Below are 47,196 nucleotides of genomic sequence, written 5' to 3' on the forward strand. Positions count from 1 at the left end.
GGGTCGCGAACGCCGCCTCGTACAACCCCAGCGCCATGCCGATGCCGATCACCAGCCAGCCGAGCCAGAGCATCGACGGGCCGCTCGCCAGGCCCAGCGTGGCCAAACCGACCGCGAAGACGATACTGGAAAGCGCCAGCACATCGCGGCCGCCGTGGTGGTCGATGCGCTTTCCGCAGAGCGGCCCGAGCATGGCGGTGACGATCAATGCCAGGGAGAACGCGGCGAAGACATTGCCACTGCTGATGCCGAGGTCGCGTGCCATCGGCTCGGCAAGAATCGCCGGCAGGTAATAGGTCGAACCCCAGGCCAGGGTCTGGGCGGTACCGAGCGCAAGGATGATACGCAAGCGTGGCGCCATGCTCTCAGCCTCTCTGGTCGGCTGCTGGCGCCATGCGGGCGCGAGGGGCTGCATGGATGCGGATCATTCGGACTCCTGTCGCTGCCGCCGGGGACGGCGGCCAAGCTCGCCAGCATACGCCATCCGTCGCGACGATCCTGCATCCAGCAGTCCATGCGCGGCGTGGTGCCGGGCATGGGCGTTTCCGCCGGCTTACAGCGCCCCCCAGCGATAGCGCACACCGACCCAGGCGGCACGCGGTGCGCCTGGGGCGATGAACTGTTCGTGGCGCCATTCGTCCGGGTCCGCCTCGAAGGCATGGCCAGCCCCCACGAAAGGGTTCTCGGCCAGGGCGCCACCGGTGGCGTAGCGCTTGTCGAACAGGTTGTCGACGCGACCGAACAGCGTCCAGTCGCGGGTGAAGCGGTAATCGGCCGTCAGGTTGACCACGGCGTACCCCGGCAGCTTGCCGCGGCCTTCGAACTCGTCGTTGGCCTGGTGACGGTTGTTCTCGTTGCCACGCACGTATTGCGCACAATAGGCCAGTACGCTGGTGCCGATGCGCAGCCGGTCGTTGGGATTCCAGTCCAGGCCGAGCTTGAGGTTGTGTTTCGACAGCCCCGGCAGATAGTCGCCGCTGGAAATGCGGATCTCGTCCTCCTGGCAACCGCCCTCGCCTTCGGTGCTGTTGTTCTCGGCGAGGATGCATGCCGAAGAACGGAAGGTCGCATGCAGATAGGTGTAGCTCACCTGCCAGTCGAACGGCCCCTGCTCGCCCGCCAGGCCCAGTTCGATGCCCTGGCTCCGGGTGCGGCCGAAGTTGCTGAAGTAGCCCTTGCTGCCGCCCGTACCGACGAACAGCAGGTCGTCATGGTTGATGCTGCGAAAAGCCGTGGCGTTCCAGCGCGTGCCGCCGGCCAGTTCGCCGCGCAGGCCGAATTCCAGCGTGCGGGTCACCACCTGTTCGAGAAAGGGATCGGCGGCCATGGCGTTGGTCAGGCTACAGGGGTTCGCCGGGTCGGCACAGCCCAGCTCGATCGGCGTCGGCGCCCGGTTGCCCTGGGAGAAGCCGCCGTGATACCGGGCAGCGGTGTCGTGGCGACCACCTCGGCGCTGCCGAGCTCGAGCGGCCCGGCGGCGTGAACGAAGCCAGGCAGGAGACTGGCGATGGCTAGGGAAAACAGCGTGCGCGGGGGCATTCCGCTGCGACGGAGCTGATACGGCATGGGCGTTCCTTGTTCTTGTTGGCGAGTCGGGCCGGGCGATCCGCCAACAATCTGCGCGGGCCTCCGGCTCTGCGGCAGGATGCCTACTGGCAACCTGCCAGGAACGATTATCGGAAGCCGCCGCAGGGCATCGACAGGGAAAATCTCCCGGCTCTGGCGGGAAAAATTCCCGATCGCGCGGCGATTGGTCTTACTACCGGCGAGCCAGGACGGAGTAAGGCTTCGGGACGAAGGCAGCCAGTCGCTGCCCGCAGCCGCGCGCAGCAACCGCGGGCCGAACGGGGCCGTTGAACAAGGAAGGGGCCAGAACAGAACCGATCGGGGGCTCAGGCCAGCAGGCGTTCACCGACGCGCAGCAAGCCCTGGTCGATGGCCAGATGCACCAGCTCCGCCTGGGAACTGACCTCCAGCTTGCTTTTCAGCAGCGCCATATGGTTGGAGACGGTCTTGCTGCTGATGCACAAGCGCTCGGCGATCTCGCGGTTACCGATGCCGCGGGCGAGCATGATGAAGATCTCCATCTCGCGCGGGGTCATCTCGGCCAGCCGCCCCTTGATCGGCGACTGCGAAGGCCGTTGGCAGGCCAGTTCGGTCGCCAGCGGCTGTTCGATGAAGGTCTGTCCGGCCAGCACCTTGCGCACCGCCTCGACCAGGACGTCCGGTGTGCAACGCTTGGTCAGGTAGCCGGATGCACCGGCATCCAGTGCCTGGCGGACCAGCGCCAGTTCGTCGTGCATGCTGAAGACCAGCACCGGCAGCAACGGCAACCGCTGGCGCAGGCGCCGGCAGGTTTCCAGCCCGCTGATGCCGGGCAGGCCCAGGTCGAGCACGACGAGGCTGGGAATCGTCTCCTGCACCTGCTGCAGCGCCAGCTCGCCGCTCGCCGCTTCGCTGACCACAACCTCGGGGAGCAATGCCCTGAGCAGGCTGGCATAGCCCTGACGCACCACCGCATGGTCGTCCACCAGCAGGATCTTCATGATGTCGCTCCTTCCACAGGCAGCTTGAGATAAAGCGCCCAGCCTGCGCCCGGGCGATGCCGCAGGCGCAACCGGGCACCGAGACAGCGCGCATGCTCGCCCATCGAGCGCAGGCCGACGCCCGCCCGCTCGGGAGGCTGGCCATGGCCGTCGTCGCGAAGCAGCAGGCGCAGCCCGTTGCGGCCGCCACGCAGGTGCAGCTTCACGCGGCTGGCCCGCGCATGCCGCGCCACGTTGGTCAGCGCCTCCTGCACCATGCGGTACAGATGCAGCTTGGCCTCCATCGGCAGCGCGGGGATCGGCCCCTGCAGCTGGAGCTGGCATTCGATGCCCTGTGCGCTCTGCCATTGCTCGGCGAGCTGGCCGAGCGCTTCCTCCAGCCGCAGGTGATCGAGCATCACCGGATAGAGATCGCGCACCAGGGTGCGAAAGCCGTTCTGCAGGTCGAGGCTGTGCTGCTCGAGATACGCAGCGGTTTCACGCACGGCGTCCGGCTTGTCGGCCTGGACCCGCAGAAGGCAGGCCCGCGCGCGAATGCCGGCAAGGTACTGGCCGAGATCGTCATGCAGCGCCTGCGCCAGCCGGGTGCGCTCGCGCTCCTGCAGGGCGAGCAGCGCCTGGGTCAGGCGGTCGTTGTCTGCCCGTGCATCCTCGAGCGCCGCGGCCATGAGGTTGAAGCGCTCGGCCAGCTGGCGGGCTTCCGCGAAGCGGTGAGGCGGCAGCCGGGTGTCGAGCCGGCCGGCGGCGATGCGCACCAGCGCGGCGAGCAGTTCGCGCAGTACGCGCATGCCCGGGCGCACCGCCCAGCGGATCGCCAACAGGCTGAGCAGTAGCGCCAGCGCGAACAGCGCCAGCAGTTGCAACAGCGAATCCCTCACCTCGTCGACTTCGTCGACCGGATCGACGCTGATATGCAGGCGCTGGCCGTCCGCCAGCTGCAGCACCCTGGGCGCGGCCTGCTCCATCGGATACAGCCAGGCGGCGAGCCAGTCGCCGGAGGCCGTCGCGGTGCCGGCCGTTGCTGGCTCCCCGGCCTTCGACCAGCGCACGCGCACGTGCCTCAGGCTATCGGTGAGCTCAGGCCGCAGCGAGCCGGGGGCGCGCTCGGCCATTTCACCCAGGTATTCGGCGACGGTGGCCGCCGCGCTCAGCTCACGCCGCACGTCGTGGCTGGCCTGGCGCAACAACACCGCCAGGCAGACTGCCGCCACCAGGACGAAGAACAGCGTGACCAGCAGATTGATGCGCCAGAGTGCGGACATGCCGGAACCTCGGAAGCGGGATTCAGTTCACCACGAAGCGGCCTTCCATGCCCTTGTTCTGCAGCCCCTTGCAGTAGAACGGGTAGCTGCCCGGCTTGATCGGCAGGAAGAAGATCTCCGCCTCGCCGGCCTCCTCGAACTCCAGCTCGACCAGGGTGATGGCCTTGATCTCCACGCCGCCAGCCTCGACCTTGCGCAGGAAGATCGCCTGGGCGAACTCGGGCGCCTGGAAAGCACACTCCTTTTGCCCATCGGAACTGATCTTGAGCTGGTAGGCGACGCCGGTTTCCAGCGGGTACTCCTTCTGCGAGACCGCGTAGTCGCTCTCCTCGGAGCCGAACGCGAGGTCCGGCAGCGCCTGGGTGCGACGCGTCAGGTCGCCGGCGGCATGGCCCTGATCGAAACCGACCAGGCTGACGATGAACAGCAGGTTGAGCAGCAGGACTTTGCAGGTGGGCATGGGACGGCCTCGTTATTGTTATCGGACGGCTACATGCTAGGGGCAGGCGCCGGCTGCGGGCCTACTACCTTGGTACCGTCGGAGCGGTACTTTCTGCATATTCCCCCACCTCCTGGCGATTCCTATGCTGGGGCCACCCTCATATGGAGTTGCCCATGCGCCTGCTCACGATCCACGCCGCCGTCTGCCTGGCCGCCCTGGTCTGCCCCGTCACGTTCGCCGAGGCGGCCAGCCAGCCATTGACGGTCCGCATCGGCTACCTCGGCTACCGTCCCGACCCCGGGCCGCTGCTATCCAATGTCATTCCCGAACCGGAGGATGCCGGCCTGCGCGGCGCCGAACTGGCCGTGGTCGACAGCAACAGCACGGGACGCTTCCTCAAGCACCGCTACGAACTCGAGGCCGCCACCGGCGAAACGCCGGAAGACCTGCTGGTACAAGCCGCACAACTGCATGCCGACGGCCTGCGCCTGTTCGTGGTGAATGCACCCGCCAACACCCTGCGCCAGCTCGCCGAGGCCCTGCCGGACAGCCTGCTGCTCAACTCCGGCAGTGCCGACGATGCGTTGCGCAGCCAGAACTGCCTGGCCAACGTGCTACACACCCTGCCCAGCCGCAGCATGCTCGCCGATGCGCTCGGCCAGTTCCTCGCCGTACGTCGCTGGAACCGCTGGCTGCTGATCGTCGGCCCGACCGCCGAGGACCAGGCCTACGCCGACGCACTGCGCCGCGCGGCCAAGCGTTTCGGCCACCGGATCGTCACGGAAAAGCCTTGGAGCTTCGATAACGACCAGCGCCGCAGCGCCCAGGCCGAGATGCCGCTGTTCACCCAGGCGGACGAGTACGACGTGGTACTGGTGGCCGACGAACGTGGCGACTTCGGCGAGTACGTCCCCTATCACACCTGGCTGCCACGCCCCGTCGCCGGCACCCAGGGGCTGACCCCGACCGGTTGGCACAAGACGGTGGAGACCTACGGCGCCGCGCAGCTGCAAAAGCGCTTCGAAGCCCATGCCGGGCGCTGGATGAACGATCGCGACTTCGCCGCCTGGCTGGCCGTACGCAGCCTCGCCGCCGCCGTCACCAAACTGCGCGCCGACGATGCCACGGCGATTCGCGCGCTGTCGTTGAGCGACGCGCTGCCGCTGGACGGCTTCAAGGGGCGCAAGCTGAGCTTTCGCCAATGGAACGGCCAACTGCGCCAGCCGATCCCGCTGGTCCATCCGCGGGCACTGGTTTCCAACTCGCCCCAGGAAGGTTTCCTGCACCCCACCAGCGAACTGGACACCCTGGGCTTCGATGCAGCGGAAAGCCGCTGCCGCCTTGACCAGAAGGAGTTTTGAGCATGCGATGCGCACTGCTTGTGTTGGCCTTGGGTGCCCGCTTGGCATCTGCCGAAACCAGCGATTTGAGTTACGAGACCTACGTCGACAGCGATAAGCGCATCAAGTGCCTCTACGGCTACGCGGCCGAAAAGACAGGGGACCACGCATCCGCCAGGAGGATCTTTGAAGACTGCATCGAGCGCTGGAACGATGTGTACTCGATGATCTGGCTTGCTCAGATGTACGAATCGGGCGCCGGCGTGGCCGTCGACCAGGCGAAAGCTGCGGCCCTCATGAAACGAGGTGCGGAGCAGCCGGACGATGCCAGCTACGTCGACCTTGCACGTTATCACTGGGGCGTGGCGCTGGCCGAAGGCCGCGGTGTCGAAACCGATCGCGCGGCCGCGCGCAGTTGGTTGCAGCGCGCGGCCGCCGGAGGCCAGCAGGACGCCGATGAATACTTGCAGCAGCTGGATGACAGCCGCGCCACACAATAACGACAAGAGAGCCCGACCATGCCCCGAACCCTGCTAGCCACCGCCATTGCCTGCGCCCTGACCTGTTCCGCCGGCGCCGCCACGGCCGCTACCGCCTATGTCTCCAACGAAAAGGACGACAGCATCAGCGTGATCGACCTGGAGCGCATGGAAACGGTCGAGACGCTGGAAGTCGGCATGCGCCCGCGTGGCCTGACGCTGTCCCGTGACCACAAGCTGCTCTATATCTGCGCCAGCGATTCGGACACCGTGCAGGTCATGGACCTGGCGACCCGGCAGATCATCAAGCAGCTGCCCTCCGGGGCCGATCCCGAGCAATTCGCGCTGCACCCGAACAACAAGTGGCTGTACATCTCCAACGAGGACGATGCGCTGGTCACCGTGGTCGATGTCGACCAGGAGGAGGTGCTGGCGCAGATCGACGTCGGCGTCGAGCCCGAAGGCATGGCCGTCAGCCCCGACGGCAAGTGGGCGGTGAACACCAGCGAAACCACCAACATGCTGCACTGGATCGACACCGGTACCCATGAACTGGTGGACAACACCCTGGTCGACCAGCGCCCGCGCCATGTGGAGTTCTCCAAGGACAGCAAGCTGCTCTGGGCCTCGGCCGAGATCGGCGGCACGGTCAGCGTGGTGGATGTGGCCAAACGTGAGGTGCTGAAAACCCTGACCTTCAAGATCAAGGGCATCCACCCGGACAAGGTGCAGCCGGTGGGCATCAGGCTCACGTCCGACGGCAAGTATGCCTTCGTCGCCCTCGGCCCGGCCAACCACATCGCGGTCGTCGATGCTAGGACCTACGAGGTGCTGGATTACTTGCTGGTCGGCCGGCGTGTCTGGCACATGGCGTTCACCCCGGACGAGCGCCTGCTGCTGACCACCAATGGCGTCAGCGGCGATGTATCGGTGTTGGATGTGGCCAGCCTCAAGGTAACCAAGTCGATCAAGGTCGGCCGTTATCCATGGGGTGTGGTGGTCGCGCCATGAATGCCCTGGACGTCGAAGAGCTCGGCTTCGCCTACGGCGCGCGGCGCGCACTCGACGGCGTCACGTTCGGCGTCGCCGCCGGGCATTTCACCGCCCTGCTCGGCCCGAACGGCGCGGGCAAATCGACCCTGATCGCCCTGCTCACCCGCCTGTACGACCTGCAGCGCGGTAGCATTCGTGTCGCCGGCTTCAGCCTGAGCGAACGACCGCGCGAAGCGCTGCGCCGGCTTGGCGTGGTGTTCCAGCAGAGCACGCTGGATCTCGATCTGACGGTGGAGCAGAACCTGCGCTACCACGCCGCGCTGCATGGCATGCCGCGGGCGGTGGCCAGCGACCGCATCGAACTGGAGCTGCAGCGCCAGCAGCTCGGCGAGCGGCGGCGGAGCAAGGTGCGCGAGCTCAATGGCGGCCATCGGCGCCGCGTCGAGATCGCCCGCGCGCTGCTGCACAAACCAAGCCTGCTGCTGCTCGACGAAGCCAGTGCCGGGCTCGACCCGGCCAGCCGCCAGGCGCTCAACCAGCACGTGCGCGAATTGTGTCGCGAGGAAGGCATGAGCGTGCTGTGGACCACCCACCTGCTCGACGAGGTACGCGCCGAAGACGATCTGCTGATCCTCAACCGCGGCCGGTTGGTCGCCCAGGGCCGAGCCCAGGAACTCGCGCAGGGCGACGATACGCTGGAGCAGACCTTCAGCCGCCTCACCCATGCCGCCGAGGCGATCGGATGACGCCTGTCGCCACCTTCTCCCGCCGCCATCCGGAGTACCGCCGATGAGCCTTTACTGGGAATGCCTGCGCGGGATCGTGCTGCGCGAATGGCTACGTTTCGTGCAACAGCGCTCGCGCTTCTTCAGCGCCCTGGTGCGCCCGCTGCTGTGGCTGGTGGTGTTCGCCGCCGGCTTCCGCGCCGCGCTGGGTATCGCGATCATCGAGCCGTACGACACCTACATCACCTACGAGACCTACATCGTGCCGGGCCTGGCCTGCATGATCCTGCTGTTCAACGGCATGCAGAGCTCGCTGTCGATGGTCTACGACCGCGAGATGGGCAGCATGCGCGTGTTGCTGACCAGCCCGCTGCCGCGCAGTTTCCTGCTGGCGGGCAAGCTGCTGGCCACGGCGCTGATCTCGCTGCTGCAGGTCTATGCCTTCCTCGCCATCGCCTGGGCCTATGGCGTGCAACCGCCTCCGCTCGGCCTGCTGGCCGCCCTGCCCGCCCTGCTGCTGGTGGCGCTGCTGCTCAGTGCGCTGGGGCTGCTGCTGTCCAATGGCATTCGCCAGTTGGAGAACTTCGCCGGGGTGATGAATTTCGTCATCTTCCCGATGTTCTTCCTGTCTTCGGCGCTGTATCCGCTGTGGAAGATGCGTGAGGCCAGCGACTGGCTGTACTGGATCTGCGCCTTCAATCCCTTCACCCACGCGGTGGAGCTGGTGCGCAACGCGCTTTACTTGCGTCTGGCACCGACCGCGCTGATGGTGTGCCTCGGCTTGACCCTCGCCTTCAGTCTGCTCGCGGTGCTCAGCTTCAATCCGCAGCACGCGGCGTTGCGTCGCTCGGCATGAGCCACTTACTACTTTGGTGCCGGTTTTCCCCTCCATCGTAGGATTTAAAAGACGTGCCCATTGTTCTGTAATCGACCCAACGAAACGCTAAGGGATACGGACCATGTTCAGGTCGCTGCTGCCATTGTTGATCGCCGCGCTGCCTGGGTTCGGCATGTCCCTGAGCGCCTCGGCCGAGGAGCAGCTCGCCCTGTTCTCTGCCGACGGCTACCGCCAGACGCAATACCGCAGCCCCACACCGGCCACGGCCGAGGGCGCCAGAACGCTGGATACAGCGGCGTTGCAGGCACTGCTGGCGGAAAACCCCGATGTGGTCCTGGTGGACGTCTACCGCAGCCAATGGCTGGCGGGGCGCTTCATCGAAAGCGAGCCCCATGCCAACCTGCCCGGCAGCGTGTGGCTCGCCAATACCGGCGATGGCACACTGCAACCCGAATGGGCGAACCATTTCAGCGAAAGCCTGGCCCGTATCACCCAGGGCAATAGCGACCGGCCGCTGGTGTTCTATTGCCGCTCCGACTGCTGGCTGGGCTGGAATGCCACCAGGCGCGCTCACGCGCTGGGCTATACGAAGCTGTACTGGTACCGTGACGGCGTGGACGGCTGGGAGCAGGCCGGTCTGCCGCTACACCCCGCGACCCCGGAGCCCTTGCGTAGCACCGAATGAACATGCCCCACCATAATCACAACAAAGAGGTGACCGGCCTTGTACAAGATTCTCATTGCCGACGACCATCCGCTGTTTCGCGAAGCCATCCATAACGTCATCCGCGACGGCTTCCCCGACAGCGAAATCCTGGAAACCGCCGACCTCGAAAGCGCGCTGGCACTGACGCTCGAGCACGACGACCTCGATCTGGTCCTGCTCGACCTCAACATGCCCGGCATGCACGGGCTGAACGGGTTGATCAACCTGCGCAACGAGGCCCCGACGATTCCCGTGGTGATCGTCTCGGCCGAGCAGGACAAGCAGATCGTGCTGCAGGCGATCACCTACGGCGCGGTCGGTTTCATCACCAAATCCTCGCCGCGGGCGCAGATGACCGAGGCCATCGAGCAGATTCTCAACGGCAACGTCTACCTGCCCTCGGACATTATCCGCAGCCAGAAGAGCGCCAGCCGCCATGCGCATCACAACGAGCCGTCGATCCCGCCGGAACTGTTGCAGGCGCTGACCCGCAAGCAGCTGCTGGTGCTCGAACGCATGACCAAGGGCGAATCCAACAAGCAGATCGCCTACAACCTCGACATCGCCGAGACCACGGTCAAGGCCCATGTCTCGGCGATCCTGCGCAAGCTCAACGTGCACAACCGGGTACAGGCGATTCTCTCGGCCGGCGACATCGACTTCACCGCCTATCTGCGTCGCTGAAACACCCCTGAAGTGCGGCTGCGGAGCCGGGCTAGTCGCTCGTCCGGCTCCCCTCGAACCAGGCCAGCTTCTCGCGCAGCTGTACCACCTCGCCGACGATCAGCAACGTCGGCGCCTGCACGTTTTCCCGCGTAACGAGTTCAGCAAGTGTGTCCAGGGTGCCGGTGAAGACCCGCTGGCTGCTGGTGGTGCCCTGCTGCACCAGCGCAGCGGGCGTTTCCGCCGCTCGGCCATGGGCGATCAGCTGCCGGCAGATCACCGGCAGCCCCACCAGGCCCATGTAGAACACCAGCGTCTGCCCCGGCGCCGCCAGTTCCGCCCATGGCAGGTCGCAACTGCCGTCCTTGAGATGGCCGGTAACGAAGCGCACCGACTGGGCGTGGTCGCGATGGGTCAGCGGGATGCCGGCATAGGCCGCGCAACCGCTGGCGGCGGTGATGCCGGGCACCACCTGGAACGGCACGCCATGGGCGGCCAGTTCCTCGATCTCCTCGCCGCCACGGCCGAAGATGAACGGGTCGCCGCCCTTCAGGCGCAGCACGCGCTTGCCCTGCCGGGCCAGCGCGACCAGCTTCTGGTTGATCTGCTCCTGCGGCACGGCATGCGCCGAGCGCTGCTTGCCGACATAGATGCGATCCGCATCGCGCCGGCAGAGGTCGATGATCGCCGGGGCGACCAGCCGGTCGTAGAGCACCACGTCGGCCTGCTGCATCAGCCGCAAGGCGCGGAACGTCAGCAGGTCCGGGTCGCCCGGGCCGGCGCCCACCAGATAGACCTCGCCCAGCGCCCTCGGCGCGGCACCGGCCAGCTTCGCCGTCAGCAGGCGTTCGGCCTCGGCCACGCGCCCGGCCAGCGCCTGTTCGGCGATGGGGCCCTGGAAGGTTTCCTCCCAGAACACCCGGCGCTGCTGGACGTTGGAAAACGCCGCCTTGACCTGCGCCCGAAACTGCTTCGCCAGCCCGGCCAGCTGCCCATAGGCCGCGGGAATCCAGGTTTCGATGCGCGCCCGGATCAACCGCGCCAGCACCGGCGCATCGCCGCCGCTGGAGACGGCGATCACCAGCGGCGAACGATCGACGATGGCCGGGAAGATCACGCTGCACAGCTGCGGCGAGTCGACCACGTTCACCGGTATGCCGAGTGCGTGGGCATCTTGCGACACCGAGGCGTTCAGCGGCTCGTCGTCGGTGGCGGCGATGGCCAGCACGCAGCCTGGCAGGTCCCGCTGGTCATAACCGCGATCGAGACACTCCCCGCCGCCCTGCGCCACCAGTTCGGCCAGCTGGGCCTCGATGCTCGGCGCCACCACCCGTAGCCGGGCGCCGGCCTCGTTCAGCAGGCGGGCCTTGCGCAGGGCGACCTCGCCGCCCCCGACGATCAGCACCGTGCGGCCCTTGAGGTTGTGGAACAGCGGGAGGTATTCCATGGGCGAATCCTGGAAGTCGTTGAAGATACGGGCATCACAGCCGTTACGGCGGTGATGCCCCTTGTCGAAGATCAAGGATCCCTGATCGACCGTCAGCCCCGCGCCGCGGACCTAGCCGATGATTTCGATGCCGCCCATATAGGGCTTGAGCACGTTCGGTACGAGGATGCGGCCGTCGGCCTGCTGGTAGTTCTCCAGTACCGCGACCAGCGTACGGCCGACCGCCAGGCCCGAGCCGTTGAGGGTGTGCACCAGCTCCGGCTTGCCGGTTTCCGGGTTGCGATAACGCGCTTGCATGCGGCGTGCCTGGAAGTCGCCGCAGTTGGAGCAGGAGGAAATCTCGCGGTACTTGTCCTGGCTCGGCACCCAGACTTCCAGGTCGTAGGTCTTGGTCGCGCCGAAGCCCATGTCGCCGGTGCACAGTGCCAGCACGCGGTACGGCAGCTCGAGCAGCTGCAGGACCTTCTCGGCATTGGCGGTCAGTTCCTCCAGCGCCTCGAACGACTTCGACGGTTCGACGATCTGCACCATCTCGACCTTGTCGAACTGGTGCTGGCGGATCATGCCGCGGGTGTCGCGGCCGGAAGCACCGGCCTCGCTGCGAAAGCACGGGGTATGCGCGACGAACTTCAGCGGCAGTTGCCTGGCATCGAGGATCTCGCCGGCAACGATGTTGGTCAGCGAGACTTCGGCGGTGGGAATCAGGTAGAAGTCCGCCTCGCCTTCACGGGCGATCTTGAACAGGTCTTCCTCGAACTTCGGCAGCTGGCCGGTGCCCTGCAGCGCCGGCGCTTGCACCAGGTACGGGGTGTAGGCCTCCTCGTAGCCGTGCTCGCGGGTATGCAGGTCGATCATGAACTGCGCCAGCGCCCGGTGCAGACGTGCGATCGGTCCGCGCATCAGGGCGAAACGCGCGCCCGAGAGTTTCGCCGCGGTCTCGAAGTCGAGCCAACCGTGCTGCTCGCCGAGGGCGACGTGGTCCTGCACGGTGAAGTCGAAGCGCTTCGGCGTGCCCCAGCGGCGCACCTCGACGTTCTCGTCCTCATCCGATCCGACCGGCACCGATTCGTGCGGCAGGTTGGGAATGCTCAGCATCAGTTGGTCCAGCTCGCCCTGGATACGCTCCAGTTCCTGCTTGCCGGATTCGAGTTCCGAGCCCATGCGATCCACGTCGGCGAGCAGCGGCGCGATGTCTTCGCCGCGCTGCTTGGCCTGGCCGATGGACTTGGAGCGGGCGTTGCGCTCGGCCTGGAGTTGTTCGGTGCGGGTCTGCACGGTCTTGCGCTGGGCTTCCAGCGCCTCGATGCGCGCCACGTCCAGCTGGTAGCCACGGGTCGCCAGGCGGGCTGCCACGTCCTGTAGCTGGGTGCGTACCAGTTTCGAATCAAGCATGGTCGGTCTCGTCTATGAAAGCTTGGATGATGAGCGAAGAGGGAGCAAAGTTTACTGTGAACCGGCGAGCGTTCATAACCTGGCGAGCGCCAGCCCGGCCCAGGCCGCCAGCAGGCCGCCGAACACACTGATGCCGACGTAGGCGAAGGCGATCGCCAGTTGGCCGCTTTCCAGCAGCCGGAGCGCATCCAGCGAGAAACTGGAGAAGGTCGTCAGTGCCCCGAGAAAGCCGATGATCAGTGCACCGCGCAGCTCCGGGGAAACATCCGGCCGAGTGAGAAACGTCGCGTAGAGATAGCCGATCAGCAGGCAGCCGAGCAGGTTCACCGCCAGCGTGGCCAGGTAGAAATGGCGTGGCCACTGCGTGCCGACCCAGTTGGCGGCGGCGAAGCGCAGCAGCGTACCGATCACGCCGCCACAGGCGACGGCAAAGGCCATGCGGATCATCCCTTTCTCCGTTGTATCGGGCTTTCGCGGTCGAGCCGCGCCAGGTGTTCGAGTTTGTCGCGAATCTTGCTTTCCAGCCCACGTGGCACCGGCTGGTAATACCGCCGTGGCGTCATGGCTTCGGGGAAATAGTCCTCGCCGGCCGCATAGGCATCCGGCTCGTCATGGGCATAGCGGTATTCGTTGCCATAACCGAGTTCCTTCATCAGCTTGGTCGGCGCATTGCGCAGATGCAGCGGCACCTCCTGCGAACCGTTCTCGGCGGCATCGCGCATGGCTGCCTTGAAGGCGGTGTAGACCGCGTTGCTCTTCGGCGCGCAGGCCAGGTAGACGATGGCCTGCGCCACCGCCAACTCCCCTTCCGGGCTGCCCAGGCGTTCCTGCACGTCCCAGGCATTCAGGCACAGTGGCAAGGCGCGCGGATCGGCATTGCCGATATCCTCGCTAGCCATGCGCACCACGCGGCGGGCGATGTACAGCGGGTCGCAGCCGCCATCGAGCATGCGTGCGTACCAGTACAGCGCCGCATCGGGATTGGAGCCGCGCACCGACTTGTGCAACGCGGAGATCTGGTCGTAGAACGCCTCGCCGCCCTTGTCGAAGCGCCGGCGGCTGTCGCCGAGCAGGTCCTGCAGCAACTCGGTGCTGATGGTGCCGCCCTCCTCGGCCAGGTCGGAGGCGTTCTCCAGCAGGTTGAGCAGCCGCCGGCCATCACCGTCGGCCGCCGCCAGCAGCATCTGGAAGCTCTCCTCCGGCAGTTCGAGGTGCAGATCGCCAAGACCCTTCGGTTCGTTCAGCGCCCGCCCGACCAGCTTGCGCAGCGCCGCCTCGTCCAGGCTTTTCAGCACATAGACGCGCGCCCGCGAGAGCAGTGCGTTGTTCAGCTCGAACGAGGGATTCTCGGTGGTGGCGCCGATGAAGATCAGCGTGCCGTCTTCCACATACGGCAGGAAGGCATCCTGCTGAGACTTGTTGAAGCGATGCACCTCGTCGACGAACAGAATGGTGCGGCGCCCGTACTGGGCCGCCTGCTGCTTGGCGATCTCCACCGCCTGGCGGATCTCCTTGACCCCGGCGAGCACCGCAGAAACCGTCTCGAAGTGCGCGTCGGAGACCTTGGCCAGCAGCCGCGCCAGGGTGGTCTTGCCGACCCCGGGCGGGCCCCAGAACACCATCGAATGCAGCGCGCCCTGTTCCAGCGCCTCGCGCAGCGGTTTGCCACGGGCAAGCAGGTGCTCCTGCCCGACGTACTCGTCGAGGCTGGCGGGGCGCAGCCGCGCGGCGAGCGGCTGGGCGACAGGTTCGCGGCTGAACAGGTCCATCGCGGACGATTACCTCTGCTGCCGAGGCCCGTGCGTGCGGGCCTCTCGGAACGGATGCCGGGTCATTCGGCGATGACGTCGGCGCCCTCGGGGATCTTGAAGGTGAACAGGTCGGCCTTCAGCGGCTGGTTCATCTTCACGCCCATGAACAGGATGTTGGTGCGCTGGCCGACACTGTCGATCAGTTGCATGTCGTTGATCACCCCGCCCCGGAAGGACAGCCGCAGGTTGTCGAACAGCGTGTCCTTGGCCTTGGGTTTCAGGGTGAAATCGACGACGTCGCCGGCTTCCTTGTGCGACACCTCGAAGTTCTCGCTGATGCTGGAGACATCGCCGGAGAGCAGCAGCGCCGGTGTATGGGTCAGGCGCTGGTCGAGCTGCTGGATGGTGACCTGCTCCAGGTCCGGGTCGTACAGCCAGACCTGCTTGCCATCGGACACCAGCAGCTGCTCCATCGGCGCATCGGTGTGCCAGCGGAACTGGCCGGGGCGCTTGAGCGCCAGCTCGCCGGAGGTTTCCTGCAGCTGGGTACCGCTGCCATCGAGCGAAAGCTGGGAAAAGCGCCCGGTCAGGGTTTCGGCCTGGTTGAGCAGGCCGGTCAGGCGTTGGGTGGACGCGGCCTGATCGGCCTGGGCCGGGACCAGGGCGAACATCAGGACAGATGCACACAGCAGGCGGATCAATTGCATGAAGCCCTCGAAGCGATTCAATCGCGGATAGGTGGCGGCGCGATGACCTCGCGCGAGCCATTGGTGTTCATGGATGTGACCACGCCGGCCATTTCCATGGCCTCGATCATCCGTGCGGCGCGGTTGTAGCCGATCTTCAGCTTGCGCTGCACGGCGGAGATCGATGCGCGGCGGCTCTCGGTGACGAAGCGCACGGCCTCGTCGTACAGCGGGTCCTCCTCGCTGCCTTCGCCACCGCCCTCGCCACCGCCGCCATCGAAGCCGCTGCCGGACTCTTCCACGCCGGCGAGGATGTCTTCGATATAGTCGGGCGCGCCACGCGCCTTCCAGGCCTCGACCACGCGGTGCACCTCGTCATCGGAAACGAAGGCGCCATGCACGCGGATCGGCAGGCCGGTGCCCGGCGGCAGGTAGAGCATGTCGCCATGGCCGAGCAACTGTTCGGCGCCACCCTGGTCGAGGATGGTGCGCGAGTCGATCTTGCTCGATACCTGGAAGGCCATGCGGGTCGGGATGTTGGCCTTGATCAGGCCGGTGATCACGTCCACCGAGGGCCGCTGGGTAGCGAGGATCAGGTGGATGCCGGCCGCCCGCGCCTTCTGCGCGATACGCGCGATCAGCTCTTCGACCTTCTTGCCGACGATCATCATCATGTCGGCGAATTCGTCCACCACCACGACGATGGTCGGCAGGGGCTTCAGTGGCGGCGGCTGGTCATCCATGTTCTCGCGGCGGAACAACGGGTCGCTGAGCGGCGTACCCGCCTCCTCGGCTTCCTTGACCTTGCGGTTGAAGCCGGCCAGGTTGCGCACGCCCATGGCCGCCATCAGCTTGTAGCGTCGTTCCATCTCGGCGACGCTCCAGCGCAGCGCGTTGGCTGCCTCCTTCATGTCGGTGACCACCGGGCAGAGCAGGTGCGGGATACCCTCGTAGATCGACAGCTCGAGCATCTTCGGGTCGATCATGATCAGCCGCGCCTCTTCCGGCGTCGACTTGAACAGGATCGACAGGATCATCGCGTTGACCCCCACCGACTTGCCCGAGCCGGTGGTGCCCGCCACCAGCAAGTGCGGCATCTTCGCCAGGTCGGCGATCACCGGGTGGCCGCCGATATCGTGGCCCAGGGCGAGGGTGACCGGCGACTTGGCGTCGTCGTAGGGCGCCGACGACAGCACTTCGGAGAAGCGCACGATCTGCCGGTCCTCGTTGGGCACCTCGATGCCCACGGTGGTCTTGCCGGGGATCACCTCGACCACGCGCACGCTGACCATGGCCATCGAGCGCGCCAGGTCCTTGGCCAGGTTGGAGATACGGCTGACCTTCACCCCCGCGGCGGGCTGGATCTCGAAACGGGTAATCACCGGACCGGGATGCACCGACTCGACCACCACCTCGACGCCGAACTCCTTGAGCTTGATCTCCAGCAGCCGCGACATAGCCTCCAGCGACTCGGGGGAGAACTGCTTCTGCTTCTTCTCGGCGACGTCGAGAATGGAAATCGGCGGCAGGCTCCCTTCGATGGCGCTGTCGACGAACAGCGGCGCCTGCTTTTCCTTGAGCACGCGCTTGCTCGGCTCGGCGGCCTTCGGCGCTGGCGGTGGCGCGATCACCGGGGCGATGCGCTTGTCGCGCTCGCTCATGTGCTTGGCCAGGGCTTCGTCACGCTCGATGATGCGCTCCTTGACCTTGGCCTGTTCGCGGCGGTCACGCACCATTGGCGCCGCCACCTCGTTGACGACCTCGTCCGCCTCGCGCAACTGGGCCACCAGTTGCTTGCGCTCGGCGCGGGCATCCCACCAACGGCTGAAGAAGCTCTGGATCAGCTCGATCAGGTCCAGGGTGATCTTGCCGGTGATGTCCATCACCTTGAACCAGGAAAGGTCGGTGAAGACCGTCAGGCCGAAAAGAAAGAACGCCAGCAGTGCGAGCGTGCTGCCCTGCACATTCAGCGACAGCACCGCCAGTTGGCCGAGGCTCTCCCCCAGCGCGCCCCCCGCGGAGGCCGGCAGGCCGTTGGCCGACTGGAAATGGATATAGGCCAGCGCCGAACCGGAGAGCACCAGGAACACCAGGCCGATCAGACGCCAGGAGAACAACCAGCCATTCCAGCTCCAGGGCTGATGGCGCGCGCGAAAGATCTGCCAGGTCTTGATACCCAGCAGCAGAGGGAACAGGTAGGCGAAATAGCCCAGGGCCATGAACAGGATGTCGGCGAACCAGGCGCCGGCACGGCCCGCGGCATTGTGGACCTGCTCGACATTGCTGGTGTGGGTCCAGCCCGGATCGGCCGGGTCGTAGGTGAGCAAGGCCATCCACAGGTAGGCGCAGAGCGCACCGAGCGCTATCAACGCGCCTTCCTTGAGGCGATAGTGCAATTGTTGTCGCCAGACGGACGCCGGCGCGGTAGATGAGGAATTCTTCAAAACGCTTTCTATCCTGCGCCTGGGGCGCTCGATGATCCGTAGTCAGCCAGAACGCTGGCATTGTACGGGTTTGTCGATTCGATGGCATGCCGGTTCCGCGGCGGCTCGGGCTTTTGTCGAGGCTTCGGTGTAGCATAAACGCCCGATTTCGCAGCGCGGCTCGACTGGAGCACGCTTCTCTATTTGCAACAAAGGCTTATGAGGGCTTTTTATGAGTGAAGTCAAGCATTCGCGTCTGATCATCCTCGGCTCGGGCCCGGCCGGCTATACCGCTGCGGTATATGCTGCCCGCGCCAACCTGAAGCCGCTGATGATCACCGGCATCCAGCCCGGCGGCCAGCTGACGACCACCACCGAGGTCGACAACTGGCCCGGCGACGTCGAAGGCCTGACCGGCCCCGACCTGATGGTGCGCATGCAGAAACACGCCGAACGCTTCGATACCGAGATCGTCTTCGATCACATCCATACGGCGGAGTTGCAGCAGCGCCCCTTCATTCTCAAGGGCGACAGCGGCAGCTACAGCTGCGACGCGCTGATCATCGCCACCGGCGCCTCGGCGCAGTATCTGGGCCTGCCGTCGGAAGACGCCTTCGCCGGCCGCGGCGTATCCGCCTGTGCCACCTGCGATGGCTTCTTCTACCGCAACCAGGTGGTCGCGGTGGTCGGGGGCGGCAACACCGCCGTCGAGGAAGCGCTGTACCTGTCCAACATCGCCAAGGAAGTGCACCTGATCCACCGTCGCGACAAGCTGCGTTCGGAGAAGATCCTGCAGGACAAGCTCATGGACAAGGCGACCAACGGCAATATTCGCCTGCACTGGAACCATACCCTCGAGGAAGTGCTGGGCGACGCCAGCGGCGTGACCGGGGTACGCCTGAAGAACACGCTCACCGGCGAAGAGAACAAACTCGACCTCGCCGGCGTATTCATCGCCATCGGCCACAAGCCGAACACTGACCTGTTCCAGGGCCAGCTGGAGATGAAGGACGGCTACCTGAAGATCAAGGGCGGCGGCGAAGGCGATGCGACCTGCACCAGCATTCCCGGCGTGTTCGCAGCCGGCGACGTGGCCGACCATGTCTATCGCCAGGCGATCACCTCCGCCGGTGCCGGCTGCATGGCCGCGCTGGATGCCGAAAAATACCTCGACAACTGATCGGCCGGCGGGTGCTCGCACCCGCCCTCCCCTATTCCGCGTAGCGATATGCTGACCTGGCTGAAACGCGACGAGCTCACCTTTCCTCCCCTCGACAAGGCACTGCGTGAGCCCAACGGCCTGCTGGCGGCTGGTGGCGACCTGAGCCCCGAGCGCCTGCTGGCGGCCTATCGTCACGGTTGCTTTCCTTGGTATCAGGACGGCCAGCCCCTGCTCTGGTGGTCGCCCGATCCACGTACCGTGCTGTATCCGGATGAACTGCATGTCTCGCGCAGCCTGCGCAAGCGGCTACGCCAGGGAGGCTACCGAGTCACCTTCGACCAGGCCTTCGCCGACGTGATCCAGGGCTGCGCAGGCCCGCGCAGCTACACCGACGGAACCTGGATCACCACGCCCATGCAGCAGGCCTACCTCAGGCTGCATGAAATGGGCGTGGCGCATTCGGTCGAAGTCTGGCAGGGCGAGCAGCTCGTCGGGGGACTCTACGGACTGGCGATGGGTGGGCTATTTTTCGGCGAGTCGATGTTCAGTCGAGCCACCGATGCGTCGAAGGTGGGGTTCGTAACGCTGGTCGAGCATCTGCGCGATTGGGGCTTCGCGCTGATCGACTGCCAGATGCCCACACGCCACCTGGAAAGCTTCGGCGCCCGCAGCATTCCCCGCGCAGTGTTCGCCCAGGCGCTCGCCGAACATCTGGATCGCTCCAGTACCGCCGACTGGAGCGCCTAGTCTGCTACGGCAAGCTGACCTACACTGAGCTCATGATTTCTGAGAGTTGACCATGACTTCACTGGCTCGCCTCAAGTTCTACGCCACCCAGCCGCATGCGTGCAGCTACCTGCCCGACGAACAGGCCACGACGCTGTTTCTCGACCCCAGCCAGCCGATGGATGTTCAGGTATATGCGGAATTGTCGGAGATGGGCTTCCGGCGCAGTGGCGACCACCTCTACCGCCCGCATTGCCAGCGCTGCTCGGCGTGCATCCCGGCGCGCATTCCGGTGCGCGCACGCAACCTCAGCCGCCAACAGAAGCGCATCCTCAAGCGCAATGCCGACCTGCAGGTCAGGGGCGTGCGCCCGAGTTTCAGCGAAGAACTCTATGCGCTCTACGCCACCTATATCGAACGCCGCCATGCCGACGGCGACATGTATCCTCCCAGCCGCGACCAGTTCAACACTTTCCTCGTGCGCGATCTGCCTTTCTGCCGCTTCTACGAGTTCCGTCTGCATGGCCGCCTGCTGGCTGTCGCGGTGACCGATGTGCTGCCAAACGGGCTTTCCGCGGTCTACACCTTCTACGACCCGGATGAAGAACGGCGCAGCCTGGGCCGCTATGCGATTCTCTGGCAGATCGACGAGGCGGCCCGCCTCGGTCTGGAGGCCGTTTATCTCGGCTACTGGATCAAGAACTGCCGGAAGATGAACTACAAGACCGAATACCGTCCGATCGAACTGCTGGTCAACCAGCGCTGGGTGACGCTCAGCTGAAGCCCTTGGCTCACCGGCCCATTTCGGGCACAATGCTTGCCGCTTTTGCCCGCGCAGGCTTGTGCCGGGCCAATCATTAGAACACCGAGGACTTTACTGAATGTCGAAAGAAGACAGCTTCGAAATGGAAGGTACTGTCGTCGACACCCTGCCCAACACCATGTTTCGTGTGGAGTTGGAAAATGGGCACGTCGTTACTGCGCACATCTCCGGCAAGATGCGCAAGAACTACATCCGGATTCTTACCGGTGACAAGGTTCGCGTGGAGCTGACCCCCTACGATCTGAGCAAGGGTCGCATCACCTACCGCGCCCGCTAAGCGAGACGCGAGAAAAACGCCCGGCCCTGACCGGGCTTTTTTGTGTCTGCCACCCTTGGCCGCCGCTGCGCATAGATTGGGTCGGGCCGCGTAGGTTGGATTGAGGAGCGCAGCGACGAAGCCCAACATGCTTTCCATGTCGACCCCAGTTGGGCTTCGCTACGCTCAGCGCCAACCTACCCGTGTGAGCACACTTCCAGCAGGGCTCTGAAATAGAAAGAAAAACGCCCGGCATTTGCCGGGCGTTCGATCCATTCAAGCGATCAGGCCAGCTCGGCCGTGGTTTCGAACTCGAAGAACGGTTCGCCGTCTCGAATATCGATATGCACCACGCCGCCATGCTCGGCCAGCTCGCCGAACAGGATCTCCTCCGCCAATGGGCGCTTGATCTTGTCCTGGATCAGCCTGGCCATCGGCCGCGCGCCCATCTGCGCATCGTAGCCATGCTCAGCCAGCCAGCTGCGCGCGGCATCCGAGACCTCCAGCGTCACATGCTTGTCCTCGAGTTGCGCCTGCAGTTCGATGAGGAACTTGTCGACGATGCTCTTGATGACTTCGTGACTCAGCCGGCCGAACTGGATGATGGTGTCCAGACGGTTGCGGAACTCCGGCGTGAAGCTCTTCTTGATCACTTCCATGGCATCCGAGGCATGGTCCTGCAAGGTGAAGCCGATGGAAGCGCGCGCCGCGGTTTCCGCCCCCGCATTGGTGGTCATGATGATGATCACGTTGCGAAAATCGGCCTTGCGCCCGTTGTTGTCGGTAAGCGTACCGTGGTCCATGACCTGCAGTAGCAGGTTGAAGACTTCCGGGTGGGCCTTCTCGATCTCGTCGAGCAGCAGCACGCAATGGGGCTGTTTGGTAATCGCCTCCGTCAGCAGGCCGCCCTGGTCGAAGCCGACGTACCCCGGAGGCGCACCGATCAACCGGGAAACGGTATGCCGCTCCATGTATTCGGACATGTCGAAGCGTATCAGCTCCACCCCCAGCGCCCGCGCCAGCTGCCGCGCCGCCTCGGTCTTGCCGACACCGGTCGGCCCGGCGAAGAGGAACGAGCCGACCGGCTTGTCGGGCGCCTTGAGCCCCGCACGGGACAGCTTGATGGCAGTGGCCAGCGAATCGATCGCATCGTCCTGGCCGAACACGGTGAGCTTGAGATCGCGCTCGAGATTGCGCAGCAACTCCTTGTCCGAACTGCTGACGTGCTTGGGCGGAATGCGTGCGATCTTCGCCACGATGTTCTCGACCTGTTCGACGTCGATGCACTTGACTCGCTTCTCTTCCGGCTGCAGGCGCTGATAGGCACCCGCCTCGTCGATCACGTCGATCGCCTTGTCCGGCATGTGCCGATCATTGATGTAGCGTGACGCGAGTTCGGCGGCCGCACGGAGCGCCTCGTCGGTGTACTCGATGTGGTGATGCTGTTCGAAACGCCCCTTGAGTCCACGAAGAATGCCGATGGTGTCCTCGACTGACGGCTCGCTCACGTCCACCTTCTGGAAACGCCGCGCCAGCGCGCGATCCTTCTCGAAGATCCCGCGGAACTCCTGGAACGTGGTGGAACCGATACAACGGATCTCGCCGGAAGAGAGCAGCGGCTTGAGCAGGTTCGAAGCATCCATCACGCCACCGGATGCCGCGCCGGCACCGATGATGGTGTGGATCTCGTCGATGAAGAGAATGGCATGCGGCCGCTTGCGCAGCTCACCGAGCAATGCCTTGAAGCGCTTCTCGAAATCGCCGCGGTATTTCGTACCGGCCAGCAGCGCCCCGAGGTCCAGCGAGTAGACGACGCTATCGGCCAACAGATCAGGCACCTGGTTGTCGACGATTCGCTTCGCCAGCCCTTCGGCAATGGCGGTCTTGCCGACACCGGCCTCCCCCACCAACAGCGGATTGTTCTTGCGGCGGCGCGCCAGAATCTGCGCCACCCGCTCGACTTCGTGCTCACGCCCCACCAGCGGATCGATCCGCCCCTGGCGCGCCAGCTCATTCAGATTGCTGGCATAGGCATCCAGCGGATTGCCCGAGGTTCCCGACTCACCGCCTTCTTCATCCTGCATTTCCGTGTCACCCTCTGGATTGCCAGTGCTGCCAGGAACCTTGGAAATGCCGTGCGCGATATAGTTGACCACATCGATACGCGCCACATTCTGCTGCTTGAGCAGAAACACGGCCTGGCTTTCCTGTTCGCTGAAAATGGCCACCAGCACGTTGGCTCCGGTGACTTCGCGCTTGCCGGAACTCTGCACATGGAATACCGCGCGCTGCAGGACACGCTGGAAGCCTAGGGTGGGCTGGGTTTCTCGCTCTTCATCATGCTGCGGGATGAGCGGCGTGGTGGAATCGATGAACTCCTGGAGATCATGCCGCAACTTGTCCAGGCTGGCGCCGCAGGCACGCAATACCGTTGCGGCCGCTTCATTGTCCAGTAGGGCCAACAGGAGGTGTTCAACCGTCATGAATTCATGGCGCTTGGTACGTGCCTCTTTGAAAGCCAGATTCAGAGTGACTTCGAGCTCACGGTTCAACATAGCTTTCACCTCTTCCCCAGCAGTCGGGAGTTAACCGTCCTTCTCGATCTCACAAAGCAGCGGGTGCTGGCATTCCCTTGCATATTGATTGACTTGCATCGCTTTGGTTTCGGCAACGTCGCGGGTATACATCCCGCACACCGCTCGCCCCTCGGTATGAACAGCCAGCATGATCCTGGTCGCCTGCTCCCTGCTGTGGTTGAAGATGCCTTCCAGCACCTCGACGACGAAGTCCATGGGCGTGTAGTCATCATTGAACATGACAACTTTGTACATCGGAGGTGCCTTCAATTCCGGCTTGGCTTCCTGAACCGCCAGGCCGGAGGCGTCATCCTCGTCCCCTAGAGGCCGATCCTGATTGAATGTTAGTCGAATCTGAGCAATTGCATGCATGCGCATAACGGTTCTAGGTCGTGGCGTCGGGGCCAGATGAAAGGTGGACAGCTTCGCAGCCAGCTGACGAGTCGCCTTGACTATCGGCAAAACGGTGATACAAACAGTATGTGCCTACAAGGGCAAGCGGGTTGCGCAACATGAGGCCTCGGGCTGCATAAGCGCGGAATGAAATGGATGTTACTCCAGTAATGGACTCCTTTGCAGAGGGACAACAGCATGCTAAGCGGTAAGGTCAAGTGGTTCAACAACGCCAAGGGCTACGGCTTCATCGTAGCAGACGGCGGCGATGAGGACCTGTTCGCCCACTACTCGGCCATCCAGATGGAAGGCTATCGCACTCTCAAGGCTGGGCAAGCGGTCATGTTCAATATTCTGCAGGGTCCCAAAGGCCTTCATGCGACCGATATCAGGCCGCAGCAGACCACATCCGAAGCTGCAACCCCGGCTTCCCAGACGGCCTCCGCGGTGGACGCCTGACGCTCTCGAGGCAATAAATAAAAAAGGCCGATCGCACGATCGGCCTTTTTGTCATCAGCCGGATTACATATGGCTGATCATGGCATCGCCGAACTGCGAGCAGGACATCAACTGCGCGCCCTCCATCAGGCGCTCGAAGTCGTAGGTGACGGTCTTCGCCGCAATGGCGCCTTCGGTCGCCTTGATGATCAGGTCGGCCGCCTCGATCCAGCCCATATGCCGCAGCATCATTTCGGCGGAGAGAATCAGCGAGCCCGGATTGACCTTGTCCTGGCCGGCATACTTCGGCGCCGTGCCATGAGTGGCCTCGAACATCGCCACGGTATCGGACAGGTTGGCCCCCGGGGCGATACCGATACCACCCACCTCTGCCGCCAGGGCATCGGACAGGTAGTCGCCGTTCAGGTTGAGCGTGGCGATCACATCGTATTCGGCAGGACGCAGCAGGATCTGCTGCAGCATGGCGTCGGCGATCGCATCCTTGACCACGATGTTCTTGCCGGTATTGGGGTTCTTGAACTGCATCCACGGGCCGCCGTCCAGCAGCTCCGCAGCGAATTCGTCACGCGCGACCTCGTAGCCCCATTCCTTGAAGGCACCCTCGGTGAACTTCATGATGTTGCCCTTGTGGACGATGGTCACGGAGCTGCGGTCGTTGTCCACCGCGTATTGCAGCGCCTTGCGGACCAGCCGCTTGGTGCCCTCCTGCGAAACCGGCTTGATACCAATGCCGCAATTCTCGGTGAAGCGAATCTTCTTGACGCCCATTTCCTCGGTGAGGAACTTGATGACCTTTTCCGCCTCGGGGGAACCAGCCTTCCATTCGACGCCGGCGTAGATGTCCTCGGAGTTCTCGCGGAAGATCACCATATCCACGTCACCCGGCTTCTTGACCGGGCTCGGCACGCCAGTGAACCAGCGAACCGGGCGCTGGCAGACGTAGAGGTCCAGCTCCTGGCGCAAGGCAACGTTCAGCGAGCGGATACCACCGCCTACCGGAGTGGTCAGCGGTCCCTTGATGGACACCACGTAGTCGCGGACGGCTTCCAGGGTTTCCTTCGGCAACCAGGTATCCTGGTCGTAGACCTGGGTGGCCTTCTCGCCAGCAAAGACTTCCATCCAGGCGATCTTGCGCGCACCGCCATAAGCCTTTTGAACCGCCGCATCCACGACCTTGATCATCACCGGACTGATGTCGACGCCGATACCGTCCCCCTCGATATAAGGGATGATCGGATTGTCGGGAACATTCAGGGTGTTATCGGCATTGACGGTGATTTTGTCACCGCTGGCAGGCACCTGGATCTTTTGGTATCCCATGCTGGACTCCGTCTTCGTGGTTGAACATCGTCGTCTTTGAGAGTAACCCACTCGAATTGGCTGAAACTATATGTGCGTTCGTCTTATGTGCAAGGCCATTCTGTGAGATGCCGGCGCGATGGTATACTGCACCGATGACTAACAAGTCATAAGGGACGAGCCTGTCTTTCAGTAGAAGACCCGCCTCTTGAAACCGTCGAGTTGCTACCACGGCTCATCGGTTCCAAACGCTCGACACTCTATTGGTGTATCCATCATCACCGCGGCGAAATCCCGCTTCTGGCTCGACGAGAAGAAAAGCCAGAGCGCCCTACCCTGCGCACCCGGGATTCTGTGCACGCCCAGCAAGAAGAGAGTTAACGCTAAATGTCCACCCCTTCGAAGATCATCTATACCTTCACCGACGAAGCCCCAGCCCTCGCCACCTATTCGCTTCTTCCCATTGTAGAAGCCTTCGCAGCCTCCGCTGACATTGCCGTCGAAACACGCGACATCTCTCTTGCAGGGCGCATTCTTGCAAGCTTTGCCGACCAGTTGGCTGCCGACAAACGAGTGGACGACGATCTGGCCAAGCTGGCCGAACTGACCACCCAGGCAGACGCCAACATCATCAAACTGCCGAACATCAGCGCCTCGGTTCCCCAGCTCAAGGCAGCCATCGCCGAACTGCAGGGCCTCGGCTACAACATCCCGAACTTCCCCGAAGACCCGCAGACCGACGCCGAGAAGGAAATCCGCGCGCGTTACAGCAAGGTCCTCGGCAGTGCCGTGAACCCGGTGCTGCGCGAAGGCAACTCCGACCGCCGCGCCCCGGCCGCCGTGAAGGCCTACGCCCGCAAGCACCCGCACTCCATGGGCAAGTGGAGCAAGGCTTCGCAGTCCCACGCCGACTACATGCGCGGCGGTGATTTCTTCTCCAGTGAACAATCCATCACCATGGACAAGGCTGGCGACGTGCGCATCGAGTTCGTCGGTAAGGACGGCCAGGTCGAGGTCAAGAAGCAGCTCGCCCTGCTGGAAGGCGAAGTGCTCGACGGCATGTTCATGAGCTGCAAGAAACTGCGGGCCTTCTTCGAGGACACCCTGCAGGACTGCAAGGAAACCGGCGTGATGTGGTCCCTGCACGTCAAGGCGACCATGATGAAGATCTCCCACCCGATCGTCTTCGGCCATGCCGTGAGCGTCTACTACAAGGACGTGTTCGACAAGTACGGCGATCTGTTCAAGGAGCTGGGCGTCAACCCGAACAACGGCCTGAGCAGCGTCTACGACAAGATCAAGTCGCTGCCCGCCTCGCAGCAGGAAGAAATCCTCCACGACATCCACGAGGTCTACAGCCACCGTCCGGAAATGGCGATGGTCGACTCGGTCAAGGGCATCACCAACCTGCACATCCCGAGCGACGTGATCGTCGATGCCTCCATGCCGGCGATGATCCGCAACTCCGGCCAGATGTGGGGCAAGGATGGCAAGCAGAAGGACACCAAGGCGGTGATGCCGGAGAGCACCTACGCCCGCATCTACCAGGAGATGATCAACTTCTGCAAGACCAACGGCGCCTTCGACCCGGTCACCATGGGCAGCGTGCCGAACGTCGGCCTGATGGCGCAGAAGGCCGAAGAATACGGCTCGCACGACAAGACCTTCGAAATGCAGGCCGACGGCATCATGCGCGTCGTACTGGCCGACGGTACCGTGCTGATGCAGCACGAAGTCGAAAAAGGCGACATCTGGCGTGCCTGCCAGACCAAGGACGCACCGATTCGCGACTGGGTCAAGCTGGCCGTCACCCGCGCCCGCCAATCCGACACGCCGGCCGTCTTCTGGCTGGACCCGGAGCGTGCCCACGACATGCAACTGCAGAAGAAGGTCGAGACCTACCTGCAGGATCATGACCTGAGCGGCCTGGACATCCGCATCATGGGCTACAACGAGGCCATCCGCCTGAGCATGGAGCGCATGATCCGCGGCAAGGACACCATCTCCGTCACCGGCAACGTACTGCGCGACTACCTGACCGACCTGTTCCCGATCATGGAGCTGGGCACCTCGGCCAAGATGCTCTCCATCGTTCCGCTGATGGCGGGCGGCGGCATGTACGAAACCGGCGCCGGCGGCTCGGCACCGAAGCACGTGCAGCAACTGGTCGAAGAAAACTACCTGCGCTGGGATTCACTCGGCGAGTTCCTGGCCCTGGCGGTTTCCCTGGAAGAGACCGGTATCAAGACCGGCAATGCCAAGGCCAAGATCCTCGGCAAGACCCTCGACCAGGCCACCGGCAAGCTGCTGGACAACAACAAGTCCCCGGCACGCAAGGTCGGCCAGATCGACAACCGCGGCAGCCACTTCTACCTGGCTCTGTACTGGGCCCAGGCGCTGGCCGCCCAGGACGAGGACGCCGAACTGAAGGCACACTTCGCCCCGCTGGCCAAGGCCCTGACCGAGCAGGAAGCGACCATCGTCGCCGAACTCGCTGCCGTCCAGGGCAAGCCGGCGGATATCGGCGGCTACTACCGCTCCAACCCGGAGCTGACCAGCAAGGTGATGCGCCCCAGCACCACCTTCAACGCTGCTCTGGCTGCGTTGAACGCCTGAGTCGCTCGCTGAGCGTCACCACGAACCCCGGCCTTGCGCCGGGGTTCGTGTTTCCAGGGGCCTGCGACTGCTATGATCGCGGCATTTCCCGCAAGGCACCCTCTTTTATGGACTGGCACCCTCACATCACCGTCGCCACCGTGGTCGAAGACCAGGGGCGCTTCCTGCTCGTGGAAGAACTCAAGGCCGGGCGTCTGGTCTTGAATCAACCGGCAGGCCACCTGGAAGCCAACGAGACCTTGCGCCAGGCCGCCGTGCGCGAAACGCTCGAGGAAACCGGCTGGGACGTCGAGCTCACGGGGGTCATCGGCATCTATCTGTACACCGCGCCGAGCAATGGCGTGACCTATCAGCGCGTCTGCTTCTCCGCCAAGGCACTGCGGCACGACCCACAACGCCCACTGGACGATGGCATCGTCGGCGCACCCTGGCTGACCCGCGAGGAGCTGGCCGCGCAGCCGGAGCGCTGGCGCAGCGAGCTGGTGGCACGCTGCATCGACGATTACCTTTGCGGCCCACTGCACCCACTGGACGTGGTTCGCGATTGAACGCGGCTTAGTCTTGCCGCCGCCGGCCTGCTAGAATTCGGTCCTTTTTGCAACCCCTTCAGCGAATCCCTATGTCTGTTTCGACCCTCACCGCCCCGGAAAAAACCCGCGTCATCGTCGGCATGTCCGGCGGCGTGGACTCTTCCGTTTCCGCCCTCCTGCTCCTCGAGCAGGGCTACCAGGTCGAAGGCCTGTTCATGAAGAACTGGGAAGAGGACGACGGCACGGAATACTGCACCGCCAAGGAAGACCTGGCCGACGCCCAGGCCGTGTGCGACCGGATCGGCATCAAGCTGCACACCGCCAATTTCGCCGCCGAGTACTGGGACAACGTCTTCGAGCACTTCCTTGCCGAATACAAAGCCGGGCGAACCCCCAACCCGGACATCCTCTGCAACCGTGAAATCAAGTTCAAGGCCTTCCTCGACTATGCGCTGATGCTCGGCGCCGACCTCATCGCCACCGGTCATTACGTGCGCCGCCGCGATGTGGATGGCTGCAGCGAGTTGCTCAAGGGGCTGGATCCGAACAAGGACCAGAGCTACTTCCTGCACGCGGTCGGCGGCGAGCAGCTGGGCAAGACCCTGTTCCCCGTTGGCGAGCTGGAAAAGCCCGAGGTACGCGCCATCGCCGAGAAATACGGCCTGGCCACCGCCAAGAAGAAGGATTCCACAGGTATCTGCTTCATCGGCGAACGCCGCTTCAGCGACTTCCTCAAGCAGTACCTCCCGGCCCAACCAGGCGACATCGAAACTATCGATGGCGAAGTGATCGGCCGCCACCATGGCCTGATGTACCACACCATCGGCCAGCGCCAGGGCCTGGGCATCGGCGGCCTCAAGGATGCCGGCGACGAGCCCTGGTACGTGCTGAGCAAGGACCTGCAGCGCAATGTCCTGGTGGTCGGCCAGGGCAATGATCACCCTTGGCTTTTCTCGCGTGCCCTGCTGGCTTCGGAAATCTACTGGGTCAACCCTCTGGACGTTGTCGAGCCACTGCAGCTGACCGCCAAGGTGCGCTATCGCCAGAGCGACCAGCCCTGCAGCCTGGAGAAGACTGCCAGCGGCTACCGCGTGGTGTTCGACGCGCCCCAGCGCGCAGTGACGCCTGGGCAGTCGGTCGTGCTCTACGACGGCGAGGTCTGCCTGGGCGGTGGCGTGATCGAACAGGCGGAGCCCTGGTTCGAGGGTCGCCCATGAGCACGCTGAACGAACAACTGGTCGCCCTTGGCGCGGTCTTCGAGGCCGCCACCCTGGTAGACCGCATCGCTCGTACCGGCCAGGTACCCGCCGCTGCGCTCGGCTGCCTGCTCGGCAGCCTGCTGGTGCGCAACCCGCAGACCACGCTGGAGATCTATGGCGGCGACGACCTCAACCTGCGCGACGGCTACCGGGCGCTGGTCGGCGCACTGGAGCGCGACAGCAGCAGCCTGCAACGCGAGCCGCTGCGCTATGCGCTGGCGATGATCGGACTGGAGCGCCAGTTGGCCAAGCGCGACGACATGCTCCAGGTGATCGGCAGCCGGCTGGACTCGATCCAGCAACAGGTCGAGCACTTCGGCATCGCTCACGAGAATGTCATCGCGTCCTTCGGTGGGCTGTATCAGGACACCCTCAGCACCTTCCGCCAGCGCATCCAGGTCCAGGGCGACATGCGCCACCTGCAGCAGACGAACAATGCCGCCAAGATCCGCGCGCTGCTGCTCGCCGGCATCCGCTCTGCCCGCCTCTGGCGCCAGCTCGGCGGGCACCGCTGGCAGATGGTGTTCGGGCGCCGCAAGCTGCTCGATGCGCTCTATCCGAAAGTGCGCTCGCCCCAGGGCGACGACCGCTGAACCCGGACGAACCGTGCTATTGCGCGGTTTTCACCGCCTCTACCGTGGCGCCGTCGACGATGCTGTCCGGCGGATGTACGACTACCCGGTCGTGTTCGCTCAAGCCCGTCAACACTTGGGCGTGGATGCCGTTGTTGCGACCGATCTCCACTTCCCGCAGGCGCGCCGTTGCCTCCTCGACCACGAAGGTCATCCAGCGATTGCCTCGGCGGAAAAGAGCCCCGGTGGGCACCTGCAACACCTGATCGTCATGCCAGGTGACGATGCGGGCCTCGACCCTGTAGCGATCCCCCAGCATCCGGGCCGGCAGATCGAGGAAATCCACCCGCACCTTGACGCGCTGCTCCTCGACGCCGAGCGCAGAAATCTTGGTGAAGCCGCCCCGCTCGACCAACGCGACCCTGCCGCGTAGCGGGCGGTCGCCGCCCCATTGCTCGATGATCACCTCAGCGCCCGGCGCTACCCCGACGGCATCGCTGGACAACAGCTCGATCTCGGCTTCCAGGTCCTGCAGGTCGCCCACCTCAAGCAGCGGCTGGCCGGCGGCGACGACCCGGGCATTTTCCTCGAATACATTGAGCACGTGACCGCTGACCGGAGCGACGAGCTGCAGCGGTGCCCCCTTGCCTGCCGGCGCCACGCCCTGCATCAGAGCCGCCTGTGCCTGCTCGACCTCGAACCCTGCGACATCCAGGGCAAAGCGAGCAGCGCTCGCCTCGCGCTTGCGCACCTGCAACTGGCTGCTCGCCTGGTCCCAGGCCTGCTCGGTAACGGTGCCGCTCTTGCGCAGCACGTCGGCGCGCGCGAATTCCTTTTGTGCCAGCTCGAGCACGGCTTCGCTGCGCTCGAACTCGGCCTGGCGCTGCAACCTGAGCCGCCGCGCCGCCTGCAGCGCCGCCTCCGCCTGCGCCTTGCTGCGCGGGTCGAGAAAACCGGCCGACTCCGGATGAAGCACCGCCAAGACGGTCTGCCCGGCAGTTACCAGCGCCCCCGCGCGCAACGGGATGCGCTCGAGAAAGCCCGCCACCGGCGGCGATACCACGTAGCGCTGGCGGATGCGTGTCTTGCCCTCCTCGAAAACACTGACGATAAGCGGTCCGACGCTGACGGCAGCGGTTTCCACCGGAATCGGCTTCGGCCAGAAGCTCACCACCAACAGCGCCAGCAGCAACGCCGCGAAGCCCCAGGGTAGCCACTTCTTCCAACCTTTCGAATTCTTCTTCATGAGCAGCTCAATCCCGCGCCTTCAATACATCCAGCAAGTCCAGTTGGCGGATACGACGTCCGATCACGATAAACGACAGTGCCGAGGAAAGCAGTATGACCAGCACCGCACTGGCATAGGTTCGAGAGGTGAACAGCAACGGGAAGCGCACCGTCTCGGTACTCGACAGTTCGACCATCAGCTGGGTCAGCTGATTGCCGGCGTACAGGCCGAAAGGGAGCGCCAGCAATGTCAGCATGGCAAGTTCGCTGAGCAGCACGCCCGTCACTTCTCGCGGCGTGAAACCCACCACACGCAGCGTCGCCAGTTCCCGGCTACGCTCGGACAGGGCAATGCGCGCGCCGTTGTAGACGACACCACAGGCAACGACCACGGCGAACAGCAGGTAGATGCCCTGCATGATGCCCATCATCTCCCCGGTGGTCTCCTCGAAGCTGGCGCGTGCGTTGGCGGAAATGCTCAGGCCGGCGATACGCGGCGCCTCCTTGACCTTCACCAGGAAGGCATCCCAATAGGCCTGGTCTACCGTCAGGTGCGCCCCGCTCAGCGTACCGCCTTCGCGCATGTACCGGCGCAGCACGTCGATATCGAGATAGGCCCCCAGCCCGGCGAAGTCGGTAATGCTGCCGACCACCGTGACGTGCAGAACGGGCCTGCGCCCCTCCTGTACCTCGACCTGCACCGTATCGCCGGGCGAAACGCCGAGCACATCGGCCAGCTTCTCGGACAGCAGCATGCCTTGTAACGGCATGGCCACCGCCCGCCCCTGCACATCCAGCACCCGGTTCAACTGGCTGTCGCGCCCCATCCCGGTCAACGACACGCGCCGCTCGTGGTGCCCGAAGCGCAGCCGCGCCGGCACGCTGCGGAACGGCTCGACGTGCAGTACCCCGGGCAGTTGCCCGATGGCGCTGAGCGCCGAGGCGGAACCGGGCTCGATGAGCGACAGCGTGACATCCTGGCGCTGCGCCTGGTTCCACTGGAAATCCATCAGGTAGTCGATGCTGTCCCTCATGGCCCCAGGCAGGATCGGTATGGCCGTCGCCAGCATCAGCCCCAGCACCTTGAACAGCGCCTGCCAGGGCTTGCGCTCGAGATTGCGCAGCGCCATGCGCAATGTCGGCGAAGCCAGTTTCTGCAGGCCGAGCCGCTCGAGCAGCGATGTCCGGAACGCTGCAGGCGGCTCCGGACGCATGGCCTCGGCCGGGGGCAGCCTGACCGCCTGCCATACCGCACCGATGACGCCCAGCAGCGACAACGCCGCCGGCGCCCAGAAAGCCGAGCACCAGCGCCAGCCAGTCAGGCCGGAACGGTAGATTCGGCAGTTGGAAGAAGCGCGTGTAGAGCTCGGTCATCATCTGCCCCATCCACAAACCGAGCAGGCTGCCCAGCACGCTGCCGAGCAGCACGATCGCCAGGGCGAACTTCAGGTAATGCCAGCCGACCGCCGCGGATGAGTAGCCGAACGCCTTGAGTTGGGCGATCTGTTCGCGCTGCAGGCGGATCATCCGGGTCAGCGCCGCACTGGTCATGAAGGCGGCGACGCTCAGAAACAGCACGGGAAACGCGATGGAGAACTGGACCAGTTGCCGGATCTCGTCGGCGATCTGCTTGCTGGCGACATGGCCGCTGCGGTCGTACGCCACCTGCCCGCCATAGGGCAACAACAGGCGATCAAGCGCAGCCATCACCGCCTGGGCATTGGCACCCGGAGCGATGTCGACGATCACGCTGTTGAAGGCCCCGGACAGGTCGAAGGCGCTGGCCAGCTTGCGCTCGTTCATCCAGAACACCCCGAAACGCTTGGGGTCCGGGATCATCTGCCCCGGTTGCAGCTCATAGACGAATTCCGGCGACAGGCCTATCCCGACAATATGCAGGCGCTCGCGCGCGCCATAGATCACCGCCTCCACGCTGTCACCCGGGCGAAAACCGTGGGCTCGGGCAAACGCCTCGCTGACGACCACCTCGTAGCGATCGCCGATATCGGGCAAGCGCCCCTCACGTAGAAACAGTAGATTGAGCTGCTGTGGCCGATCGTCCGGCAGCGAGTGGATCACGCCGTCTGCCGGCTCCTTCATTCCCGGCAGATCGAGCCGCAAGTTGCCGGTTATCCGGGTATCCACCGCGGCGACACCGGGAATCCGCTCCAACTGCACTCGCAGGGTGTTCGGCGCCCGCTTCAGTTCGCTGAACACCATGGCGAAGCGATGCGCCTGGTAGTACGCATCGATACTGCCGCCCAGGGAAAGCACCAGGCTGCGCGCCATCACCATGACTGCCAGCCCACAGGCCATCACCAGCGCCACCGCGATCATCTGGCCCTTCATCCGGCCCAGGTCGCGCATCAGCTTGAGGTCGAGCGGGCGCATCCGCTGCCTCCCTACCAGGACAGCGTCGCAGCGGGTTGCCGCTGGCTGTTGCGCTCGATACTCGCCACCCGGCCATCCGAAAAACGGATCACGCGATCCGCCATGTTCGCGATCACCGCATTGTGGGTGATGATCACCACCAATGCGCCGGTGCTGCGGTTGACCTGCTCGATGGCTTCGAGCACGGTGATGCCGGTCTTGACGTCGAGCGCCCCGGTCGGCTCGTCGCACAGCAGCACCTGCGGCCGCTTGGCGATGGCGCGGGCGATGGCCACGCGCTGCTGCTCACCACCGGAGAGCTGCGACGGGAAATTATCCAGGCGCTCGCCCAGGCCCACCATCGTCAATGCCTCCTTGGGGCTCATGGGGGCTTCGGCCAGCTCGGTAATCAGTGCGACGTTCTCACGGGCGGTAAGGCTGGGAATCAGGTTGTAGAACTGGAAGATGAAGCCCACCGAATCGCGGCGGTACTGGGTCAGGCGCTTCTCATCGGCATGGGTGAGATCCTCGCCGGCATAGTGCAGCGTCCCCTCGGTCGGCACATCGAGGCCGCCGAGGATGTTCAACAGGGTGGATTTTCCGCTGCCGGAGGCGCCCAGCAACACCACCAGTTCGCCGGGAAAGAGCTCGAGGTCGACACCGTTGAGCGCCCTGACTTCGGCCTCGCCGGCACCGTAGATCTTGGTCAGGCCGCGCGCCTGAAACAGCGATGTAGTTAGACTCATGATTCCCGGGCATCCGGAAGGTCCGTTCAGGACGATAGCAGGCGGGCGAACCACCATTCATCCGGCCGGCGATATGCCAGGCAGTGTTCATCAGCACCCGGCGACGGGTCAATGACTCCATCGCCGCGCTGGTTGCGGAACGATCGTCCACCCGGCTGCCGCATGCGACAATGGCGCCCCCGTTCATGGATCCGGGTTCAAGCAGCACATTCGTGTATAATCTGCGCCCTCTTTTCGTTGCCCGACTGTCCGAGAATGCCCTCTATGCAGCTTTCCTCGCTCACGGCGGTTTCCCCCGTCGATGGCCGCTACGCCGGCAAAACCAGCGCCCTGCGCCCGATCTTCAGCGAATTCGGCCTGATCCGTTGCCGGGTCCAGGTCGAGGTCCGCTGGCTACAGCGCCTGGCCGCCCACCCGGGCATCCCGGAAGTCGCGCCCTTTTCCGCCGAAGCCAATGCGCTGCTGAACCAGCTGGCCGAGAACTTCCAGCTGGAGCATGCCGAACGCGTCAAGACGTTCGAGCGCACCACCAACCACGACGTCAAGGCCGTGGAGTACCTGCTCAAGGAGCAGGCCAAGCAGTTGCCGGAGCTGGCCAAGGTCAACGAGTTCATTCACTTCGCCTGCACCAGCGAGGACATCAACAACCTGTCCCACGCGCTGATGCTGCGTGAAGGCCGCGACAACGTGCTGCTGCCGCTGATGCGCCAGCTGGCCGACGCGATCCGTGCCCTGGCCGTGCAGTTCGCCGACGTGCCGATGCTTTCGCGCACCCATGGCCAGCCAGCCTCGCCGACCACCCTCGGCAAGGAGCTGGCCAACGTGGTCTACCGCCTGGAACGGCAGATCGCCCAGGTCGCGGCCGTACCTCTGCTGGGCAAGATCAACGGCGCCGTGGGCAACTACAACGCGCATCTGTCGGCCTACCCGAACATCGACTGGGAAGCCAACGCCCGCGAATTCATCGAGGGCGACCTGGGCCTGACCTGGAACCCCTACACCACCCAGATCGAACCGCACGACTACATCGCCGAACTGTTCGACGCCATCGCGCGCTTCAACACCATCCTGATCGACTTCGATCGCGACGTCTGGGGCTACATCTCCCTCGGCTACTTCAAGCAGAAGACCGTGGCCGGCGAAATCGGCTCCTCGACCATGCCGCACAAGGTCAACCCGATCGACTTCGAGAACTCCGAAGGCAACCTCGGCATCGCCAACGCGCTGTTCCAGCATCTGGCCAGCAAGTTGCCGATCTCCCGCTGGCAGCGCGACCTGACCGATTCCACCGTGCTGCGCAACCTCGGCGTCGGCTTCGCCCACAGCGTCATCGCCTACGAGGCGGGCCTCAAGGGCATCGGCAAGCTGGAGCTCAACGCCGCGCGCATCGCCGAGGACCTGAACAATTGCTGGGAAGTGCTGGCCGAGCCGGTACAGACCGTGATGCGCCGTTATGCGGTGGAGAATGCCTACGAAAAGCTCAAGGATCTCACCCGCGGCAAGGGCATCACGCCCGATGCCCTGCAGGCCTTCATCGACGGCCTGGACATCCCGGCCGAGGCCAAGGCCGAGCTGCGCAAGCTGACGCCGGCCAGCTACATCGGCAACGCCGTCGCCCAGGCCAAGCGAATCTGATCGACCTCCTGTATGCACGCCCGGCTGTGCCGGGCGTTTTTATTTGCAGCTCTGTATATAGAGCAAGGTGTTAGGCATGACTTCTGATATTCCACTTCAAATTCTGGGCGGCATCAGCGCCCGGGAATTCCTGCGCGACTACTGGCAGAAGAAACCGCTGCTGATCCGCCAGGCCATTCCGGGTTTCCAGAGCCCGATCTCGCCGGACGAGCTGGCCGGTCTTTCCCTCGAGGAAGAAGTCGAGTCCCGCCTGATCGTCGAGCATGGCGACAGCCCCTGGGAGCTGCGCCGCGGCCCCTTCGCCGAAGACACCTACCAGCAGTTGCCGGAGCGTGACTGGACCCTGCTGGTACAGGCTGTGGATCAGCTGGTGCCGGACGTCGCCGAACTGCTCGAGCACTTCCGTTTCCTGCCCAACTGGCGCATCGACGATGTGATGATCAGCTATGCCGCGCCAGGGGGCGGTGTCGGCCCGCATTTCGACAACTACGATGTCTTCCTGCTGCAGGCCCATGGCCAACGCCGCTGGCGCATCGGCCAGATGTGCGACAGCGAAAGCCCTCTACTTGCGCATGGCGACCTGCGGATCCTCGCCGACTTCCAGGGTACCGACGAGTGGATTCTGGAGCCGGGCGACATGCTTTACCTGCCGCCGCGCCTGGCCCACTTCGGCACCGCCGAGGATGCCTGCATGACCTATTCGGTCGGTTTTCGTGCCCCGAGTGCAGCCGAAGTCCTGACCCACTTCACCGATTTTCTCGCACAGTTCCTGCCGGACGAGGATCGCTACGGCGATGCCGACCTGCAACCGAGCGACGACCCCTACCAGATTCAGAGCGACGCGCTGGACCGCCTGAAGGCGCTGCTCGCCGAACACATGGGTGACGAACGCCTGCTGCTCACCTGGTTCGGCCAATTCATGACCGAGCCGCGCTACCCGGAGCGCGTCGAAGGCCCGGAGATCGATGAATCCGACTTCCTTCCCGCCCTCGAAGACGGTGCCGTACTGGTGCGCAACCCTGCAGCCCGCCTGGCCTGGAGCGAGGTGGACATCGGCCTGCTGTTGTTCGCCAGCGGGCAGAGCCGCCTGCTGCCCGCGCACCTACGGGAGTTGCTGAAGCTGATCTGCTCGGCCGATGCGTTACACGTCGAAAATCTTGACCAATGGCTGAGCGACGAGGATGCGCGTAATCTTCTGTGGCAACTGGCCCAACAAGGAAGTCTGGAGTTCGCAGATGAATAACATTCAGGTCCGCATCGCCGATTGGCAGAAGGACAATGCCGAGCTGCGACGCATCCGGGAAACCGTTTTCATCGCCGAACAGGCCGTTCCCCCGGAACAGGAATGGGATGCCGACGACGCCGAGGCCGTGCATTTTCTCGCCCTGGAGGACGATTACCCGATCGGCACCGCTCGCCTGTTGGCCGACGGACACATCGGCCGCGTAGCGGTCCTGCGCGACTGGCGCGGCATGAATGTCGGCGATGCGCTGATGCGTGCGGTGCTCGCCGAAGCCGAACGTCGCGATTTGAAGGAGCAGAAGCTGACCGCTCAGGTCCACGCTACCGCCTTCTATGAACGGCTGGGCTTCAAGGTCGTCAGCGACGAATTCCTCGAAGCCGGCATCCCTCACGTCGACATGCTTCGCCAGAGCCGCTGAGGTCGCCATGCGTGACGACGCCCCGGACGAAAGGAGCCAGTGTGCCGAACTCCCGGCCATCGACTTCCATTCTCCGGGGCGTTTTGCCGTGCACAATCCACAGGCGGAGCTTGCCGAGCCGCTGCCCTGGGAGCCCGCGCCGTTTCTGCTTGGCGAAAGCGCGGAACTGCAACGGTTCAGCACACCCCTGGAGATTCGCCAGCATGCGCTGGCCCTGTTGCAGCAGGCGACCCGGACGGTATGCATCTACAGCCCGGATCTCGAGCCCTGGCTGTACCACCACGGCAGCATCCAGCAAGCCTGCGCGCGGCTGTTGCTGGCCCATCCGCGCAACCAGCTGCGCATTCTCGTGGGCGACCCCGCGCGCGCCGTCAAGGAGGGTCATCGCCTCCTGCATCTGGCCCGGCGGCTGACCAGTAATCTTCATATCCGCCGGCTGAACCCCGAGTACCCAGACGATAGCGGTGCCTATGCCATCGTGGACGGTTGCGGTCTGCTGTCACGCCCGAAGCCGGATCAGTACACCGGCTATGCTCTTTATCGGGATCCCGCCCGTGTGCGCCTGCGCCAGGCACAATTCGACAAAGCCTGGGATCATGGCCTATCCGATGCGAACCTGCGGAGCTTCCTGTTATGACCCTACGTACCCTGCTGCTGGCCATCACCCTTGCGCTCAGCCTACCCCTGCATGCTGCGACGGAAGTCATACAACTCAATCATCGCATGGCTGAGGATGTGCTTCCGGTCGCCGCGTCCGTAGTCGGCGAGCAGGGCCGGGTGACCGCCTATGGCAACCAGCTGATCGTCAACGCCCCAGGCCCGGTGATCAGCGAACTGCGCCAAGTGCTCGAGCAGTTGGATACCGAACCGAAACGCCTGCTGATCAGCGTCGACACCCAGGATTCGGCAAGCGGCAGCAGCAGCGGTTACCGGGTTGACGGCTCACTGCGCGCCGGCGATGTCGAGTTCGAGACCGGACGAGGTGAAACAGGGGGACGCGACCAGGTGCGCATCATTCGCCGCAGCACCAGTAGCCGGGATGGCGGCATCCAGCAGATCCAAGCCAACGAAGGCTACCCGGCCCTGATCCAGGTCGGCCAGAGCGTACCGCTGACCACCCGTGGCACCGATGTCTACGGCCAGGTCTACCAGCAGACCCAGTACCGCGACGTGATGCGCGGCTTCTACGCCACCGCGACCGTGCACGGCGACCGTGTACAGATCACCATCAGCAGCACCCGCGATCGGCTCAGCCAGAACCGTTCCGGCGTTATCGATACCCAGAGTGCCGATACCCGCGTCAGCGGTCGGGTCGGCGAATGGATTTCCATCGGCGGCGTAAGCGAAAACGCCAGCTCCCAGCAAGACGGGACTCTTCGACGCTACTCTACGCAGGGCAGCCAGGACGTCTCGATGCGCTTGAAAGTAGACGTCCTGGATTGACCCTCGATCCGCCCGACAGGCGACCCCGCATGAAATGTAGTGCCTAAAAAAAAACACTACAAAACGATTGACGACGCTTTTCCAGCGGCGCATCATTGCCCCGCTCCCGCTAACCAGGGGCCCTGGCAAGGGTCTCCGGAGTGCGCTCAAGCCAACCAGCCGAGCCGCTCCGTGACTGTACTGCCCACAAGGCGGACTGACGAGGTTGCGACTGGAACGAGTCGTCCTGAGGGACGGGGAAGCGATTAGCGTATCAGCCAGACAGTTCCTCGTTGTTCCGCCCCACGGCAGCCACGCCGGCTGTGGGTACAGCAACCGGAGCCGGCCCGGCGGTCGTGTCCACCCCTGCTCCAGGTTTCAATCCTCGTCCCGGTCGATATTTCGACATTCTGCCGCGTGTTGCCCGCAACGATCAGCGATAGCACGTAGGTTTCGGTGGGAAAAGTCGGTGCTCAACCACACTCATTTTTTGAAGGATTGAACATGTCTGCATATCAAGACGACATCAAGGCCGTCGCCGCCCTGAAAGAGCAATATGGCAGCAGCTGGGCCGCTATCAACCCTGAATCCGTGGCTCGCATGCGCGCCCAGAACCGCTTCAAGACCGGTCTGGAAATCGCGCAATACACCGCCGACATCATGCGCAAGGACATGGCCGAGTACGACGCCGACTCGTCCATCTACACCCAGTCGCTGGGCTGCTGGCACGGCTTCATCGGTCAGCAGAAGCTGATCTCCATCAAGAAGCACCTGAAGACCACCAACAAGCGCTACCTCTACCTGTCCGGCTGGATGGTCGCCGCCCTGCGCTCCGACTTCGGCCCGCTGCCGGACCAGTCGATGCACGAGAAGACTGCCGTTTCCGGCCTGATCGAAGAGCTGTACACCTTCCTGCGCCAGGCCGACTCCCGCGAACTGGACCTGCTGTTCACCGCCCTGGACGCCGCCCGTGATGCTGGCGACCACGCCAAGGCTGCCGAGATCCAGAGCCAGATCGACAACTACGAAACGCACATCGTACCGATCATCGCCGACATCGACGCCGGTTTCGGTAACCCGGAAGCCACCTACCTGCTGGCCAAGCGCATGATCGAAGCCGGTGCCTGCTGCATCCAGATCGAGAACCAGGTATCCGACGAGAAGCAGTGCGGCCACCAGGACGGTAAAGTGACCGTTCCGCACGCCGACTTCCTCGCCAAGGTCGCCGCCGTTCGCTACGCCTTCCTTGAGCTGGGCATCGACAACGGCGTGATCGTCGCACGTACCGACTCCCTGGGCGCCGGCCTGACCAAGCAGATCGCCGTGACCAAGGAACCGGGCGACCTGGGCGACCTGTACAACTCCTTCCTCGATTGCGAAGAAATCTCCGAAGCCGAACTGGGCAACGGCGACGTCGTCATCAAGCGCGAAGGCAAGCTGCTGCGTCCGAAGCGCCTGCCGTCCAACCTGTTCCAGTTCCGCAAGGGCACCGGCGAAGACCGCTGCGTCCTGGACTGCATCACCTCGCTGCAGAACGGTGCCGACCTGCTGTGGATCGAAACCGAGAAGCCGCACGTGGGCCAGATCAAGGCCATGGTCGACCGCATCCGCGAAGTCATTCCGAATGCCAAGCTGGTGTACAACAACAGCCCGTCCTTCAACTGGACCCTGAACTTCCGTCAGCAGGTGTTCGACGCCATGGTTGCCGAAGGCAAGGACGTTTCCGCCTACGACCGCGCCAAGCTGATGAGCGTGGAGTACGACGAAACCGAACTGGCCCAGATCGCCGACGAGAAGATCCGCACCTTCCAGCGCGACGGCTCGGCTCATGCCGGTATCTTCCACCACCTGATCACCCTGCCGACCTACCACACCGCCGCGCTGTCGACCGACAACCTGGCCAAGGGCTACTTCGCCGAAGAAGGCATGCTGGCCTACGTCAAGGGCGTTCAGCGTCAGGAACTGCGCCAGGGTATCGCCTGCGTCAAGCACCAGAACATGGCTGGCTCCGACATCGGCGATAACCACAAGGAGTACTTCGCTGGCGAGGCTGCTCTGAAGGCAAGCGGTAAAGACAACACCATGAACCAGTTCCACTAAGGAACGATTCCCGGCCCGACCGGCCATGGTGTTCAGGAAGGCCTCGGCAAATGCCGAGGCCTTTTTTTTTGAAAGAGAACACGTCTTCGTGAGCGCGGCGCTGCGCTTCGTCGGACATCCCCCAACCAGTCATAAGATTGTCGCACGCAGAATCTAGCGTCATGGCTCCGACAACAATCGTATGGAGCTGCGCCGTGATTACTGAGAAAAACGAAATTCTGTTCGGCAACGGGGACGAATTGCCCAGTAACCATTCCACGAATCCGCATATCCAGGATGTGATCTCGAGCAGTCGCCGCCAGATACTCGCCGGAGGCGCAGCCATGGGTGCCTTGGCCTTTCTGGGGGCCTCGCTACCGGGCATTGTCCAGGCCGCGGAACCGGCCGCGAAAGGGCTCAAGGACTTTCCGCTCAAGCGCCGCAGCCGCCTCCCCTTCGTTCCGGTTGACGTTACCCGTGCCGACACCATCACTGTTCCACGAGGCTATACCGCGAGCACTTTCATTCCTTGGGGCACGCCGATCACCGGTCGTTATCCCGCCTATCTGGAAGACGCCAGCAACAGTGCCGACGACCAGGAGCAGCAGGTCGGCATGCATCACGACGGCATGCATTTCTTCCCGATGAATGCAAAGCTCGGTGGGCAGCAGAGCGACCATGGCCTGCTGGTGCTCAACCACGAGTATATCGATGCACCGTTGCTGCACCCGAACGGCCCGAGCGTAAGCGACGGCAAGCGGGTGAATGTCGACGAGGTGCGCAAGGAGATCAATGCCCACGGCGTTTCCGTGGTCGAAATCCGCCGCGGGCTGCGAGGCGAATGGTCGGTACTGCCCTCGGCGCGCAATCGCCGTATCACCGGTGCCACGCCCATGCGCATCGAGGGCCCTGCCCGCGGTCATGCGCTGTTGATGACACGCTACAGCCCGAGTGGTACCTCGGCTCGCGGTACTCTGAACAACTGCTCCAACGGCTACACCCCTTGGGGCACCTATCTGACATGCGAAGAGAACTGGGCCGGCTATTTCGCCAGCAAGGACGGAGAACTTCCACGGGAACTGAGCCGCTATGGTGTACGTGATACCAGTCGCTACGGCTGGGAAACGATTGCCGGTGATGAATTCGAACGCTTCAACGCAACCCGCATCGCCGACGACGCGCGCGCCGATTACCGCAACGAGCCGAACGCCTTCGGCTGGATTGTCGAGATCGACCCGTTCGATCCCAACGCGACGCCGGTCAAACATACGGCACTGGGGCGCTTCGCCCACGAAGGGCTGGTCTTCGCCCCAGTGAAGCCAGGGCGACCAGTGGTCTGCTATTCGGGCGACGATTCGCAAAACGAATACATCTACAAATACGTCAGCCGGGACAAATACCGCCCGCAGCGTAGCGATGGTCGCCTGCTGGACGACGGCACGCTCTACGTCGCGCGTTTCAACCCCAACGGCAGCGGCGACTGGCTTGCCCTGGATCATGCCGATCCAGCCTTCCAGCAAGCCTGCACGGCTGCGGGGGTACAGTTCGCCGATCAGGGGGAAATCTTGATCAATACGCGTCTAGCCGCCGATGTCGTTGGTGCAACCAAGATGGATCGCCCCGAATGGGGTGCGATCCATCCGGACACCGGCGAGGTTTACTTCACCCTCACCAACAACAGCAACCGCGAGACGGCAGATGCTCCCAATCCACGAGCGCCCAACGCATTCGGACACATTATCCGCTGGCGCGAAGCCAGCCGGGATTTCGCCGGTCCCCGCTTCGAGTGGGATATCTACCTGCTTGCAGGACCGCAGGATAACAGCCGGGATTCCAAAGGACGCGCACTCAACGATAGCAACATCATGGCAAGTCCGGATGGACTCTGGTTCGACGTTGAAGGTCGCCTTTGGATCCAGACCGACATGAGCGGCAGCCAACTGAGCTCGGGCCCCTTCGGCAACAACCAGATGCTGGTATCCGACCCTGGAAGTGGTGAAACCAAGCGCTTTCTGGTCGGCCCGCTGGGCGCGGAGGTTACCGGTATCACGGCTACGCCGGATTTCAGGACCCTGTTCGTCAATATCCAGCACCCGGGCGAAGGTTCCAGCTCGACAAACTTCACAAGCAGTTGGCCGGATGGTCCTGGCCGGCGGCCCCGCTCGGCCACCGTCATCATCACCCGTGAAGATGGCAAGCGCCTGATGTAAGCCGCCAGGAAGGCGGGCTCTAAGCCCGCCCGCCTTCTACCCTATTCCGCGGGCAGCTCCGGTGAAGTGAAAAGGCCCCAGGCCGATATGAACAATGCCGCGACCAGCGGGCCGATGACGAAGCCGTTCAGGCCGAACAGAGCCAGTCCACCGAGCGTCGAAATCAGAACCACATAGTCCGGCATCTTCGTATCCTTGCCGACCAGGATGGGACGCAACACGTTATCCACCAGACCGATCACCAACACGCCGTAGAGTGTGAGAATCACGCCCTGCCAGATCGCGCCGGTAACCAGAAAGTAAATCGCGACAGGCGTCCAGATCAGGCCTGCGCCCACTGCCGGCAACAAGGACAGGAAAGCCATCAGAACGCCCCAGAGCAATGCTCCGGAGATTCCCAGGACGGCGAAGATGATACCGCCCAGCGCTCCCTGGGTAGCCGCGACCACGATGTTGCCTTTTACCGTGGCACGCACCACGCGGGTGAACTTGCTGAACAGGCGCCGCTTCTGGGCATCGCTCAACGGAATTGCCTTCCTGATACGTGCGACCAGCTCGCGCCCATCCCGTATGAAGAAAAACAGCAGGTAAAGCATCACGAAGAAGCTGATGAAGAACTGAAAGGTTCCCTGACCAAAGCTGAATGCCTTGGTGGCGAGAAACTGACTGCCCTCGAGGGCGCTGCTTGCCAAGCGTTCACGCATGGACTCCAGGTCCCCCAGGCCGAAGCGCTGCAGTTGTAGCTGCAAGGATTGCGGTAACAGTTCTCTGGCCCTGATCACCCACTTGCCGATATCCAGTTCGCCACTTTCGAGCTGCTTGTAAAGTGCCGCCCCCTCCTGGACCAGCATCCCGGTGATCAGGATCACCGGTAGCACTGCAACCAGCAAGCAGACCAGCAACGTCAACAACGCCGTGAGATTGGGACGCTGACTGAATCGGCGATACAGGTAACGTTGCAATGGCGCGAAGATGATCGCGAGTATCACCGCCCAAAATACTGCACCGTAGAACGGCAGCAAGATCCAGCCAAAGGCAAGGGAGACCACGATCAGCAGCGAAAGAAAAACCTTTTGCTCGAGCGTCGTATTGACCATCGTTTGCCCTATCGCTGCATTTCCTCCTGTTTAGTCAACGATCGAGCATATGAGTGCGGCATAGCCCATTCGCCATCAGAGCGAAAGGGCTATGCCCTGCTATCAGGCTTGCTAACGAGGCTTCAAAGAGTCATCGCGGCCAGCCAACCGCATGCCAGCAACGGCAGGTTGTAATGCAGGAAGGTCGGCACGACGGTGTCCCAGATATGGTTGTGCTGGCCATCGACATTCAGGCCCGCCGTCGGCCCGAGCGTGGAATCCGATGCCGGCGAGCCGCCGTCACCCAAGGCCCCTGCCGTGCCGACCAGGCTCACGATGGCCAAGGGACTGAAGCCAAGTTCGACACCAAGCGGTACGAAAATCGCCGCGATAATTGGCACGGTCGAGAAGGAGGAGCCGATTCCAATGGTCACCAGCAAACCAACCAGCAGCATCAGCAACGCGCCTGCAGCCTTGCTGTTGCCGATCCACTGGGCCGATGCATCCACGAGCAACTTCACTTCCCCCGTCTCACGCATGACCTCGGCGAAACCTGCCGCAGCGATCATGATGAAGCCGATCATGGCCATCATCTTCATCCCCTCGGTGAAGAGATCATCCGCCTCGCGCCAACGCACTACCCCCGAAACAGAGAAGATCACGAACCCCGCGAGCGCACCGAGGATCATCGAATCCAGCCAAAGCTGAATGACGAATGCGGCGGCAATCGCCAGCCCGGCGACCAACAGGGTAAGAGGGCTGTAGCTGATGCTGACCTTCTCGACCTGCGCGATCAGGCTCAGATCATATTCACGCGGTTTCCGGTAGCTGTAGAAGGCGAACAGCAGTCCAGCGAGCATGCCCATCGCCGGAATGAACATCGCGTGTGTGACGCTTATCCCCGTGGTATCGACTCCGCTTTTGGCAACGTTGGCCAGCAGAATCTCATTCAGGAAAATGTTGCCAAAACCTACCGGAAGAAACATATAGGGAGTAATCAGGCCGAAAGCGAGTACACAGGCGATCAAGCGCCGATCGACTTTCATTCTGGAGAGAACGTATAGCAGCGGCGGTACCAGAAGCGGAATAAATGCAATATGGATCGGCAGGATATTCTGAGAGGAAATCGCCACGGCCAAAAGCAAGGCGACCATCATCCATTTCACCACACCGGCCCCCTTGCCCCCTTGCCTGCCGATAAGGGTCAAAGCCTTGTCCGCCAGCGCATGTGCCAGGCCGCTCTTGCCTATGGCAACCGCGAATGCCCCTAGCAAAGCATACGAAAGGGCTACCGTCGCACCGCCGCCCAAGCCTTTATTGAAAGCCGCCAGGCTGCCTTCGATTCCCAGGCCCCCAATCAGCCCTCCGGCCATGGCGCCTGCAATAAGCGCGACCACCACGTGCACGCGACAAAGACTGAGGATCAGCATGATGCCGACCGCTGCAACAACTGCGTTCATTTGATCTCCCCTGTAAACGACCGAAGTCGCTTTGAAAAGCGCCGTACTCTGCAGCAAGGACGGTCAGGTGTCAAAGAGCAACCACGAATAAAACAGGCAAATACTGGCTCGGTAGGAGATGCCGATCATCCGGTCCCTGGAGGGATTCTTGTGCCGGCATATGACGAGCTGCATCGAGAGGCAACTCCTGCTCGATGTACCTATCAAGCAAAAAGCGTAAAATTCGCCCTGCCCCTAGCGACCATATTGCGAGTCCATCTGTGGAAATATTCAAAGAGTTCACCTTCGAATCGGCACACCGGCTGCCCAATGTTCCGCAAGGACATAAATGCGGGCGCTTGCATGGCCATTCCTTCCGTGTCGCCTTGTACATCAGCGGTGAGGTCGACCCGCATACCGGATGGATTCGCGATTTCGGTGAAATCAAAACTATCTTCAAGCCCTTGTACGAGCAACTCGACCACAACTATCTGAACGATTTGCCCGGCTTGGAAAATCCGACCAGCGAGAATCTGGCCAAATGGATATGGAAGGAACTCAAGCCTCTGCTTCCGGAGCTCTCTCGCATTCGCATCCATGAAACCTGCACGAGTGGCTGCGAATACCAGGGCGACTAGACCTCCCCCCCCTTCTCCGTGAAAGCGAAGCCGCTCAGACCGGCTTCGCCCTCTCCCCGGCACCCGTCGTCGCCGCCCTTCCCAAACGCCCATGAGAGTGGAGCGAAGCCGCTCCAGTCCCAGCAGTGCTGCAGCCCATCGCCACGAACCACCAGCTGCCAATAATTCCAGCGCCCAAAAAGCAAACCCCCGAGCCGCTAATGCGGATCGGGGGTTTGGGATAGGTGCTTGACGATGACCTACTCTCACATGGGGAGACCCCACACTACCATCGGCGATGCGTCGTTTCACTGCTGAGTTCGGGATGGGATCAGGTGGTTCCAACGCTC

The 47,196-nt window shown here is 63.6% G+C and carries 43 protein-coding genes, 1 rRNA gene and 1 pseudogene (1 of these 45 cut by a window edge); 24 read left to right on the forward strand and 21 right to left on the reverse strand.

Annotation, left to right across the window (positions count from 1 at the left end):
* From CXK94_RS18865 to CXK94_RS18885, 5 genes are all read right to left on the reverse strand, one after another.
* Window positions 1–361 carry the beginning of an MFS transporter gene (locus tag CXK94_RS18865; protein WP_102895457.1) on the reverse strand. 803 nt of this gene lie to the left of the window's left edge, so only the first 361 of its 1,164 coding nucleotides appear in the window; the start codon lies at window positions 359–361; its stop codon lies beyond the left edge, outside the window.
* Window positions 362–553: 192 nt separating this feature from the next.
* Window positions 554–1,606 carry a TonB-dependent receptor domain-containing protein gene (locus tag CXK94_RS18870; protein ID WP_336436529.1) on the reverse strand — a complete coding sequence of 351 codons (1,053 nt, stop codon included), beginning with the start codon at window positions 1,604–1,606 and terminating at the stop codon, window positions 554–556.
* A 286-nt stretch (window positions 1,607–1,892) separates the two neighbouring features.
* Window positions 1,893–2,546, reverse strand: a complete 654-nt coding sequence (locus CXK94_RS18875) for a response regulator transcription factor (RefSeq protein ID WP_102895458.1) — start codon at window positions 2,544–2,546, stop codon at window positions 1,893–1,895.
* Window positions 2,543–3,808 (reverse strand): sensor histidine kinase, encoded by a 1,266-nt coding sequence (locus CXK94_RS18880; protein WP_102895459.1) that lies wholly within the window; start codon window positions 3,806–3,808, stop codon window positions 2,543–2,545. The genes CXK94_RS18875 and CXK94_RS18880 overlap by 4 nt, the downstream gene beginning before the upstream one ends.
* A gap of 22 nt (window positions 3,809–3,830) precedes the next feature.
* Window positions 3,831–4,268 (reverse strand): copper-binding protein, encoded by a 438-nt coding sequence (locus CXK94_RS18885; protein ID WP_102895460.1) that lies wholly within the window; start codon window positions 4,266–4,268, stop codon window positions 3,831–3,833.
* A gap of 155 nt (window positions 4,269–4,423) precedes the next feature.
* Between CXK94_RS18885 and CXK94_RS18890 the strand changes: the two genes are divergently transcribed.
* The 7 genes from CXK94_RS18890 (at window position 4,424) to CXK94_RS18920 (ending at window position 10,015) form a co-directional block, all read left to right on the forward strand.
* Entirely contained in the window at window positions 4,424–5,611 is a 1,188-nt protein-coding gene (locus tag CXK94_RS18890) for an ABC transporter substrate-binding protein (protein WP_102895461.1), read from the forward strand.
* A gap of 2 nt (window positions 5,612–5,613) precedes the next feature.
* A complete protein-coding gene (locus tag CXK94_RS18895; protein WP_102895462.1) occupies window positions 5,614–6,090 on the forward strand; it encodes a tetratricopeptide repeat protein in 477 nt (158 codons plus the stop codon).
* A gap of 18 nt (window positions 6,091–6,108) precedes the next feature.
* A complete protein-coding gene (locus CXK94_RS18900) occupies window positions 6,109–7,080 on the forward strand; it encodes a YVTN family beta-propeller repeat protein (RefSeq protein WP_102895463.1) in 972 nt (323 codons plus the stop codon).
* Window positions 7,077–7,808, forward strand: coding sequence for an ABC transporter ATP-binding protein (locus CXK94_RS18905; protein WP_102895464.1), 732 nt, complete (start codon window positions 7,077–7,079; stop codon window positions 7,806–7,808). The genes CXK94_RS18900 and CXK94_RS18905 overlap by 4 nt, the downstream gene beginning before the upstream one ends.
* Before the next feature lie 43 nt (window positions 7,809–7,851).
* Complete coding sequence (locus CXK94_RS18910) at window positions 7,852–8,643, forward strand: ABC transporter permease (protein WP_037039523.1); 792 nt, start codon at window positions 7,852–7,854, stop codon at window positions 8,641–8,643.
* A gap of 103 nt (window positions 8,644–8,746) precedes the next feature.
* A complete protein-coding gene (locus tag CXK94_RS18915; RefSeq protein WP_102895465.1) occupies window positions 8,747–9,310 on the forward strand; it encodes a PQQ-dependent catabolism-associated CXXCW motif protein in 564 nt (187 codons plus the stop codon).
* A gap of 39 nt (window positions 9,311–9,349) precedes the next feature.
* Window positions 9,350–10,015 carry a response regulator transcription factor gene (locus CXK94_RS18920; RefSeq protein ID WP_102895466.1) on the forward strand — a complete coding sequence of 222 codons (666 nt, stop codon included), beginning with the start codon at window positions 9,350–9,352 and terminating at the stop codon, window positions 10,013–10,015.
* 31 nt (window positions 10,016–10,046) lie between these two features.
* Here CXK94_RS18920 and cysG read toward each other — a convergent pair whose 3' ends face one another.
* The 6 genes from cysG to ftsK form a co-directional block, all read right to left on the reverse strand.
* The gene (gene cysG, locus CXK94_RS18925) at window positions 10,047–11,441 is read right to left on the reverse strand and encodes a siroheme synthase CysG (protein WP_102895489.1); all 1,395 of its coding nucleotides are present in this window, start codon (window positions 11,439–11,441) and stop codon (window positions 10,047–10,049) included.
* Window positions 11,442–11,552: 111 nt separating this feature from the next.
* Window positions 11,553–12,833 carry a serine--tRNA ligase gene (gene serS, locus CXK94_RS18930; RefSeq protein WP_102895467.1) on the reverse strand — a complete coding sequence of 427 codons (1,281 nt, stop codon included), beginning with the start codon at window positions 12,831–12,833 and terminating at the stop codon, window positions 11,553–11,555.
* A 72-nt stretch (window positions 12,834–12,905) separates the two neighbouring features.
* A complete protein-coding gene (gene crcB / locus CXK94_RS18935; RefSeq protein ID WP_037039519.1) occupies window positions 12,906–13,280 on the reverse strand; it encodes a fluoride efflux transporter CrcB in 375 nt (124 codons plus the stop codon).
* A complete protein-coding gene (locus tag CXK94_RS18940; protein ID WP_102895468.1) occupies window positions 13,277–14,602 on the reverse strand; it encodes a replication-associated recombination protein A in 1,326 nt (441 codons plus the stop codon). Before CXK94_RS18940 ends, crcB begins: the two co-directional genes overlap by 4 nt.
* Before the next feature lie 62 nt (window positions 14,603–14,664).
* Complete coding sequence (lolA, locus tag CXK94_RS18945) at window positions 14,665–15,291, reverse strand: outer membrane lipoprotein chaperone LolA (protein ID WP_102895469.1); 627 nt, start codon at window positions 15,289–15,291, stop codon at window positions 14,665–14,667.
* Window positions 15,292–15,308: 17 nt separating this feature from the next.
* Window positions 15,309–17,747, reverse strand: a complete 2,439-nt coding sequence (gene ftsK / locus CXK94_RS18950; RefSeq protein ID WP_272868034.1) for a DNA translocase FtsK — start codon at window positions 17,745–17,747, stop codon at window positions 15,309–15,311.
* A 178-nt stretch (window positions 17,748–17,925) separates the two neighbouring features.
* On the opposite strand from ftsK, the gene trxB reads away from it, so the two are divergent.
* From trxB to infA, 4 genes are all read left to right on the forward strand, one after another.
* The gene (gene trxB, locus CXK94_RS18955) at window positions 17,926–18,873 is read left to right on the forward strand and encodes a thioredoxin-disulfide reductase (protein ID WP_102895471.1); all 948 of its coding nucleotides are present in this window, start codon (window positions 17,926–17,928) and stop codon (window positions 18,871–18,873) included.
* A gap of 48 nt (window positions 18,874–18,921) precedes the next feature.
* The gene (gene aat, locus CXK94_RS18960) at window positions 18,922–19,602 is read left to right on the forward strand and encodes a leucyl/phenylalanyl-tRNA--protein transferase (RefSeq protein WP_102895472.1); all 681 of its coding nucleotides are present in this window, start codon (window positions 18,922–18,924) and stop codon (window positions 19,600–19,602) included.
* Window positions 19,603–19,654: 52 nt separating this feature from the next.
* Entirely contained in the window at window positions 19,655–20,362 is a 708-nt protein-coding gene (locus tag CXK94_RS18965) for an arginyltransferase (RefSeq protein WP_102895473.1), read from the forward strand.
* Between the two features lie 100 nt (window positions 20,363–20,462).
* Window positions 20,463–20,681 (forward strand): translation initiation factor IF-1, encoded by a 219-nt coding sequence (gene infA, locus CXK94_RS18970; RefSeq protein ID WP_002553999.1) that lies wholly within the window; start codon window positions 20,463–20,465, stop codon window positions 20,679–20,681.
* A 263-nt stretch (window positions 20,682–20,944) separates the two neighbouring features.
* Here infA and clpA read toward each other — a convergent pair whose 3' ends face one another.
* Complete coding sequence (gene clpA / locus CXK94_RS18975) at window positions 20,945–23,215, reverse strand: ATP-dependent Clp protease ATP-binding subunit ClpA (RefSeq protein ID WP_102895474.1); 2,271 nt, start codon at window positions 23,213–23,215, stop codon at window positions 20,945–20,947.
* A 30-nt stretch (window positions 23,216–23,245) separates the two neighbouring features.
* Window positions 23,246–23,608, reverse strand: a complete 363-nt coding sequence (gene clpS / locus CXK94_RS18980) for an ATP-dependent Clp protease adapter ClpS (protein WP_102895490.1) — start codon at window positions 23,606–23,608, stop codon at window positions 23,246–23,248.
* Between the two features lie 219 nt (window positions 23,609–23,827).
* Between clpS and cspD the strand changes: the two genes are divergently transcribed.
* Window positions 23,828–24,088: a cold shock domain-containing protein CspD gene (gene cspD / locus CXK94_RS18985; protein ID WP_037039549.1), complete on the forward strand. Its 261-nt coding sequence runs from the start codon at window positions 23,828–23,830 to the stop codon at window positions 24,086–24,088.
* Between the two features lie 63 nt (window positions 24,089–24,151).
* Here cspD and icd read toward each other — a convergent pair whose 3' ends face one another.
* Window positions 24,152–25,408, reverse strand: coding sequence for an NADP-dependent isocitrate dehydrogenase (gene icd / locus CXK94_RS18990; protein WP_102895475.1), 1,257 nt, complete (start codon window positions 25,406–25,408; stop codon window positions 24,152–24,154).
* 366 nt (window positions 25,409–25,774) lie between these two features.
* Here icd and CXK94_RS18995 point away from each other — a divergent pair, with 366 nt between their 5' ends.
* From CXK94_RS18995 to hflD, 4 genes are all read left to right on the forward strand, one after another.
* Entirely contained in the window at window positions 25,775–28,003 is a 2,229-nt protein-coding gene (locus tag CXK94_RS18995; RefSeq protein WP_102895476.1) for an NADP-dependent isocitrate dehydrogenase, read from the forward strand.
* Window positions 28,004–28,110: 107 nt separating this feature from the next.
* Window positions 28,111–28,551, forward strand: a complete 441-nt coding sequence (locus CXK94_RS19000) for an NUDIX hydrolase (protein ID WP_102895477.1) — start codon at window positions 28,111–28,113, stop codon at window positions 28,549–28,551.
* A 71-nt stretch (window positions 28,552–28,622) separates the two neighbouring features.
* The gene (gene mnmA / locus CXK94_RS19005; protein WP_146032318.1) at window positions 28,623–29,750 is read left to right on the forward strand and encodes a tRNA 2-thiouridine(34) synthase MnmA; all 1,128 of its coding nucleotides are present in this window, start codon (window positions 28,623–28,625) and stop codon (window positions 29,748–29,750) included.
* Entirely contained in the window at window positions 29,747–30,385 is a 639-nt protein-coding gene (gene hflD / locus CXK94_RS19010) for a high frequency lysogenization protein HflD (protein ID WP_037039512.1), read from the forward strand. The genes mnmA and hflD overlap by 4 nt, the downstream gene beginning before the upstream one ends.
* Before the next feature lie 16 nt (window positions 30,386–30,401).
* Here hflD and CXK94_RS19015 read toward each other — a convergent pair whose 3' ends face one another.
* The 4 genes and pseudogenes from CXK94_RS19015 to CXK94_RS19025 form a co-directional block, all read right to left on the reverse strand.
* The gene (locus CXK94_RS19015) at window positions 30,402–31,610 is read right to left on the reverse strand and encodes an efflux RND transporter periplasmic adaptor subunit (protein ID WP_102895478.1); all 1,209 of its coding nucleotides are present in this window, start codon (window positions 31,608–31,610) and stop codon (window positions 30,402–30,404) included.
* 7 nt (window positions 31,611–31,617) lie between these two features.
* Window positions 31,618–32,868, reverse strand: a complete 1,251-nt coding sequence (locus tag CXK94_RS22735; protein WP_256046077.1) for an ABC transporter permease — start codon at window positions 32,866–32,868, stop codon at window positions 31,618–31,620.
* Window positions 32,869–32,926: 58 nt separating this feature from the next.
* A pseudogene (locus CXK94_RS22855) lies at window positions 32,927–33,982 on the reverse strand (FtsX-like permease family protein); the annotation flags it as partial.
* An 11-nt stretch (window positions 33,983–33,993) separates the two neighbouring features.
* A complete protein-coding gene (locus tag CXK94_RS19025) occupies window positions 33,994–34,707 on the reverse strand; it encodes an ABC transporter ATP-binding protein (RefSeq protein ID WP_037039510.1) in 714 nt (237 codons plus the stop codon).
* A 264-nt stretch (window positions 34,708–34,971) separates the two neighbouring features.
* Between CXK94_RS19025 and purB the strand changes: the two genes are divergently transcribed.
* The 7 genes from purB to CXK94_RS19060 all read left to right on the forward strand — a co-directional run bounded on the left by purB (window position 34,972) and on the right by CXK94_RS19060 (window position 43,714).
* A complete protein-coding gene (purB, locus tag CXK94_RS19030) occupies window positions 34,972–36,342 on the forward strand; it encodes an adenylosuccinate lyase (RefSeq protein ID WP_102895479.1) in 1,371 nt (456 codons plus the stop codon).
* 76 nt (window positions 36,343–36,418) lie between these two features.
* Window positions 36,419–37,585 carry a cupin domain-containing protein gene (locus CXK94_RS19035; protein ID WP_037039507.1) on the forward strand — a complete coding sequence of 389 codons (1,167 nt, stop codon included), beginning with the start codon at window positions 36,419–36,421 and terminating at the stop codon, window positions 37,583–37,585.
* Window positions 37,578–38,003 (forward strand): GNAT family N-acetyltransferase, encoded by a 426-nt coding sequence (locus tag CXK94_RS19040; protein ID WP_037039505.1) that lies wholly within the window; start codon window positions 37,578–37,580, stop codon window positions 38,001–38,003. Before CXK94_RS19035 ends, CXK94_RS19040 begins: the two co-directional genes overlap by 8 nt.
* Window positions 38,004–38,010: 7 nt before the next feature.
* The gene (locus CXK94_RS19045; protein WP_037039503.1) at window positions 38,011–38,640 is read left to right on the forward strand and encodes a hypothetical protein; all 630 of its coding nucleotides are present in this window, start codon (window positions 38,011–38,013) and stop codon (window positions 38,638–38,640) included.
* Window positions 38,637–39,446 (forward strand): secretin N-terminal domain-containing protein, encoded by an 810-nt coding sequence (locus CXK94_RS19050; RefSeq protein ID WP_102895480.1) that lies wholly within the window; start codon window positions 38,637–38,639, stop codon window positions 39,444–39,446. Before CXK94_RS19045 ends, CXK94_RS19050 begins: the two co-directional genes overlap by 4 nt.
* Before the next feature lie 483 nt (window positions 39,447–39,929).
* Entirely contained in the window at window positions 39,930–41,525 is a 1,596-nt protein-coding gene (locus tag CXK94_RS19055) for an isocitrate lyase (RefSeq protein ID WP_102895481.1), read from the forward strand.
* Window positions 41,526–41,686: 161 nt separating this feature from the next.
* On the forward strand, window positions 41,687–43,714 hold the full coding sequence (locus tag CXK94_RS19060; RefSeq protein ID WP_423835249.1) for a PhoX family protein: 2,028 nt from the start codon (window positions 41,687–41,689) through the stop codon (window positions 43,712–43,714).
* A 41-nt stretch (window positions 43,715–43,755) separates the two neighbouring features.
* On the opposite strand, the gene CXK94_RS19065 is transcribed toward CXK94_RS19060, so the two are convergent.
* Together CXK94_RS19065 and CXK94_RS19070 are read right to left on the reverse strand one after the other, a co-directional pair.
* Window positions 43,756–44,811 (reverse strand): AI-2E family transporter, encoded by a 1,056-nt coding sequence (locus CXK94_RS19065; protein WP_102895483.1) that lies wholly within the window; start codon window positions 44,809–44,811, stop codon window positions 43,756–43,758.
* A 122-nt stretch (window positions 44,812–44,933) separates the two neighbouring features.
* Window positions 44,934–46,250 (reverse strand): Na+/H+ antiporter family protein, encoded by a 1,317-nt coding sequence (locus CXK94_RS19070; protein ID WP_102895484.1) that lies wholly within the window; start codon window positions 46,248–46,250, stop codon window positions 44,934–44,936.
* A 260-nt stretch (window positions 46,251–46,510) separates the two neighbouring features.
* Between CXK94_RS19070 and queD the strand changes: the two genes are divergently transcribed.
* Window positions 46,511–46,867, forward strand: coding sequence for a 6-carboxytetrahydropterin synthase QueD (gene queD / locus CXK94_RS19075; protein WP_102895485.1), 357 nt, complete (start codon window positions 46,511–46,513; stop codon window positions 46,865–46,867).
* A gap of 226 nt (window positions 46,868–47,093) precedes the next feature.
* Here the strand turns inward: queD and rrf are convergent.
* A 5S ribosomal RNA gene (gene rrf, locus CXK94_RS19080) occupies window positions 47,094–47,196 on the reverse strand; the annotation flags it as partial.

The organism is Stutzerimonas stutzeri (assembly GCF_002890915.1).
GTDB lineage: Bacteria > Pseudomonadota > Gammaproteobacteria > Pseudomonadales > Pseudomonadaceae > Stutzerimonas > Stutzerimonas stutzeri_AF.

Bases quoted from the DNA above. Each gene is read 5' to 3' on its own strand.
- CXK94_RS18875 (WP_102895458.1), bottom strand. From the start codon at position 2,546: ATGAAGATCCTGCTGGTGGACGACCATGCGGTGGTGCGTCAGGGCTAT.
- CXK94_RS18880 (WP_102895459.1), bottom strand. From the start codon at position 3,808: ATGTCCGCACTCTGGCGCATCAATCTGCTGGTCACGCTGTTCTTCGTC.
- CXK94_RS18885 (WP_102895460.1), bottom strand. From the start codon at position 4,268: ATGCCCACCTGCAAAGTCCTGCTGCTCAACCTGCTGTTCATCGTCAGC.
- CXK94_RS18890 (WP_102895461.1), top strand. From the start codon at position 4,424: ATGCGCCTGCTCACGATCCACGCCGCCGTCTGCCTGGCCGCCCTGGTC.
- CXK94_RS18895 (WP_102895462.1), top strand. From the start codon at position 5,614: ATGCGATGCGCACTGCTTGTGTTGGCCTTGGGTGCCCGCTTGGCATCT.
- CXK94_RS18900 (WP_102895463.1), top strand. From the start codon at position 6,109: ATGCCCCGAACCCTGCTAGCCACCGCCATTGCCTGCGCCCTGACCTGT.
- CXK94_RS18905 (WP_102895464.1), top strand. From the start codon at position 7,077: ATGAATGCCCTGGACGTCGAAGAGCTCGGCTTCGCCTACGGCGCGCGG.
- CXK94_RS18910 (WP_037039523.1), top strand. From the start codon at position 7,852: ATGAGCCTTTACTGGGAATGCCTGCGCGGGATCGTGCTGCGCGAATGG.
- CXK94_RS18915 (WP_102895465.1), top strand. From the start codon at position 8,747: ATGTTCAGGTCGCTGCTGCCATTGTTGATCGCCGCGCTGCCTGGGTTC.
- cysG (WP_102895489.1), bottom strand. From the start codon at position 11,441: ATGGAATACCTCCCGCTGTTCCACAACCTCAAGGGCCGCACGGTGCTG.
- serS (WP_102895467.1), bottom strand. From the start codon at position 12,833: ATGCTTGATTCGAAACTGGTACGCACCCAGCTACAGGACGTGGCAGCC.
- crcB (WP_037039519.1), bottom strand. From the start codon at position 13,280: ATGATCCGCATGGCCTTTGCCGTCGCCTGTGGCGGCGTGATCGGTACG.
- CXK94_RS18940 (WP_102895468.1), bottom strand. From the start codon at position 14,602: ATGGACCTGTTCAGCCGCGAACCTGTCGCCCAGCCGCTCGCCGCGCGG.
- lolA (WP_102895469.1), bottom strand. From the start codon at position 15,291: ATGCAATTGATCCGCCTGCTGTGTGCATCTGTCCTGATGTTCGCCCTG.
- trxB (WP_102895471.1), top strand. From the start codon at position 17,926: ATGAGTGAAGTCAAGCATTCGCGTCTGATCATCCTCGGCTCGGGCCCG.
- aat (WP_102895472.1), top strand. From the start codon at position 18,922: ATGCTGACCTGGCTGAAACGCGACGAGCTCACCTTTCCTCCCCTCGAC.
- CXK94_RS18965 (WP_102895473.1), top strand. From the start codon at position 19,655: ATGACTTCACTGGCTCGCCTCAAGTTCTACGCCACCCAGCCGCATGCG.
- infA (WP_002553999.1), top strand. From the start codon at position 20,463: ATGTCGAAAGAAGACAGCTTCGAAATGGAAGGTACTGTCGTCGACACC.
- clpA (WP_102895474.1), bottom strand. From the start codon at position 23,215: ATGTTGAACCGTGAGCTCGAAGTCACTCTGAATCTGGCTTTCAAAGAG.
- clpS (WP_102895490.1), bottom strand. From the start codon at position 23,608: ATGCATGCAATTGCTCAGATTCGACTAACATTCAATCAGGATCGGCCT.
- cspD (WP_037039549.1), top strand. From the start codon at position 23,828: ATGCTAAGCGGTAAGGTCAAGTGGTTCAACAACGCCAAGGGCTACGGC.
- icd (WP_102895475.1), bottom strand. From the start codon at position 25,408: ATGGGATACCAAAAGATCCAGGTGCCTGCCAGCGGTGACAAAATCACC.
- CXK94_RS18995 (WP_102895476.1), top strand. From the start codon at position 25,775: ATGTCCACCCCTTCGAAGATCATCTATACCTTCACCGACGAAGCCCCA.
- CXK94_RS19000 (WP_102895477.1), top strand. From the start codon at position 28,111: ATGGACTGGCACCCTCACATCACCGTCGCCACCGTGGTCGAAGACCAG.
- mnmA (WP_146032318.1), top strand. From the start codon at position 28,623: ATGTCTGTTTCGACCCTCACCGCCCCGGAAAAAACCCGCGTCATCGTC.
- hflD (WP_037039512.1), top strand. From the start codon at position 29,747: ATGAGCACGCTGAACGAACAACTGGTCGCCCTTGGCGCGGTCTTCGAG.
- CXK94_RS19015 (WP_102895478.1), bottom strand. From the start codon at position 31,610: ATGAAGAAGAATTCGAAAGGTTGGAAGAAGTGGCTACCCTGGGGCTTC.
- CXK94_RS19025 (WP_037039510.1), bottom strand. From the start codon at position 34,707: ATGAGTCTAACTACATCGCTGTTTCAGGCGCGCGGCCTGACCAAGATC.
- purB (WP_102895479.1), top strand. From the start codon at position 34,972: ATGCAGCTTTCCTCGCTCACGGCGGTTTCCCCCGTCGATGGCCGCTAC.
- CXK94_RS19035 (WP_037039507.1), top strand. From the start codon at position 36,419: ATGACTTCTGATATTCCACTTCAAATTCTGGGCGGCATCAGCGCCCGG.
- CXK94_RS19040 (WP_037039505.1), top strand. From the start codon at position 37,578: ATGAATAACATTCAGGTCCGCATCGCCGATTGGCAGAAGGACAATGCC.
- CXK94_RS19045 (WP_037039503.1), top strand. From the start codon at position 38,011: ATGCGTGACGACGCCCCGGACGAAAGGAGCCAGTGTGCCGAACTCCCG.
- CXK94_RS19050 (WP_102895480.1), top strand. From the start codon at position 38,637: ATGACCCTACGTACCCTGCTGCTGGCCATCACCCTTGCGCTCAGCCTA.
- CXK94_RS19055 (WP_102895481.1), top strand. From the start codon at position 39,930: ATGTCTGCATATCAAGACGACATCAAGGCCGTCGCCGCCCTGAAAGAG.
- CXK94_RS19060 (WP_423835249.1), top strand. From the start codon at position 41,687: ATGGCTCCGACAACAATCGTATGGAGCTGCGCCGTGATTACTGAGAAA.
- CXK94_RS19065 (WP_102895483.1), bottom strand. From the start codon at position 44,811: ATGGTCAATACGACGCTCGAGCAAAAGGTTTTTCTTTCGCTGCTGATC.
- CXK94_RS19070 (WP_102895484.1), bottom strand. From the start codon at position 46,250: ATGAACGCAGTTGTTGCAGCGGTCGGCATCATGCTGATCCTCAGTCTT.